This is a genomic window from Methanosarcina spelaei, from assembly GCF_002287235.1.
GTDB classification, from domain to species: domain Archaea; phylum Halobacteriota; class Methanosarcinia; order Methanosarcinales; family Methanosarcinaceae; genus Methanosarcina; species Methanosarcina spelaei.
In genome coordinates this window covers 1-57,671 of sequence record NZ_LMVP01000445.1, presented here as the reverse complement: position 1 = coordinate 57,671, position 57,671 = coordinate 1, and the positions used below count along the sequence as shown (strand labels likewise).

Annotated in this window: 40 protein-coding genes, 2 tRNA genes and 2 pseudogenes; 17 read left to right on the top strand and 27 right to left on the bottom strand. The window is 39.5% G+C overall.

Features of this window, described 5'->3' with window-relative positions:
* The first annotated feature begins 1,160 nt into the window (after positions 1-1,160).
* Entirely contained in the window at positions 1,161-1,493 is a 333-nt protein-coding gene (locus tag ASJ81_RS16235) for a hypothetical protein (protein WP_095645270.1), read from the top strand.
* A gap of 243 nt (positions 1,494-1,736) precedes the next feature.
* On the opposite strand, the gene ASJ81_RS16230 is transcribed toward ASJ81_RS16235, so the two are convergent.
* Complete coding sequence (locus ASJ81_RS16230) at positions 1,737-2,099, bottom strand: nuclear transport factor 2 family protein (RefSeq protein ID WP_095645269.1); 363 nt, start codon at positions 2,097-2,099, stop codon at positions 1,737-1,739.
* 347 nt (positions 2,100-2,446) lie between these two features.
* On the opposite strand from ASJ81_RS16230, the gene ASJ81_RS16225 reads away from it, so the two are divergent.
* The 3 genes from ASJ81_RS16225 to ASJ81_RS16210 all read left to right on the top strand — a co-directional run bounded on the left by ASJ81_RS16225 (position 2,447) and on the right by ASJ81_RS16210 (position 8,781).
* Positions 2,447-2,809, top strand: a complete 363-nt coding sequence (locus ASJ81_RS16225) for a hypothetical protein (RefSeq protein WP_095645268.1) — start codon at positions 2,447-2,449, stop codon at positions 2,807-2,809.
* A gap of 429 nt (positions 2,810-3,238) precedes the next feature.
* Positions 3,239-5,560: a metallophosphoesterase gene (locus ASJ81_RS24850; protein WP_245860224.1), complete on the top strand. Its 2,322-nt coding sequence runs from the start codon at positions 3,239-3,241 to the stop codon at positions 5,558-5,560.
* Positions 5,557-8,781 carry a DNA double-strand break repair ATPase Rad50 gene (locus ASJ81_RS16210; protein ID WP_095645266.1) on the top strand — a complete coding sequence of 1,075 codons (3,225 nt, stop codon included), beginning with the start codon at positions 5,557-5,559 and terminating at the stop codon, positions 8,779-8,781. Before ASJ81_RS24850 ends, ASJ81_RS16210 begins: the two co-directional genes overlap by 4 nt.
* A 130-nt stretch (positions 8,782-8,911) precedes the next feature.
* Here ASJ81_RS16210 and ASJ81_RS16205 read toward each other — a convergent pair whose 3' ends face one another.
* From ASJ81_RS16205 to ASJ81_RS16180, 6 genes are all read right to left on the bottom strand, one after another.
* On the bottom strand, positions 8,912-9,700 hold the full coding sequence (locus ASJ81_RS16205) for a C15orf41 family protein (protein ID WP_095645265.1): 789 nt from the start codon (positions 9,698-9,700) through the stop codon (positions 8,912-8,914).
* Between the two features lie 762 nt (positions 9,701-10,462).
* Complete coding sequence (locus ASJ81_RS16200; RefSeq protein WP_095645264.1) at positions 10,463-11,173, bottom strand: hypothetical protein; 711 nt, start codon at positions 11,171-11,173, stop codon at positions 10,463-10,465.
* Positions 11,174-11,233: 60 nt separating this feature from the next.
* Positions 11,234-12,085, bottom strand: a complete 852-nt coding sequence (locus ASJ81_RS16195) for a ribose-phosphate diphosphokinase (RefSeq protein ID WP_095645263.1) — start codon at positions 12,083-12,085, stop codon at positions 11,234-11,236.
* A 76-nt stretch (positions 12,086-12,161) separates the two neighbouring features.
* Positions 12,162-12,629 carry a cyclic pyranopterin monophosphate synthase MoaC gene (moaC, locus tag ASJ81_RS16190; protein ID WP_095645276.1) on the bottom strand — a complete coding sequence of 156 codons (468 nt, stop codon included), beginning with the start codon at positions 12,627-12,629 and terminating at the stop codon, positions 12,162-12,164.
* Positions 12,630-12,952: 323 nt separating this feature from the next.
* Positions 12,953-13,138: a hypothetical protein gene (locus tag ASJ81_RS16185; RefSeq protein WP_095645262.1), complete on the bottom strand. Its 186-nt coding sequence runs from the start codon at positions 13,136-13,138 to the stop codon at positions 12,953-12,955.
* A 77-nt stretch (positions 13,139-13,215) separates the two neighbouring features.
* Positions 13,216-14,724: an NAD(P)H-hydrate dehydratase gene (locus tag ASJ81_RS16180; RefSeq protein ID WP_095645275.1), complete on the bottom strand. Its 1,509-nt coding sequence runs from the start codon at positions 14,722-14,724 to the stop codon at positions 13,216-13,218.
* Positions 14,725-15,212: 488 nt separating this feature from the next.
* Here ASJ81_RS16180 and ASJ81_RS16175 point away from each other — a divergent pair, with 488 nt between their 5' ends.
* The gene (locus tag ASJ81_RS16175) at positions 15,213-16,679 is read left to right on the top strand and encodes a DHH family phosphoesterase (RefSeq protein ID WP_048109093.1); all 1,467 of its coding nucleotides are present in this window, start codon (positions 15,213-15,215) and stop codon (positions 16,677-16,679) included.
* A 344-nt stretch (positions 16,680-17,023) separates the two neighbouring features.
* On the opposite strand, the gene ASJ81_RS16165 is transcribed toward ASJ81_RS16175, so the two are convergent.
* On the bottom strand, positions 17,024-19,519 hold the full coding sequence (locus tag ASJ81_RS16165) for an oligosaccharyl transferase, archaeosortase A system-associated (protein ID WP_245860223.1): 2,496 nt from the start codon (positions 19,517-19,519) through the stop codon (positions 17,024-17,026).
* 1,168 nt (positions 19,520-20,687) lie between these two features.
* Here ASJ81_RS16165 and ASJ81_RS16160 point away from each other — a divergent pair.
* The 7 genes from ASJ81_RS16160 to ASJ81_RS16130 all read left to right on the top strand — a co-directional run bounded on the left by ASJ81_RS16160 (position 20,688) and on the right by ASJ81_RS16130 (position 31,184).
* Entirely contained in the window at positions 20,688-21,785 is a 1,098-nt protein-coding gene (locus tag ASJ81_RS16160; protein WP_095645260.1) for a glycosyltransferase, read from the top strand.
* A 77-nt stretch (positions 21,786-21,862) separates the two neighbouring features.
* A complete protein-coding gene (locus ASJ81_RS16155; RefSeq protein WP_095645259.1) occupies positions 21,863-22,630 on the top strand; it encodes an ABC transporter permease in 768 nt (255 codons plus the stop codon).
* Between the two features lie 27 nt (positions 22,631-22,657).
* Complete coding sequence (locus tag ASJ81_RS16150) at positions 22,658-23,911, top strand: ABC transporter ATP-binding protein (protein WP_095645258.1); 1,254 nt, start codon at positions 22,658-22,660, stop codon at positions 23,909-23,911.
* Between the two features lie 395 nt (positions 23,912-24,306).
* Positions 24,307-27,648, top strand: coding sequence for a class I SAM-dependent methyltransferase (locus ASJ81_RS16145; RefSeq protein WP_095645257.1), 3,342 nt, complete (start codon positions 24,307-24,309; stop codon positions 27,646-27,648).
* 91 nt (positions 27,649-27,739) lie between these two features.
* Positions 27,740-28,909 carry a glycosyltransferase family 4 protein gene (locus ASJ81_RS16140; protein ID WP_095645256.1) on the top strand — a complete coding sequence of 390 codons (1,170 nt, stop codon included), beginning with the start codon at positions 27,740-27,742 and terminating at the stop codon, positions 28,907-28,909.
* A gap of 2 nt (positions 28,910-28,911) precedes the next feature.
* The gene (locus ASJ81_RS16135; RefSeq protein WP_095645255.1) at positions 28,912-29,967 is read left to right on the top strand and encodes a glycosyltransferase; all 1,056 of its coding nucleotides are present in this window, start codon (positions 28,912-28,914) and stop codon (positions 29,965-29,967) included.
* Positions 29,964-31,184, top strand: a complete 1,221-nt coding sequence (locus ASJ81_RS16130; RefSeq protein WP_095645254.1) for a glycosyltransferase family 4 protein — start codon at positions 29,964-29,966, stop codon at positions 31,182-31,184. Before ASJ81_RS16135 ends, ASJ81_RS16130 begins: the two co-directional genes overlap by 4 nt.
* A gap of 604 nt (positions 31,185-31,788) precedes the next feature.
* On the opposite strand, the gene ASJ81_RS16125 is transcribed toward ASJ81_RS16130, so the two are convergent.
* The gene (locus ASJ81_RS16125; RefSeq protein ID WP_048109101.1) at positions 31,789-32,196 is read right to left on the bottom strand and encodes a DUF1699 family protein; all 408 of its coding nucleotides are present in this window, start codon (positions 32,194-32,196) and stop codon (positions 31,789-31,791) included.
* Between the two features lie 1,172 nt (positions 32,197-33,368).
* Between ASJ81_RS16125 and ASJ81_RS16120 the strand changes: the two genes are divergently transcribed.
* Positions 33,369-34,547 carry a chromosome segregation ATPase gene (locus ASJ81_RS16120; RefSeq protein ID WP_095645253.1) on the top strand — a complete coding sequence of 393 codons (1,179 nt, stop codon included), beginning with the start codon at positions 33,369-33,371 and terminating at the stop codon, positions 34,545-34,547.
* A gap of 31 nt (positions 34,548-34,578) precedes the next feature.
* Here ASJ81_RS16120 and ASJ81_RS16115 read toward each other — a convergent pair whose 3' ends face one another.
* The 14 genes from ASJ81_RS16115 to ASJ81_RS16055 form a co-directional block, all read right to left on the bottom strand.
* Positions 34,579-35,034 carry a DUF1699 family protein gene (locus ASJ81_RS16115; RefSeq protein WP_095645252.1) on the bottom strand — a complete coding sequence of 152 codons (456 nt, stop codon included), beginning with the start codon at positions 35,032-35,034 and terminating at the stop codon, positions 34,579-34,581.
* A gap of 238 nt (positions 35,035-35,272) precedes the next feature.
* Positions 35,273-37,576 carry a carbamoyltransferase HypF gene (gene hypF, locus ASJ81_RS16110; RefSeq protein WP_095645251.1) on the bottom strand — a complete coding sequence of 768 codons (2,304 nt, stop codon included), beginning with the start codon at positions 37,574-37,576 and terminating at the stop codon, positions 35,273-35,275.
* 255 nt (positions 37,577-37,831) lie between these two features.
* Positions 37,832-37,996 (bottom strand): hypothetical protein, encoded by a 165-nt coding sequence (locus ASJ81_RS22910; RefSeq protein WP_170943350.1) that lies wholly within the window; start codon positions 37,994-37,996, stop codon positions 37,832-37,834.
* Between the two features lie 6 nt (positions 37,997-38,002).
* Entirely contained in the window at positions 38,003-38,635 is a 633-nt protein-coding gene (locus tag ASJ81_RS16105; protein WP_170943349.1) for a V-type ATP synthase subunit D, read from the bottom strand.
* 5 nt (positions 38,636-38,640) lie between these two features.
* The gene (locus ASJ81_RS16100) at positions 38,641-40,023 is read right to left on the bottom strand and encodes an ATP synthase subunit B (RefSeq protein WP_095645249.1); all 1,383 of its coding nucleotides are present in this window, start codon (positions 40,021-40,023) and stop codon (positions 38,641-38,643) included.
* A gap of 2 nt (positions 40,024-40,025) precedes the next feature.
* Positions 40,026-41,762, bottom strand: coding sequence for an ATP synthase subunit A (locus ASJ81_RS16095; RefSeq protein WP_095645248.1), 1,737 nt, complete (start codon positions 41,760-41,762; stop codon positions 40,026-40,028).
* Entirely contained in the window at positions 41,753-42,055 is a 303-nt protein-coding gene (locus ASJ81_RS16090) for a V-type ATP synthase subunit F (protein ID WP_095645247.1), read from the bottom strand. Before ASJ81_RS16090 ends, ASJ81_RS16095 begins: the two co-directional genes overlap by 10 nt.
* Positions 42,055-43,137, bottom strand: a complete 1,083-nt coding sequence (locus ASJ81_RS16085; RefSeq protein ID WP_095645246.1) for a V-type ATP synthase subunit C — start codon at positions 43,135-43,137, stop codon at positions 42,055-42,057. The genes ASJ81_RS16090 and ASJ81_RS16085 overlap by 1 nt, the downstream gene beginning before the upstream one ends.
* A 6-nt stretch (positions 43,138-43,143) precedes the next feature.
* Entirely contained in the window at positions 43,144-43,695 is a 552-nt protein-coding gene (locus tag ASJ81_RS16080; protein WP_095645245.1) for a V-type ATP synthase subunit E, read from the bottom strand.
* A gap of 209 nt (positions 43,696-43,904) precedes the next feature.
* On the bottom strand, positions 43,905-44,147 hold the full coding sequence (locus tag ASJ81_RS16075) for a V-type ATP synthase subunit K (protein WP_095645244.1): 243 nt from the start codon (positions 44,145-44,147) through the stop codon (positions 43,905-43,907).
* A gap of 4 nt (positions 44,148-44,151) precedes the next feature.
* Entirely contained in the window at positions 44,152-46,098 is a 1,947-nt protein-coding gene (locus tag ASJ81_RS16070) for a V-type ATP synthase subunit I (protein ID WP_170943348.1), read from the bottom strand.
* Positions 46,091-46,420 carry an ATP synthase archaeal subunit H gene (gene ahaH, locus ASJ81_RS16065; RefSeq protein WP_048109113.1) on the bottom strand — a complete coding sequence of 110 codons (330 nt, stop codon included), beginning with the start codon at positions 46,418-46,420 and terminating at the stop codon, positions 46,091-46,093. Before ahaH ends, ASJ81_RS16070 begins: the two co-directional genes overlap by 8 nt.
* Before the next feature lie 770 nt (positions 46,421-47,190).
* A complete protein-coding gene (locus tag ASJ81_RS16060) occupies positions 47,191-48,372 on the bottom strand; it encodes a radical SAM protein (protein ID WP_095645242.1) in 1,182 nt (393 codons plus the stop codon).
* Between the two features lie 154 nt (positions 48,373-48,526).
* Positions 48,527-49,414: a geranylfarnesyl diphosphate synthase gene (locus ASJ81_RS16055; RefSeq protein ID WP_095645241.1), complete on the bottom strand. Its 888-nt coding sequence runs from the start codon at positions 49,412-49,414 to the stop codon at positions 48,527-48,529.
* A 799-nt stretch (positions 49,415-50,213) separates the two neighbouring features.
* Between ASJ81_RS16055 and ASJ81_RS16050 the strand changes: the two are divergent.
* Positions 50,214-50,606 (top strand): annotated as a pseudogene (locus ASJ81_RS16050) (transposase); the annotation flags it as partial.
* Positions 50,607-50,681: 75 nt separating this feature from the next.
* On the opposite strand, the gene ASJ81_RS16045 reads toward ASJ81_RS16050, so the two are convergent.
* Positions 50,682-51,209, bottom strand: a complete 528-nt coding sequence (locus ASJ81_RS16045; RefSeq protein ID WP_095645240.1) for a hypothetical protein — start codon at positions 51,207-51,209, stop codon at positions 50,682-50,684.
* Between the two features lie 1,013 nt (positions 51,210-52,222).
* Here ASJ81_RS16045 and ASJ81_RS16040 point away from each other — a divergent pair.
* The 3 genes from ASJ81_RS16040 (at position 52,223) to ASJ81_RS16030 (ending at position 53,062) form a co-directional block, all read left to right on the top strand.
* A tRNA-Gly gene (locus ASJ81_RS16040) sits at positions 52,223-52,294 on the top strand.
* 92 nt (positions 52,295-52,386) lie between these two features.
* Positions 52,387-52,471 (top strand) — tRNA-Leu (locus tag ASJ81_RS16035).
* A 255-nt stretch (positions 52,472-52,726) separates the two neighbouring features.
* A complete protein-coding gene (locus tag ASJ81_RS16030) occupies positions 52,727-53,062 on the top strand; it encodes a DUF2795 domain-containing protein (RefSeq protein ID WP_095645239.1) in 336 nt (111 codons plus the stop codon).
* A gap of 620 nt (positions 53,063-53,682) precedes the next feature.
* Here the strand turns inward: ASJ81_RS16030 and ASJ81_RS16025 are convergent.
* The 3 genes and pseudogenes from ASJ81_RS16025 to ASJ81_RS16015 form a co-directional block, all read right to left on the bottom strand.
* A complete protein-coding gene (locus tag ASJ81_RS16025; protein ID WP_095645238.1) occupies positions 53,683-55,218 on the bottom strand; it encodes an MBL fold metallo-hydrolase in 1,536 nt (511 codons plus the stop codon).
* A gap of 135 nt (positions 55,219-55,353) precedes the next feature.
* Positions 55,354-55,899, bottom strand: coding sequence for a GIY-YIG nuclease family protein (locus ASJ81_RS16020; protein ID WP_095645237.1), 546 nt, complete (start codon positions 55,897-55,899; stop codon positions 55,354-55,356).
* 97 nt (positions 55,900-55,996) lie between these two features.
* Positions 55,997-56,962, bottom strand: a pseudogene (locus ASJ81_RS16015) (ADP-ribosylglycohydrolase family protein).
* Between the last annotated feature and the right edge of the window lie 709 nt (positions 56,963-57,671).

Sequence of the window (57,671 nt, the reverse complement as noted above, 5' to 3'; positions counted from 1 at the left end):
ATTGATTTTCATAAAATTTGTTAAATTATTCATCAAATGCAAAACTGGAATCTGATATCGATTTCAATTTAAACACTAAACATTTGGGTTTGAGTTTTTCCGTCGAAATCGAGATCAGCAGCTCAAAATCCTTAACCGAATACAAATGGATATCATTTAAACAGCTCTTATACTTCTAATAAATCGGAACTCCAAAGTTATTAAAATTTTTATTATTTATTAGAGAATTCCAGTTTGCTGTGGTTCCAGGAAAAAGGAATTTTAGTGCCCACAACAAAATAACCTATGCAACACACAATTATGTTTGAACTAGATAGTTGAGCTTGTTTGCGAAAATATTTGAGTACAGTATAAAAACGTGCCTAAGTTATTTCGCTACGGGTACTTAGTTGGATTTTCCTTGAATGACTGTAATTATTAATCTACTATTATTCCGAATTTATTTTTACTAGACTCTTAATTAATCCCATTTCAACTTACGGAGTAATTTCACAATAATTATCACAAATATAACAGGTATTATTACATTGAGCACAATCATTATTATTTCATTGATCCCCATCATTTTACAGCCCCCTACTTAATTTTCATTTCCATTTTAATTTAAAAAGCAGTTTCAAAATTAATATAAAGAATATAACAGATATTATTATGCTGAGCGCAAATATTATTTCAGAGGTACCTATCATCATCTTATTGCCCCCCTTATTTTTATCAATTATGAATTAAAATTATACTGTTTTTTGTAATATATTTTCTTATTACTATATACTGTTTCCTGTAGTTCCTTTTCACTGATATCGGCGGATTAAAGAGTTTCAGAACCATCGGATCAACAGCGTGGCTCAACAACGTTTTTGTGATATTGAGCGATCAATTCTCCTTTTTTTGATTCATTTCGATCTTTATTGTCCTTTTTTTCTATAATTAATAAGCATAAGGAGAATTTCTTCTATTCTCCTTATATATCTCCCAGTTGTATGCATATAAGTTGAGCAGCAATAGAAATTAAGGTTTATTAATCTCAAAGTAGGGCTAATCTAACCGATGCAGCTTAAAAAATTGCTGTGGACGCAATAAATATTCAAGGTTTAAAACACGAATTATAGTAAAATGACCACAAAATCCAGATTGATTAAACAAAGAGTTGGGGGTAAAGAATGGGAAAACAAATATCTGAAAGAATAAGAAAGACACTGAGCATTTTCCTATTAGTCCTTTTTGTAGCTTCGCTGACGGCTTCGTCCGTAAGTGCAGCTACATCTGTAAAATATGGAGACAAAAGCAATGACAGCTATACTCGCGGCTACTGGGAAGGATACTCAAAAGGATACAGTGCCGGGTTTACAGACGGCATAGCCGGTAAAAGTCCACTAATGTTCCTAATGATCTATTACGGGCCAGATTCCGGATACAATGGCGGATACTTTAACGGATTTAGAGACGGGTACGGTGCTGGATATAGCACTGGAAAGAAACTATACGATCTCTGATCCGGTGAGCATCTCTACGGTTTCCCGGTGAGATGACTCCATCGGTGATATACCAAGTGATGATAATTCATACCGGAACAAAAAGAGTAAACTCAAGATCTGTTTACTTGAATACAGAATCTAATGGACTTATAGGAAAGAGATATTTTCTGTGACAAAATGGATTAGATGGATTTAAACCTGAAGAGAGAACTGGTCAAGTAAATGGATCTGTAAAACGAACTCAGGTTGAAACCTTAAAAATCAAATTTCGTTATAATGAGCAATGCTTCTATTAACCTTACCATCTTCTCCAAAAAACAAAATTTCTGCAGCACGCTTTCCGAAAACTGCTTTATAATAAATTACCAGGCTATTGACACTTACAAACACCTCAAGCAGCTCAAACCGAAGATCGGGGACTTTTTCAAGTGCTTTTTCCCAGTATGGTTTCACATTCTCCTTACCTTTAAGGGTGCCTGTTTGATCGTTCATTACAAGAACTATCATAGGAGTGGTCATCTCGAAATCTTCACTATAATGCTCGAGAATTCTATCAATGTTATGAGAATTCCAGGCCTCAATCCATTCTCTGGCAAATTCCTGTGCTTCAAGTACTGATATCATTTAAACAGCTCCCATATTTCTAGAAGATCGGAATTTCTAAAAGTATTTAAATTTCTCTATCTGTTTCAGTAGTTCCGGTTTGCTGTGTTTCCAAGAAAAAGAAATATTCCGGATTCATTTTTATTCTGGATACGGTTTTAGAGATATTTTCACATATTATCGAAATATAAAAATAGAGACTACAGGTGTTGATTTTCATAAAAGAAAATAACTTATCGCTTACGGTCATATCCTTTCTATAAGCTCAAAATCCGTAAAATCAAATGAAACCAAATGAAACCAAATGAAATCAAATGAAACTGAACGAAATTGAACGAAACCAAATGTTTATAGTTGGGGGATAAACAGTGGCAGAAACAACCGACCGGAATAAACCTATGATCTGGAAAGAACTCGTACTTGGATTTGCTGTAGTTGAATCGTGTATATATCACTCGATTCGTACAATACCTATTGTGGCTGCGAGCAGTGCGGAAGAAGTGCTTTTTACTGAGAACGTCACCAGGCTTACGAAACTGGAGGTTGATGAGACTGTAAAAGGAGTCCTTCCTGTCCCGTTTCCAACATATGAGGTAACAGGGTCCATGTCGGCTGAAGGCGAAGAATTCAGCGAAGTGCTTCTTTTAGGGTATGAGTATCCAGGGGTACAGGCTCCGGATTGGATGGAAATTCTTAAAAGAGAGGTTGCAAACCCAAGAAGATGTGTATGAGTCGGCTTCGCAAAAAGCTTGTGTTTATTATGCAGGGAAAAAATAATTTGCAATGTGTGGTTTTTTTCTTTTTCTTTTTTGTGTCTTCATCTTTTAAAAAGAACTCCCTGACTGAATAGGACTGGTTGAGATACCTTGTTTCATTTAACTGAAATCCACATGGTCCGGCCGTGCCGTTTCATGAACCGAAAACAGCCTAAAATCGTCACCGTGATCTCCTTGAACTGATATAAATATCTAGGCTGCCTACCATTCGAAGTACCTTTAGAAGTCTATTTTTGAATCTTATGTCGGATTTACGTCAATTAGTCAGCATTACGGCACTAAAGATATTAACTCGAAATTTAAAGTCGGTATGATTTCTGTGGAAATTAGTTAATTACTAATATAGAAACCCTTATAGGGTAAAAATTAGAGACTGATAGAACCATGGCCAGGGAAATAAGGATACTCCACACTGCAGACACGCATCTGGGATACAGGCAGTACCACAGCGAGGCACGGAGAAACGATTTTTTTGCAGCTTTCGAACTTGTTGTAAAAGATGCGATTGAGATGCAGGTCGATGCCGTAGTGCATGCGGGAGACCTTTTTGATTCGAGGAACCCGACCCTTGAAGACCTCCTTGAGACAATAAATCTCCTGTCCAGGCTCAAGGCGGCTAACATACCTTTTTTAGGAATTGTCGGGAACCATGAGAGCAAACAGAATACTCAGTGGCTTGACCTTTTTGAAGAAATGAGACTTGCGGCAAGGCTCGGGAAAAAACCACATATAATAGGTAATGCGGCCATCTACGGAATCGACAGTGTCCCGAAATCAAAAATTCCTATCTTCGACTATTCAGAGTTTGACGCGCCGGACTCCAATGCTGTTTCCAGCTCTTCCACTGATTCCACTGACTCCACTTCCTCAACCCCTTCCACTTCCTCAACTCCTTCCACTTCCTCAACTCCTTCAGCCCAATCAACTCCGTCCACTTCTTCTAATCTATCCAGCCCTTCTCCTTCGTCCACCTCTTCTATCCCATCCTCTCCTGCGGAAAAATGCTGGAAACTGCTTGTCATGCACCAGATAATGAGTCCTTTTCCGTATGCGGAATGGGACTGTGACGAGGTGCTTGAAAATCTTCCTTTCAAGGTTGATGCAATTCTTCTTGGCGACTACCATGAACATTCAATAATTAAAAATAAGACCGGAGAGACCTGGATTACTTACCCTGGCAGTACGGAACGAAATAGTCTGTCCGAAAAAGAAGCCCGTTCCTATAATATCATCACACTTTCCGAAAAAGGGCTTGAAATTAGCAAGCGAACAATTCCAACCCGGAGATTTCTTTCCATTCGAGTAGAGTTGAAAGGGGAAGATAAACCCTATGAACAGATATTTTCTAAAGTGGACGAATATCTGGAAGAAATCCGTGAATCCGTAGTATTTCTGGAAATTTTTGGGGACTCGGGGGTAGTCCTGTCACAGAGCGAGCTTGAGGAGTACCTGCTTAATAAAGGAGCTCTTGTACCAAAAGTTATAGATCGGAGGGCAAAAGAATCCTTCCCTGAAGAAGTCTTAAAGGTAACCTTTTCTGATCCTGACCATGCCGTTGCAAGTGAGATCCGGAAAATGAGCTTAAACGACGGCGGGCTGATTATTGATGAAATTGTTCGGAGTCCTGATATTTCAAGGTCAAGGGTTGACGAGGAGACCGAAAGCAGGCTTTCGAAACTTATTGAAGCAAAAACTACGGATTTCAAAAGCCCTGATTTCAGGATAGAGATTCCTGCCAGTTCGGCCAGTTCCGACAATTCTGCTTACACTGCCAGCATCGCAAGTTCTGCCACCACTACAGGATTTCTGGAATTTGAAGAGATAAAAACCGATGCTGTAGAGGAAAACAAATTTGCAGGAAAAAAAAGACCGGCCGGAACAATTACCGGCAAACTTGAAATTACTGAACTCTCAGGAGTTCTGAGGACTTCAGACCAAGTTAATGATACTGAAAAAAAGGATACTAAAAAGAGTACTGAGGTGTCAAAGAGCATTGAAACCTCAAAGAGCATTGAGATTTCAGCCATGAATCAGGACCGCTCCGAACTGGCTCTAAGCTCAAGCTCTGAAGAACCATCGAATTCGGAGTTTCTGAAAATGTCGGATTCGAGATCAATAGAGTTATCGAGTAAACCTATAGTGCCGCTCGAATCGAATATCCTGCAGAGAACTTCAGAGAATCCTGGAAAAACTCAAGAAATAGAAACCGAGTTCAGGAAAGACAAAGATAACGAACCTGAAGTTAAACCTGAAAGTCAGGCCGAAAGGAAATCTGAAACTAAATCTAGAGGTCGAACCGAAAAGAAGCCTGAAATTAAATCTGAAAGTAAAACTGAAAGAAAGCTTGAAAGTAGATCTGAAAGTAATCCTGAAATTGAACCTGAAAGTAATCCTGAAAGTAATCCTGAAAGTAATCCTGAAATTGAACCTGAAAGTAATCCTGAGATTGAATCTGAAAGTAGTCCTGAGAGCGAACTCGAAAGTAATCCTGAAAATGAGCCTGAGAAGAAGAGTAAAAAGCTGTCTGAATCCAGGGTTAAAAGCAAACCTGAGAGGGAAAAAACAGGCAAAGCCGAAAAGTTACCTGAAGAGGAACCTTCCAGGGCTACAGAGCTAAACGAAAAAACGGGGAAGACAGGGTCGAAAAAAGGAAGGAGAAAAACTGCTGTAGTACCTCGACAGTATAACCTTGGTGATTACCTGTGAAGCTCAAAAACCTGTATGTTGAAAACATCCGGAGTTATAAAAAACTGGATTTTACATTTGAAGACGGAGTTACAGTCATTTCCGGAGTAAACGGGAGTGGGAAGTCCAGCCTGCTTGAGGCCTGTTTTATGGGGCTTTTTGGGAGCAAAATTCTCTCAAAGGATTTTGTGCTTGCGGATGTGGTCTTCAAGGGGGCTGAAAATGCAAAAATAAACCTGGGTTTTGAGCATTTAGGGCAGGATTATCTTATCGAACAGGCTTTCAGGTATTCCCCTAAAAGTGAGAACGTTTCAAATTCAAAATGCGTGCTCTATGCCAATGGGGAAAGTATTATCGATCAGGCTACCCGGACTTACGAAGAGGTCTGTTCCCTTCTGAATATGGACGAAGAGGCATACAGAAACTGCGCTTACATCAGGCAGGGTGAAATTGATGTACTCATTAATGCAAGACCAAAAGACAGGCAGCGAATGATTGACGGCCTTCTGCAGCTTGGAAAGCTCGAAGAATATAGGGAAAGAGCTGGAAGTGCAAAAACAGCGGTAAGAAGGCTTCAAAGAGACACCAGTAACAGCCTTTCGGGAGTAACAGCTGAAATTGAAGGAATTGAAAGCATAGAACCGCATGCTGTTTTGAATGGGCTCAGGCAGAAGGTAAAGGACAGCGATGCTGTCTTAAAAAAATTCAATGAGAATAGAGAGGCTGCAGCTGTTCAGAAAGAAAAACTCGACCTGATGATTACAGAGCACAGGGAACGCCTCCAGGAAATCCAGGGTCTTAAGCAGGCCCTGGCTAAGTCTCAGGAAGACAAGACTGACTGTATCCGGGAAAAAGAAGTTTTCGCCGGAGAAACCCATGAACAAAGGCAGGCTCTGCTCGGACTGGGAGAAGAAAATAATCTTATTCGGGAAGAATGCGGCTTTGGAGACCTTGAGATTGAGGCACTAAGCTTGCAGCAGGAAAAAGAGGAGTTTCTTGCCAGGGAAAAGGTAAATGCGATCTCAAAAGAACTTGCTCTTCTCCTCAGAGAAGAAGAGGTTCATACTCAGGCTCTAAACGATCTTGAAAACGAAAAGACTGAAACTGAACGGATTTTTACGCAGTGTAGGACGGATATTGGGACTACAAACGGAAAAATTGAAGAAAACAGGAAAAATATACTGAGAATAGAGGATGAGAATAAAAAGTTAAAAGAAGATGCAAAAGAGACTACAGGCTTCACGGATACTTATGAAATTCCTTTATTCATAAAAGAGCTGGAAGAAAAAGAGAGCCTTCTGCGTGAACGAAAAAACGAAGCCTCAACAAAACTTGCACTCGCTTTTAAAGAAAAAGAAACAGGAGATATAAATCTTCTCACACTTGATAAGGAACTTCAAAATTACAGGGTCACAGTCCGAAAAAGTAAAACCGATATAGAAATCCTTGAAGAAGAGCTCAGGGAAAATGAAAAGGCAATTCTGGGAGTCCATGAGCAAAAATCCGAAGCTTCCGCAGGGTTAAAGGGACTTGGCTTTACCGGAGAACAACTCGAGGACCTGGAATATCTAAGTGAACTTCTGCTGGAAAATAAAAACAGGTTACATGGGCGGGAAAAGGAGCTTGAAGCTACTATCAGGGAGCTTGATAAAGTAATCCGTAAAAACCGGCAGTTGCTTACTGAAGGAAAATGCCCTACATGCGGACAGGATCTTAAAGGCTCTGAAATTGCATGCACAACCGGAGAATCCGAACAGAAGAAAGAAAAGCTTGCAGCAGAACTTCTCGATATAAAACTCCAGCAGGCCGAAGTAGAGAAAAAACTTAATCGGCTCAAGGATGCAAAAAAACTGGAGAAGCGAATTTTGGATTACGACCTGGAAACTGAAAGACTCAAAAATAAGGCAAAGGACTTCCAGGAAAGGATAACTATCCATAGAACCCGAACCGAGGAAGATTCTCTAAAACTCGAAGGTCTTAATAAACAAAAGGAGGAACTTGAGGCTAAAATAGGAAAGCTCCTCCCTGATATTAAAGCTCTGCAGGGCTGGGAGGCTGCTGCTCAAAAAGCCCATGGCGAGAGTGAAAGAGTGCTTCGAGAGGCAAAAGCTTTTGAGAAAAAACTTGCTGAAAACGCCTCGGAAATTGAGAGCCTTAACGGAAAAATAAGGACTTCCCTTGCGCTGATCGAAAATTACGGGCAGAGGCTTGAGGAGCTCAGTAAAAAATTAAAAGGACTTGCCGAACGAGAGACTCTGGAAAAGGAAAAACTCAAAATTCTGGAAGTTGAACTTGAAACCCTGAGGAAAAAAGAAGCCCTGGCAAAAGAAACCCATAAAGAGAGTGCAAAGCATCTCTTGAAGACAAAAAAACTCGGGGCAAACCTGATCCAGATGGATAACATAAAGCACAAAATCTCAGAACTTGAGGCTTCAATCAGAAACCTTGCCGAAAAAGTCAGCTTTTTTGACCGGGAGATCCTTGAAAGAAACGAGCGGGTAAAACAGCTTGAAGGAAAGCTGGAGGGAAGCAGGTTCGAAGATCTTCAGTCAAAGCGTACTCAACTTGAAGAGTATCAGGCAACCCTCACTGAAAAAACCCGGCAAATAACGGCTACTAAAGATGCGCTCTTAAAAGAAGTCGGAATGGTTGAGAACAGCTTAAAACGCCGCAATGAGCTGAAAGACGAACTCAAAGCTCTTGAAAACAGGCAACAGTATCTCGAAGCCATATATAGTAATGCCGAGGAACTTGAGAGCATGTATATGCGCGTTCGGGCTGATATGCGGACAAAAAATATAGGGGCCCTTTCTACCCTTTTGAATGAAATGTTCAGCTTCATGTACACAAACAATGCCTATTCCCATATCGAACTCGACCCGGAATATAATCTCACGGTTTACAGAAAGGACGGCACTCCCCTTGAACCCAAACTCCTTAGCGGAGGAGAACGTGCAATCTTTAACCTTGTCCTGCGCTGTGCAATCTATAGGCTTCTTGCTATGGGTTTCGGCGGAGACAGGGCAGACGGGCTTCCCCCCATGATCCTGGACGAACCTACGGTTTTTCTGGACCGCGGTCATATAAACCAGCTTTTGAAACTAATAGACATGATGCGCGGCATAGGCGTAGGCCAGATTATTGTGGTCTCACATGACGAATCCCTTATAGATTCGGCAGACCATGTCTTCCAGGTAGAAAAAGATCCTATTACCAATATGTCATCTATTGTAAAACTTTAATACAACCGTTGCGCCGGTTGATCAAAACCGTTGCGCCGGTTTATCACGCCTATAGGGTTTGGGGATAAGGTTCTCAAATCCAAATGTTACTGGGGTTTTCGCTCAAGCCTTTTTTGAAAAGGCTTGCGGTTCACCAGTATACAAGGTAATTAAATAGCTCGTCAATTTCCTTTTCATACTCTTCAAAAAAGCTATAGTTTTTTACAAGATACCCTTCAGCAGGGATATCTTCGAGATACCCATACCAGTAGACAACCATGCCCTCTCCGAAAATCTCTGCATATTCCCTAAACTGTTTCTTTGAATAATGTTCGTGTTCGAAGTCGTCTCCGAAAAGCGCTTTGCTTTCAATCCAGTTGACCATGAGATTGTCTATGCATACAGGAGTTTCCAGGACAAAATCAGGAGTCTTACCATCTCCCTTAGCTCGAATCTCTACTTCGGTACAATACTGAATTTTCCTATCATCAAGCCATTTCTGGATAAGTGCTTCTCCCATCTCACCTTTCTTACACTGCATCTCATGGGCGTGAGGAGAAAAAAAATGATCGGTCTCTAGAGCTTTTTTGACTTCCTTTCTAAGGCGACGGTTTTCAATTAAGTCCACATTTTTGAAAAACCAGTTTATACTTTTCTTGGAAATTTGACAATTCTTCATAATAAGCGATGCCATAAGGGTAGGAGGAAAGCCTGTGTACTCTGCAAGATCAAGAATCGTACGTCCCTGTTTCCATTTTAAAAAAAGTTCATTCTCTCGGGAATAAATTTTCCTGTGCTTGAACCGAGTCTTTTTTACGACCTTCTGGTTGAGGATTGTTGCAAGCACGCCTACGGGTTTGGAATATTCCTCCGAAAGGCGGAAAACGTCTTTAAAATCATGCAGTGAGCTATAAATTATCTGGTATGTTTGGCGGTCCATCCTGAATCATCGTATCCTTTTTTGTTTCCTTCCCGGGAATGCGAAATGAAAGTTAAGTAGAGTGAAAACGAGAATCTTACGATATTAAAATTCTCTCTCAGACGCACAGTTAATTATCCATAATCCTTCTATGTGACTCTGTTCCAAAATCCAGTGATTTTTGCATTTTTGATAGAAAGTCTTAATTAGCAAGAAGAATCCAGTTTTTATCAAAATCGATATTCGCTATCTAAAGACTTGAATCACTAAGTTGTATTACATGGATGGTGACCATTTATAAAATCTAGTGATTTTGAGTTTTACATTCATCACTAGATTTTGGTACTGAGTCTTCTATGTTCATGGTTTATAATTTATCAACACCTTAAAATCCAGAGCAATTGACTCCTGTAAGGAGTCAAGCAGGTCACCTTAAGGAATGCCGAACAATGAAAATAATATTTCCTTCAAGAGTCAGAGACCCTTTCCGGAACGTCTGCCTATGCCTGAGTTACTTTTTCTAGCGTGAGAACTGTTAACCAAGCCTTTAAAAAAAGGCTTAAGCGCAAACTTTTTCAAAAAAAGTTTGATCAAAAATCACTGTTAAATCTAAAACGTCGTAATGGCATGATTAAACAGTACAACGGTTGCAGCACAAGCCTTTTAAAAAAGGCTGACCGAAAACCACTGTTAAATCTAAAATGTCATGATGGTTATGATTAGTCAGTGAAATGGTTGTAGCTCAATGGTTTCGAAAAACAGCCATTTTCGAGCTGAGGGCGGTTAACTCCAGAAGTCCTCATCATAAGTTTCAGGAAGATCTATTTCCATTGCTTTATCTCTACGTTTTTCCCTGCTCTCATGGGACTTTTCTGCTTTTTCTTCTCTTCCTGGCAAGCAAGAGTTATCTTTTTTACTGGTATCAGAACGTACAAAGATTGTTGTATGCTTATCTCTTGAAATAACTTTTTCTGAAGCCTTTGAATTTTCCTGTACCCTTGGCTGGGTGTTTGCATAGATTATCGAGTTTTGTTCAGTCGACTCAATTTTCAGTCTGGATTCCAGCCTCATGGAAGCTTTTTCAGGGTCACTGAGAGCATATCTTTCTCTCGGTTTTTCGTCGTGGTTTACCTCGGGATTTAGGTCAGGCTTCCTTACAGTTGTTTCCTGGAAGTGCCGGCTCTTAGTAACACTTTCTTCTTTCCTTTCAACATGTCTTTCAGGAGACTTTTTTATGAGCCTTGAAGGGATCCAGTCTCCTTTTTCAGAGACGTTTTTTCTTTTAGATAGGGGATCTCTGCCTAATTTTCGGAAAGTATCCTCAGCATAGGTATCCTTATTATGGTCAGCTTTACCTGACTTAATTTTACTCGTTACGCCGTAGCCTATAAGGCAGGTGGGTTCTTTCGTTCTCCACTCAAGGCAGAAGAGGTGGCACTCCCGCCCTTTACATGTCTGGCTTTCATCAAGTGGACAGACTTCTGGAAGAGTCATAGTACTAAAAACAACAGAATATAAAAAATAGTTAACGGTAATAAAATTAAACTATTTTAATCAGAGTCCTTTAAGAGCGTCTGCAATAAGGGGAGCAACACTCAGCCTGCTCTCTCCTTTTTCAAGGGTGTCGGTTCCGATGATATCCTTCACGCCCGCATTGAAGAGTCTTAAAGCTGCATTCCTTGCAAGTACCGGATGTACACAGGCAATGTGAACGTCTGCTGCTCCCTGAGCTCTGAGCATTTTGATAGATTCAGCCATTGTCCCGCCTGTTGCAATCATATCATCTACAAGGACAACGTTCCTGCCTGTTGCATCGAGATTTTTTGTCTTGATTACAACCGTATCTCCACTGAGTCTTGTTTTCTCCAGGTGATCGTAATCAAAGCCCAGACCTGACGAGACACGCTTTACAAGCCCTTCAGCTCCAGAATCGGGGGCAATGAGGAGTGGATTTTCCAGGTTAAGCCCTACGATATGTTCCCCAACAAGTTTAGCTGCGTCAAGGTTTTCCGCGTGGCCAGGGAAGTGCTCAAGCACACTTTTTTCGTGAATGTTTATCGTAAAGACACGGTCAGCTCTGATACAGCGGGCAATTGCACGGGCACTAATCGGCTCTCCTGGCTTGAACTTCTTGTCCTGTCTTGCATATCCCATGTAAGGAATCACGACATTGAGTTCTTTTGCTCCTTCACAGGCATCGATAAGCTGGAGCAGGGAAACAAAATCAGAATCAGTGGGCGTACTTTGAATAAGGGTCACACGTTCGTTTTCGGTATCTTCTGCTATTCGGAGATAAAGTTCTCCATCAGGAAATCGATTAAACTCGGAAAGTACAGGCTCTATCCCTAAAGCCCGGGCAGTGCGGCTGGCAAGTAACTGTGATGCTGGTCCACCTATAATTTTCAAGATATATACCTCAGTCTGCCGTCTTGATATATTCCATCCTTTAAAAAGCTTATTTTTTATGGGCTCACCCTGAGCTTTATCCTTTGATTTTTTCGAGCACCCTGATATTTTGTATTGAAGTGTTTGGATAATTCCCGCTTTCGTCTTTTTCCACTGATTTCACCATATCCCAGATTGTCAGCAGAGCTGCTGAAACCCCTGTTAGAGCCTCCATCTCAACTCCTGTTTTTCCTACAGTCCTGACTTTTACCTCCACTGAAATCATCCCTTTGCCGATCTCAAAATCCACATCTATTGCAGTGATAGGGATCTGATGACACATTGGGATTATCTCAGGGGTCTTTTTAATCGCAAGTATGGCCGCAACTCGCGCAGTCGCGAACACATTCCCCTTTTCCACATCCCCCGTTCTTATCTTCTCTACAGTCTCCTCGGAAAGTATAATGTCCCCTGCAGCTCGTGCCAGTCTCGGAACCTCACGTTTTTCGCTGACATCTACCATATGCGCTCTGCCGGACTCAATATGAGTAAATTGCTTTTCCACAAAATCACCGCGTTTTTCACACATGTATAAACTTGATTAGTCTGGTTCAAGCCAATCTGACTTTCAATTCCATTTTTCTGGGCCTTTCAATACTTTTTTAACATTTTAATAGATTTTTCTGGCGTTTCTAGTGCTTTTTGGCGTTTTATGCATATTTAGTATTTCAACGCAACTTTTATAGGATCAATCGGCTCTGATCAATTGGTTCTGATCAATTGATTATGATCGGTCGATTTTGATCAGTTAATTCTAATCAGTCAATTATAATCAGTCAATTCTAATCAGTCAATTATAATCAGTCGGTTCTAATCAGTCGATTTTGATCAGTCAATTCTGATTTGCTTTCTTTGTGAATAGTCTTCAAGTAATTTACCCAGCTCTTCTCTAAGTTCGCTGGCTTCTTCAAGATTTAGTTTTATGACCTGTTCATCTTCCCCGTGAAAAATCGCAATTCTTATCCGGTTTCTTTCGATTTCCAGCTCGATTTTCCTTTCAATTTCAAGTACCATACAAATTCCCTCCCCATTAAGCAAATATATAGTATTTAGACGTAGACTTTACTTTATCTCTTTTACACAATCTTTTTTTACCCTATTTCGGCTATTTTAATTATTTCAGGAATTTTCTCCAGAACATCCGTTGCAAGCAGCCCGTTTCCGGCCTTTTCAAAAGCCAGATCCCCGGCTGTCCCGTTGATATGCGCAGCACAGGCTGCCGCGAGAAATGCTGGATTTCTGGAAAAAAGCGATCCTGTAAGCCCTGCAAGGACGTCACCCGTACCTCCTACGGTCATGCCCGGATTTCCTGTTCTGTTCAACAAGGTTTGTTTTCCGTCCGAGATAATATCAATTTTTCCTTTGAGAAGTGTTACAACCCCTTTTTCTTCCGAAAACTCCCTGACGGCTTTAATACGAGCTTCCAGGCTCTCAGGGGTTTCCATATTTCTCAGGCGGGCAAACTCCCCGGCATGCGGGGTTACTATCAGTTCGCAGTTGCCTGCAATGCTTTCAAAAATGGTGCCTGAAAGAGCTGAGAGGGCATCAGCATCAAGAACCGCTTTCCTGCAAAAAGGAATGATTTTTCGGACGGCTTCCAGGGTTTCTGTCGCTCTCCCTAGCCCCATTCCCATCACAACTACATCATGGGAACTTATAAGATCCAGAAGGATTGAAAGATCATCAGGGCAGAGAACATTTGAAGAGAGTTTTCGGACGATCAGGTTAGGAGAATATGATGCTACTATTTCGGCTACAGGTGCGGGAACTGCTACTGTCACAAGGTCTGCTCCAGCCTTAAGGGCTGCAAGAGCTGCAAAAGTCGGAGCGCCTGAGTACGGACCTCCTCCTATAACAAGTATTTTTCCGGAATCCCCTTTGTGCTCCTCTGACTTCCGTCTGCGCAGCATCATAAGGTCTCCGGGACCAACATACTGCTCGGCGTCAGTACAGATTCCGATATCTGCAACCTTTATCACTCCGGTGTATTCTTTTGCCTTCTCGCTCAAAAGCCCGATCTTCATACGGTGAAAAGTAACTGTAAGCCCTGCATGCACGGCTTTTTCAAAATCTCCACCATCAGGATCTAGTCCTGAGGGAATATCAATCGAGATTACAGTTTTTCCGGCTTTCCCTTCAAGGTTTATAAGGTCGATAGCCGTTGATTCGGGCTCTCTGAGCTTTCCATTTATTCCGGTTCCGAATACCGCGTCTACGAGCAGATCAGCTTCCTGAAATAGTTCAGAAGCCGAAGCTTCAAGCTGGCTTGAGTCCGTTATTTCGAACATATTTACACGGCTGAACTTCAGGAGGGAAAAGTTACGGAAAGCTTCTTTCGTTCCTATATCCCTGGATTTTCCCAGCAGTACTACATTTACAATGTATCCCAAAGAGCCTGCAAGATGCCTGGCTGCAACAAAAGCGTCTCCCCCATTATTTCCCCTGCCTGCAATAAAAAGTACCCTGCCGCTCTCAAGCTTTCCCCTTATGTGCTGTGCAATTACGGCCCCTGCATTTTCCATTAACTGGACAGGTAGAAGCCCAAGGCATTCGCAATTTCGGTCTATCGCCTTCATCCTCAAAGAACTGATGCACTTCATAACCATTACCTACTGACTATCTCATGTGGTCCCCTTTGCCCACCACTTAAGCTTTCAAATTGCCTATGAAAAACTGTCTATGAAAAACTGTCTATGAAAAACTGAACTTTCTAGTTCACATAAATATTCTCTGACTTATAGATAGAAATTGTTATATACCTCCAGAGCAATTGAGGGAATTTATTTCTTATATTTCTACACCGAGGAAAACCTATTTGATGTTATTAAGTATATATGTTACATTCCGATATAACATAATATACCGGAATTTTTGAATTTTCCATAAAAAGCATATTATTTCTTTAAGAGTACAGTATATAAAACTCAATTTCATAAGAGTGTCTAATCAGCAAGAGAAACAGTCCAAAAAACTACAGTTAACTTTACGGTTAATTCGCTGCAGTAAAATGTGAATAAGCAGGATTCTGATCAAATGTTTGCTTTCCTTTACACTTGTCTGGACTTATATAAAACAGGGAGGACTATTTTTGCTTAACTTATCAAAAGATGCGGATAGCAATCTTAAAAGTACAGTCAAACCCAGATACCTTGTTCTGGGAAGTGGAAGTGTTGGTTTTGCACTTGCAAAAGAGCTCAGGGAAAGCAATAAGCTCGTAATTATTGTAGATAAAGACGAAGCTAAGGTTGAGACTCTCAGGGAAGAAGGCTTTGAGGCAATTGTAGGCGATATCTCCGACCCTGAGCTTGTCGATAAGATTGACCTTAAGAATGTTGTTGTTATACTTTTCCTGACTTCCAATAATGAGGCTAACAGAAAGGGCATTGAGAATTTCAAAAAAGCAATTAATCCTGATGTTCAACTCTTTTCTCGCGCCTCAGATATTATAAACAAGGAGAAAATGGAAGATCTTGGGGCAGATTATGTCTTTATGCCTTCCAAGCTTGTTGCAAGTTCCCTTTCCCGTTCCCTTGAGAGGGCCGAATCGGTTCACAGGGGTAACAGGCTTGCTCGGTGGCTTAAAGGGATAAGGGACAAAAGACTTGCTATTGTAATTCACGATAACCCTGACCCGGATGCTATTTCGAGTGGATTGGCCCTGAAAGAGATTGCAAAGAGCATTGGAGTTGAAGCAAACATCCTCTACCATGGCAGAATAGGGCATCAGGAAAACAAAGCCTTTGTAAATCTTCTAGGGATTGATCTAGGCAAGATGGAAGAAAACGGCCTCAAAGGCTACGATGAAATTGCCTTGATAGACTGTTCTATTCCCGGCGTTAATAACATGGTTCCTCCCAATTCGTTTGTGGGTATTGTAATTGACCATCACCCACCAGGAGAAACTGAGATAAAGGCCGAGTATATAGATATCCGGCCTAATTTCGGGGCAACGGCTACTATAATGACAAAGTACCTGCAGCAGCTCAATATTAACATCTCCAAGACCCTGGCAACAGCCCTGCTCTATGGAATTAGGACTGATACTCAGGATTTCAAGCGAAAGACTGACCCAGCAGATCTTTCAGCTGCTTCGTACCTTTACCCACTTTCGAACCACGGAATTCTTGATCAGCTTGAGCAGCCTTCTATGGCCATCGAAACTCTTGAAGTACTCGGAGAAGCCATAAGAAACCGACAGGTGCTTGGAAGTTATCTTCTCTCGAATGTCGGGAACATAAGAGATAGAGATACACTTCCGCAAGCTGCAGATTACCTTTTGAGCCTTGAGGGAATCTCTACAACCGTAGTTTTTGGGGTTACCGAAGACCGCATTTATATCTCCGGGAGAAGCAACGATATAAGAATTAACCTCGGCGAAGTTATGCGCCAGGCTTTCGGAGAAGATGCCGGTGGACATGCAAATGCAGCAGGAGCCCAGATTCCTCTTGGAGTTTTCAGTGCTACAAAAGACCGGCAGACATTACTCAGGCTGGTTAATGAAGCCGTAGTGAAAAGGTTCCTGAGTGCCGTAGGAGTTGAAAGTGTGGGAGAATGAGGTCTTATTTCAGCTCTATCCCTACCGTTGAAAGTGTCTTTTCAAGATATTAAGTAAAGCCGATTTGAGAAACAATAAAAGGAAGAAAAAGGGAATGAAAAAAGTCCTTTTTATCTTTTAAAGGGAAGAAAAAAGAATGAAAAAAGTCCTTTTTATCTTTTAAAGGGAAGAAAAAAGAATGAAAAAAGTCCTTTTTATCTTTTAAAGGGAAGAAAAAAGAATGAAAAAAGTCCTTTTTATCTTTTAAAGGGAAGAAAAAAGAATGAAAAAAGTCCTTTTCTCTTTTCATTTATTAAAAAATTTTAATTTCTGTTTTCGTTTCAAAAATCCGGTTCAGGAAGTCCTTATTTTGAGTCTGGGATTTTCACCTCTAGCTTGTTCCCTTTCAGGATATCATCTTCCGTTACCTTGATTTCTGAGATTGTGGCATTTCCTCCTGCATTCAAGGAATAAGTCGATAGAGCATTGACTCCGCCTGCCTTATTTTCGGTCGAGTAAGGTACGATTATTTCAAATGAACCGTTTTTGTCTGATGTTACTTCGTTTTGATACGTGAATTTTCGGCCTGTGTTTGAGCTAAGCTCAAGGGTCGCAGTAATGTTTTGTCCTGGGTCTGCAGTACCTGAAAGCCTGGCTCCGGGGACAAACTCGAATATCTTTACGTCACTGGTCGTATCATTATCTTCCACAGAAGCAATACTTTCATGGACAAGCCTGAGGTTTCCGAGATTTGATCCGTCAAGTTGCTGAAGTTTGTATACTTCGGTTTCCGTGTATTCCTTTTTAGCAGTTGCAACGGTTTGAAACCCACCTTTTCCACTGACGGTTTGAACATTTAGATACTTGTTTATGTCCCCGCCTGCAAGCTCGACAATGGACCCAAACTTACCGCCTGCCATCAGATTGTCGGTTATTACATACTTTACTTTGAGCTTTTCCATAATTGCCTTTGCTTCTTCTTCGGAGGCCGTCGTGAAGAAATGTGCAGAATCGTCTACGCCAGTCTGGAAATTGTTTGAAACTGCAGGTCTTTTAGCCTGATAAACAATCCAGTTTCCGTAATCCCACCAGCTCAAAACTCCATATTCGGGAGTTCCGGACGGATCAAGGTAGTAAGAAGTTTCAGGGCTCGAAGTTCCAAGCCATGTCAGAGAATCTTTCCATACAGGATCAATCACGCCCTGATCTTTTGCGAAAGCAAGTCCTGCCCATGTGCAGGGGATAAACACAAGCCCTAGCAGTATTAGGGATGAAACAATTTTAAAATAGTCGGGTTGAGAATTATTTTTTGAGACCGAAGAGTTACTTGTTTTCGATTTTGATTTTGTTTTTGCCTTCATTTCTTTTCCTGCCTTAAGTGCAGGCACGGCATTTTTCTCGGAAACGGGACCGGATTTTACTAGCTTTCTTACTTCAGTCTCAAAGTTAAAAGATTGAAGTAAAATCCAGAGGAAGTATGAAGTAAGGATTGAGACGTTTACTGCGAACAGATATGAAAAACGCCTCTGAGATAGCGTTAAATATGCGAAAAAGACTGACCATAAGAGGAAAAACACCCCTTCTGGCTTTGCGTTTTCTCCTTTCCACTCAAGGCCAAGCAGGAAAAAGCCTCCCAGAGTAGAAAGGAAACAAAGCCCGAGACTTCCCAGTACTGGCGAAAAAGTAAGTTTTCCCTGTGTAGTTAAAAACATTGGCAGGGCTTCAGAAATCGTGCCTATATATTCACCTTTTCCGAGGAAGAAGTTCATTCCTTCAATTATGAAAGAATAGGATTCGGCGGAAAAAATTCTAAGAGATAAAAGCCCTGCTACAGAGACCAGTATTAAAGCAGCTGGATAGTACTTCCAGTCAAGATCTCTTTTCGAGATATAGAAGGAAAATCCCCAGAGGATTAAGGTTCCGGCTATCATGATGAACAGATAGAACACCTGGAACCAGGAAACATACATCGCACTCATTTCCAGACCCGGACGCAAGGACTCTGCTGACAGGGGAATGGTAAAGAGAAGCGTTGCAAGAAGGGTCACAGTAGAACATATAAGAAGATAGGCTGAGCTTTTCCCGACCTTAAGGTCGAGTGTAGTCTGTATGAATGCGTAGAATACAATAAAGCTTACAAACACCGGAGCTCCTATCCATGTGTAAATCAGAAGTGCAAAGAATAGTCCGGATGCTCCTGCAAGAGCTAACGATTTTATTAGTTTCTTTTCTGAAGAGATGGTTTTGAGAGAGGCCAGGGAAAGAGAACCTTCTCTTGCCCACTTTAAAGCAAGTAAGAAACATGCATAAGCCGAAGTTGAGAGGAGGGTCTCTGCTACGTGATGGTCAACTGCTCCAAACCGAGAGATGTAAACATGAGCTGGAATCACTGCAAAAATCAAGGCCCCAAGAAGTGCGGTTTTTCGGTCAAATACCGAAGCAGCTGCTATATATAGCGGAATTATTGCCAGAACTCCCAGAAGCACTGGCAGCAGAGCTCCTGCAAACTCGGTGGTATACAGACTCGGGTGACCTCCTCCCAGGATATTTGCAAGCAACGCACCCAGGAAGTCAAAAAGAGGCGGCCACCCTACTTCAAAACCATTAGGGTAATTGATATAAGAATCGAAGTTAAGGGGCTGGGGAAAATTGACAGCTGTATATAAAATGCGCCGCATATGGTAGAAACTATCATATCCCAGAACATTTATGCTTCCGTTTGCAGTAACGGCAGAATATGAAATCATGCGCATGAGAAAAGCAATCAATATAACTGCAGTCAAAGAAATAATACCGAATTTTAAATTATGAGTGGGCCGTTTTGCCACCGGACATCCCATGCCTTTGTTCGTAGTAACCATCTCTTTTAGTTTTTAATTTTTGCATTCATTGAACTTTTGAATATCTTAATCTTTGATAGTAGTTGAATTAATATAATAACTTTAAGGTTGTTTTAAGATCTAAATAATAATGTGATTGTTGAACTTGTTGATAACATGGATATTCTTAACATGTTGATAACATGGATATTCTTAACATGTTAATAACATGAATATTCCTAACATGTTGATAACATGAATATTCCTAACATGTTGATAGCATGAACATTCCTAACATGTTGATAACATGGATATTCTTAACATGTTGATAATATGAATATTTATAATATGTGATAACATGGATATTCTTAATATATATGACCGTAGACTGTAATTGTAGCCTCAGTATTGAATTTGCACCGTTAGACATCATATACAAAGAAAGTAAACAAATGAATAGCGCTAAAGTGATGCTTAAGGATTCCAATCTTCAGAGTAAAGTCTTTCATCACCGGGTAAATAATACTAAACTAAAGCTTAAAGTGAAGGTTAGCTGTTTTTAAATAAAGTGGGGTTAACTATATTTAAATGAAGTGAAGGTTAACTATATTTAAATGAAGTGAAGGTTAACTATATTTAAATGAAGTGAAGGTTAACTATGATTAAATGAAGTGAAGGTTAACTATGATTAAATGAAGTTAAAGTTAACTGTTATAGTACCTGGCTAACTCTCTTGCTATCTAATGAATTATCTCGTCATCTAATGAGGCATTTCATCCGGGAAGTATTATATATAACTAATGAACCATCTCATCTGAAAGTATTATATATCTCTACTGTTGAGATACAATTTTCAATATATTTATAATCGTTGAGCTTAATGGATTGTTGAAATCTTGCAGGAAACCCTGTGCTACTAATCAGAAATCAGATATTACAGATAAATTTAGTACTGGTAATTTAAGGATGGATAGGAAGCTTCAGATTATAAAAACCCAATACAGTAATGTCCCCACTCATGGAAAAACTAGGTATTGACATTGAATTGAATGTGCATTGAACTGAATGTGCATTGAATTGAATGTGCATTGAACTGAATGTGCATTGAATGTACACAACTGAATGGCCACAAATAATTTTATTAGCTTTTTATAATTTTATTAGCTTTTTATCTGCATTTGTTAAAACCCCCTGAAAAAGTGAGAAATCGATGAAAATAGCCATATTTCATGATTATTTCGGAGCCATTGGCGGCGGAGAGAAACTTGTTCTCATGCTTGCAAAATACTTCAATGCCGATGTTATCACTACTGACTTGAATATGGAGTCCGTAAAAAAGATGGGGTACTCCGATATACGTATAATCAGCCTGGGAAAAACCCCAAAAGTACCTCCTCTAAAGCAGATTTCCGCATCTTTTCAATTTGCATCCTGTGATTTTTCAAAGGAATATGATTTTTTTATTTTTTCAGGTAACTGGGCGTATTTCGCAGCAAAGAAACACAAACCCAACCTGTATTACTGCCATACTCCTACACGAGCTTTTTATGACCTTTATGAAACTTTTATCAGCAGGCAACCTATCTGGATTTCAATTTTCTTCAGGATTTGGGTCAGGCTCCACAGGCCAATTTCCGAATACTACCTTTCCCACGTCTGTAAAATCGTAACTAACTCTAAAAATACATCAACAAGAATCAAAAAGTATTTCCACAGGGACGCTGAAGTTATCTACCCCCCTGTAGAAACTTCAAAATTTACCTGTAAAGAGTACGGGGACTTCTGGCTTTCAGTAAACCGGCTCTATCCTGAAAAACGAGTGGAAATTCAAATTGAGGCATTCAAAAAAATGCCCGAAGAAAAGCTTGTCATTGTTGGAGGGTATTCCAAAGGAGATCACGCAAAAAGTTACGCAAAAAATATCCTTGACAATTTACCTGAAAACGTAAAGGTCCTTGGTGAGGTTTCAGAGACGGAATTACTTGACCTTTACTCCCGCTGTAGAGGTTTTATCTGCACTGCTATGGACGAAGATTTCGGGATGACACCTGTGGAAGCTATGGCAAGTGGAAAACCTGTAGTAGCTGTAAACGAAGGTGGGTTTAAGGAAACGGTAATCGACGGAAAAACCGGTGTGTTTGTGGAAGCAGATGCTCAAAATATAATCAGAGCAGTAAAGAATATCTCGAAAGACCCGTCAAGCTATGGAAACGAATGCTTTAAGAGAGCAGCTCTGTTCGATCTCTCGAATTTTGTAAATGCTATGAAAAATAATGTTACCCCCGAAAACTGTTTTTGTGAGAGATAATTTCCGGTAATCAGATTATTCCTCGAAAAATACAATATTCTGTCATTCCGGCGAAGTAATAATCAGGAGATATTAATTTGAATATAGGCTTAATTCTTGAATTAGCAAAAAGAGATATTACTGAAAAGTATTCCGGGTCTACCTTAGGAGCTTTGTGGAACTTCATTTATCCACTTGTAGATATTTTTATATTTACCGTTATATTTGCTAACCTTATGGGATCGCGTTTGCCTGGCTCGTCTTCGGTCTACGCATATGGATTTTATCTTACTTCTGGCGTAATCGCTTGGAATGCTTTTTCAAATACGGTATCAAGAACGGCCACCGTTTATTTAGATAAAAAACATATAATCACAAAAGTAAAGGTTGATCTTTCTTCATTCCCTCTTTATATTGCTATTTCGGAAAGTATCACTTTTGTCGTGACAATGGGAGTATTCTTGTTTTTACTTCTAATTAGTGGATATGGAGTAAAACCTGTAATCTTATTTGTTCCGTTAATATATTTGGTACAGCAACTCTTTGCCTATTCACTTGGATTTTTTATAGGAATATTTGTTGTTTTTATAAGAGATTTAAGAGAGATTGTAAGAATTGTACTTCAGTTCTGGTTCTGGTTTACACCGATTGTATATGTTTATGACATACTTCCGGAATACGTCAAAAAGATTATGGTCTATAATCCGGCGTTTACATTCATTCATGCCTACCATAGTGTCTTTATATATGAGCAGATTCCGGACTTAGAGGCTATTCTGTATCTATTCCTGTTGAGTTTTGCGATTCTGCTGTGTGCAGGTTTTACTTTCAAAAAGCTTGAAAAGGATGTTCGGGACTTTATATAATTAAAAATTACAAGTTGTGAATATAAAATGATCAAAGTATCAGGTGTTTCAAAAACATTCAAGTCATATCACTCACCCGCTGACCGATTAAAAGAGAAAATCTTTCGGAAGAAATACCACCGAGAAATAACTGCATTGCAAAACGTCTCTTTTGAAGTAAAAGAAGGAAAAACTCTCGGAGTAGTGGGACAAAATGGGGCTGGCAAATCTACTTTATTGAAAATACTTTCCGGTGTTTTGCTTCCTGATGAGGGTTCTATAAAAGTAGATGGAAAAATTACCGGTTTACTTGAGCTTGGAACGGGTTTTGATCATGAACTTACAGGTCTTGAAAATATTTTCATGAACGGGACATTTCTAGGAATGGATAAAGACGAAATAGAAAGAAAAAAAGATGACATCATTAATTTTACAGAGCTTGGAGAGTTTATTTATGACCCGATCAAAACGTACTCGTCGGGTATGCTTATGAGACTTGCATTTTCAATAGCAATGCATGCAGAACCAAAATGCTTTTTAGTCGATGAAGCGCTGTCAGTAGGAGATGCATATTTTCAGCAAAAATGTATGAGAAAAATATTAGAGTTCAAAAATGACGGTGGCTCTATTATTTTTGTATCTCACGATATGAACGCTGTGAAAACAATATGTGATTCGGCAATACTGCTGGACCATGGTCATATAATCAGTTCCGGCGACCCAAAAGATATAATTGACTATTACCATGGAATAATTTTGAGTAAATCACATATGGGAAATACCGAGGTAATAGTAAATGAAGTAATAGATGACCATACAGGTCACAAAAACCCAAGCGCTTCAACAGGTGAAGTTAAACTTCTCTCCTTTAAAGTCCTGAACTCAAAAAATGAGGAAATATTGCACATTGAGAGTGAACAGGTAGTTAAAGTTATATATCAAGTTAAGGCCTTAAAAGAATTATCCGATCCTCACTTTGGTCTTCACGTTAGAAATAATCTGGGTTTATCAGTATTTGAAACAAATACATATTGTAGTGGCATTAAAACTTTTACTCTAAAAAAAGGACAGGTTGCAGAATTAACCTGGGAATTCTTATTTTCACTTTCTGCAGGAGATTATTCATTCTCTGTTGGTGTGGCAAATAAGGGATACGGAAGAGACGCTTTTGAAGAATATTTGCTCATGGCTCATGATATAGAGGTATTGAAAGTAATTCCTAATAGTAATGCAATTGTCTATTCTGGAGTTTTCAATATGAAACCAAAAATAAAAATTCAAGAAAGACTTGGTAAAGAATGAAAGCTTGGTAAAGAATGAAAGCTTAGTAAAGAATGAAAGCTTAGTAAAGAATGAAAGACTTAGTAAAGAATGAAAGCTTAGTAAAGAATGAAAGACTTAGTAAAGGATTATAAATATATCAGGTATAGACATAGAGTATTTTTGCATACATAACTAATTTTTTCTCCACGTAAGAGGTCAGCGGAAAATAGACATGCTATCCTAAGAATAAAAAAAATTGAAAGTGAGATAATTTTAGGATAGATCAATCTAAATCAAATTGTTATTTTACTAGTATTCACTTATGAAATATCAAAAATGAACCAAATTGTCATTGTACTAGTGTTCACTTATGAAAAGTAATATATAAACTGTTAATTGCTCATGTTAATAAATTGCTTTCTGGAGAACAGAGTATGCTGGATGAGTTAATCTCTATTTATAACCGTACTAACTACGATTTCAGGAATTATGCATTTCCTGGGGATAAATTTTCACATCTATTCAACGAATGGGTTGATTATTACCGCATGAAATTTGCAATTGCAAAAATGATCCGTCCAACATCTATACTGGATATCGAAGTCGGGTATGGTTATAGTGCAATAACTTTTCTTAAGGCTTCAGAAAATGCAACTTATCTAGGAATAGACAACGGTTTGAATGCTCTTGAAGGAAGTAAAGGAGCGGATAACTGGGCCAAAGAAATAACAAAAAATTACAAGGCTGAATTTTTGCTGGCCGATAGTCGGTCAATGACTACATTACCTGGAGATTTCTATGACCTTATTCATATTAACGGCCAGAAAGATGGAGATAATACGTTCCATGATTTGGAGCTGGCACTGGAAAAAGGAAAATGGATCCTGGTTGACGGCTACTTCTGGTCTGACGAAAACTTATTAAGTGCGACTTATTTTTTAAACAAATATAAGGATTTCATCGAGTTTTCTATAACGATACCTTCTTATGCAGGCGAACTACTGATTAAAACTAAAAGCTCAGCTAAGCATATATTTGTAGAAGGTCTGAACAAGGAGAATTCGAATCTGGAAGATATTATTGATTCTTATAAAAGGTATAAAGGCAGAGAATTTGAAGATTCTCGTTTAATTTCCATTTCTTGTCTCGCTAATCCGAATAAAGACATGAATATACTGGATGTGGGATGCGGAAGAGGAGAGCTCTCCTATATCTTATCAAGGTCCGGAGCTCACGTAACAGGAATTGACGACTCCTCTTCTGCGATTCAGAAGGCAAAAGCCACACGTCTGGCCGATAAATCGACCAAACGCCCGGAATTTATTCAGGACAATTTTTTAAATCACAAATTTAATAAGAAATACGATATAATTATTGCAACTGATCTAATTGAGCGTACTCCAGAAGATAAACTTGAATTAATTATTTTAAAAATCGCCGAACTCCTTAAAGAAAACGGTTTATTCATCACGTATATTCATCCTAATAAGTTGTATTATCAGTATACTTATGAAGAAAAACGAAAGATAGCAAAATCCATTGGGCTTTACATTCCAGAAAATCCCAGAACTTTTTACGAGGATCTGAGACATGTCAATGAACAAACCCCTCAAAGCCTGTTCCTCAACTTAAATAAATATTTTTCACATATACTGACATGGGTAAACGATTCTCAAGATTTAGCAGGCTCACTCACAAACTCATTTAGCTCGGAAGAGTACAATAATGCCAGAACTATCCTTGCTGTAAGCTCTTTTGAAGATCTCGACAGAGACCGGATTGTTCAGTTATTATCTCCCAAAAAACTTGATCGTGAAGGAGTGAACGTAGAAGCTTTATCGGAAAAGGATTCAATTAATACTTTCTCAAATAAAAAGTTCAAGTTGAATATAACTCTTAAGAATAACGGGAAAGAGCGGCTTGTATCTCTACCTCCTTATCCTGTGCATATCTCTTATCACTGGTTGAAAACTGATAGTACCTGTGAAATTTTTGATGGGCTCAGGACTGAAATACTACCTGCTTTAAATTCTAAAGAACAGCGGGATCTTCAAGTAGATGTCGTCGCTCCTCAAGAGTACGGGGAATACCAATTACAAATTGACCTCGTGCAGGAAGGCTGTTTCTGGCTTCAGGAAATTACTAATAAGCCTTTACTTAACATTAGTGCAAAAGTCGAGCAAAACCCGGACGAATGCAGGTCAGAGGAATCAAAAGTGGATAATACATTCGAGATTAAAGACGATGAAATAAATGTTGAAGAGATTATGGAAAAAATTCGTGAGAACATAAGGGAAAGAAAAGAAAATAAGGATCCAAAGAGTGCTGAAGAGATAGAACAGGTATTTTCAGAAGTCTCCCCAAGGGCAAGAAGTCCTCAAGAACCCGGAATAACTAATTTGGATTATGATATTCGTAACGATAACTATTCGATCAGTTCTCATCGTCCACTTTTGGGCACATTTTTGATAAAAGGTCGAAAATTAGTGCACGGAGAAGTCAGACGTTATGTCGATCCCGTACTCCAGAAGCAAAGTCAACTTAATTATAACCTTGCCGGTGTTCTCAGTGATGCAAAGGAAACAGCAAACTCCTGCTCTCATAAAGTAGAGAAGTTAACATCGGAAATTGAAGAACTCGAAGATGAAAACAGACTCTTAAAATCAAAAATTGAGCAATTAAGTAGTGAAACTGAAAAGTTAAAAGTTGAGTCTGAACAGCTAAAATCTGAAGTTGTCAACAGTGTAAAGAAAGAAGTAGAATCTATAATTTCTGCTGTTAATCTGGATCTTGAGAGTAAAGCCTGGCTTAACAAAGTACTTGAATCCAGAATACAGAAAGGACTCGAAAACCAGGGAACAGATTCCTCTGGAAAGGCTAACACCCAGATTAATTCATCCGGAAAGGCTAATGCCCAGATTAATACTTCAGGAAAGACCAGTGCCCTGAATAACTCCTTCGGAAAGGCTAATGCTCAGAACAACTTAACAGGGAAAGCTAACGCCCATATTAATACTTCAGGAAATGCTAATACTCAGACTAATACCTCTGGAAGTGCTAATACCCAGATTAATGCCTCTTGCAATGCTGACCCTCAGATTAATTATTATGTATTTGAAGAAAGGTTCCGTGGTTCACGAGAAAATATTCTGCAGCATCAGATGAACTTTATAGGTTATTTTGAGAATTGCACCAATGTACTTGATATTGGATGTGGACGAGGCGAATTTCTGGAATTAGCAAAACAAAAAGGCATCAATGCTAGAGGAATTGATGTCGATGAGGATATGATAAATTTCTGTAAATCTAAGGGTCTGAACGCCGAATTAAAAGATGCTATAAAAACCCTTGAAGAAATCAAGGACAAAAGCCTCGATGGGATTTTTATAAGTCAGGTAGTTGAACACCTCAGTCCCAGTTATCTTATTAATATGCTGAGCCTTTGCAATAAAAAACTGAAATACGGTTTTTACATAATTATTGAGACAGTTAACCCTCTCTCATTATTCTCCTTAGCTAACTTTTACATAGACCTTTCTCACGTAAAACCTGTACATCCGGAAACTCTAAAGTTTTTAGTCAACACCGCAGGTTTTCGGGATATCGAAACGAAATTTTTGTCCCCCGTACCTCCGGAAATGAGATTGAAAAAGCTTCCTGATATCGAGGATGCAGAAGAGAATAAATCAGTGATTGATATCTCCAATCAAAACATAGACATGATAAACGATGCCTTATATGGGGCTCAGGACTATGCGGTAATTGGGAAAAAGTAAAGAAGCCAGTATCAAGAAATCATGAATAAGTAAATATTCTGGCTACTTTCCACTTTCTTTAAGTTTGTGAGATAACTTTGGAGCAATGTTAATGAAGATTGCATTTGTTGTTCCCTGGTATGGAGAGATCCCAGGCGGTGCGGAGAGTGAATGTAAAAACACGGCTGAGAATCTTTCCAGAAACGGGATTGAAGTTGAAATCCTTACTACCTGTGTGAAAGAGTTCAATTCTGACTGGAGCTCCAATTATTACGAAGAAGGAGTTTCACAACTAAATAACGTCACAATTAGAAGATTCAAGGTCCGACAAAGGAATACCAGGTTATTTGATCGCATTAACTTGAAATTGATGCGTAACCAGAAAATCTCGGCAAAAGAAGAGCAGATATATATCGAAGAAATGATTAACAGCGACGATCTTTACCGCTATCTTGAGACTCACGGTTCTGACTACGATTACTTCCTGTTCATACCTTACATGTTCGGAACTACATATTATGGGTCTCAAATCCATCCAAAAAAATCATTTTTGATACCCTGCCTTCACGATGAGAGCTACGCATATATGGATATTTACAAAAACATGTTTCAGAGCGCTGCAGGGCTGATATTCCATGCTGAACCCGAAGCAACACTGGCAAACAAGATATTTGACATTGAAGGCAAGCAAATAATTCTAGGAGAAGGTATAGATACTAATATTTCTTTTGAAGCAAAGAGATTTCGGGAGAAATACGGAATATATGATGACTTCATTCTTTACGCTGGACGGCGGGAGCCAGGTAAAAACACTCCTCTTCTAATTGACTTTTTTTGTAAGTATAAACAGAGGAACCGGAATGAGCTTAAGCTCGTCTTGATAGGAAGCGGAGAGGTCAGTATTCCGGAAAAGTTTAAAAAAGATATTCTTGACCTGGGTTTTGTTCGGAAACAGGATAAGTATGATTCCTTTGCTGCTGCAAGCCTTCTTTGTCAACCCTCAATTAACGAAAGTTTTTCAATAGTGATTATGGAATCGTGGTTATGTCTTACCCCAGTTCTGGTTCATTCCGAATGCGCTGTAACAAAGGATCATTGTATTAAAGGTAGGTCCGGATTGTATTTTGAAAATGTTGAAGAGTTTGAAGGATGCGTTAACTTTTACTTAAAGAATCCTCAGTTAAGAAGAAAAATGGCTATAAATGGGAAGGAATATGTAGATAAGAACTTTAACTGGGACCGAATTGTGGAAAAATATGTACGATTTCTTGAAGAGGCTTGAGTATGGAAATTCATCAAATATTGCCAACCTTTAGTCCTGGTGACGCAATAGGCAATGAGGTTATTGAGATTAATAAGACCCTTAGAAAATGGGGTTATGACTCACAGATATATGCTGAAAATATACACCCTGGAATGGATGCAAAAAAATATCTTGAATATGATAAAGTCTCTTCAAAAGACAACGTGTTAATATTTCACTTCTCAATAGGCTCCGATGTCTCTAATTATGTAAGAAAATTGCCAGATAAGAAAATAATAAGGTTTCACGGAATTACTCCTGAAAAATACCTTTATGGAATCAACGATTACATTCAGTACTTACTGGTACGGGGAAGAGAGGAGCTCAATTCATATCCAGAGATAACAAACCTGGCACTGGCAAATTCTCGATATACCCAGCTAGAGCTAAATAACCTGGGGTTTAAAAACACTGAAATTTTTCCACTTTTACTGGACCTTAATGTTTACAATAAAAATCCGAATGAAAGTATCTTGTCGAATTTTGACGATGATTATGTGAATCTTCTTTTTGTTGGAAGGGTTATCCCTCAAAAGAACCAGCATCTCATTCTTAAAATTTTCTCATATTATAAGCTTATAAATCCAAAATCGCGTTTGTTTTTGATAGGTAATTTCGAAGGTTGCGAAAGTTATCTTGATCAACTGCAGGAGATAATTAGAAAGCTAAAGCTAAAAGATGTTTATGTTCCTGGGAAAGTCTCGATGGATGACCTGATTTCTTACTATAAACTGGCTGATGTGTTCCTGTGCATGAGTGAGTGGGAAACCTTTTGCGTCCCGCTTGTTGAAAGTATGTATTTTGATACTCCCATTCTCGCTTATAATTGTACTGCAATCCCGGATACTCTTGGAGATTCGGGAATACTGATTAATAAATTTAACAGTGATGAGATTGCAGAGATGATTAATCTTGTAGTAAAGGATGAAGTTTTCAGAAAAAGAATTATCCGGAAACAGAGAGAAAGACTAAAACACTTTGAAAGACCTACCATGGAAAATTTACTAAAAGAATACATTCAAAAGGTGATAGAGTGAAAATCGCCTTAGTTGTCCAGCGTTACGGCCTTGAAGTTAATGGAGGTGCCGAATTCCACTGCAGGCTCTTAGCAGAACATTTATCAAAATACTGTAAGGTAGAAGTGTTAACTACCTGTGCAGTAGATTACATAACCTGGAGGAATGAATACCCTGCAGGGGTTGAAACCTTGAATGGAGTGCGGGTCAGGAGATTTCGGGTTGATTATGAAAGAGACTTACCGGCATTTAATAAATTCTCTGAGAAAATTTTTGGAAATAATCCAGACTACGAAGACGAAGTTAAATGGATGAAAATGCAGGGCCCTTACTCAACACATCTTTTAAATTATATAAAAAATGCTAAAGATGATTATACTTGTTTTATCTTTTTTACCTATCTTTACTGTACTACCTTCTTCGGCCTTCCACAGGTAAAAGAAAAAGCTCTGCTTGTTCCTACGGCACATGATGAACCTCCCATCTATTTGTCGATATTCGATTCACTCTTCAAATACCCCAGGCGGTTTATTTTTAATACGGAAGAAGAGAAAAGTTTTGTCACCTCAAAATTCAAGGTTTCGAATATACCTTCTGATGTTGTGGGTGTAGGTATAGATATTCCTTATAGAACTAATGCAGCTTTGTTTGCCCGGAAATATAATCTGGATAATTTCATTATCTTTGTCGGAAGAGTTGACGAATCCAAAGGTTGTCATGAGCTATTCGAGTATTTCCTTCGGTATAAAGAGGAAAAGCCGTCTTCTGTAAAACTCGTTTTACTTGGAAAACAGACTATGAAGATCCCTCAAAGTCCTGAGATTCTTTCTTTAGGTTTTGTTCCTGAGCAGGACAAGTTTGACGGGCTTAAAGCGGCAAAACTATTAGTAATGCCCTCAAAGTATGAAAGTTTGTCCATGGTTCTGCTGGAGTCCTGGCTCTGTAAAACTCCTGTACTTGTAAATGGAAAGTGTGATGTGTTAAAGGGTCAGTGTATCAGAGGTAATGCCGGCCTGTACTATGAAAACTATGAGGAGTTTAAGGCATGCCTGGATCTTCTCCTGGAAAGGGATGAAATGAGGAATGCTATGGGTAAAAACGGGACGGAGTTTGTTTTGCAAAATTACTCGTGGGAAAACATAGAAAATAAGTATATTTCAATATTGCAAAAAGTTGAGAACTTATTCCAATCTGATGAAACTTTAGAAGATCCAGTGTCAGACTATACCCCTATCTAATGAAATATTAGAAGATTCAATGTCAGACTCTACCCCAACCTGATTAGTTTTAAAAGATTTACTGTCAGGCTCTACCTCTACCTGATCAAGTTTTAGCAGAAAGCGTTTTTTTTCAATTTAATTTAAGTTATACTCATTTGTATTCGGTTAAGGATTTTGAGCTGCTGATCTCGATTTCGACGGAAAAACTCAAACCCAAATGTTTAGTGTTTAAATTGAAATCGATATCAGATTCCAGTTTTGCATTTGATGAATAATTTAACAAATTTTATGAAAATCAATGCAATTGATAACGATTTTTCCTTAACCGATGACCAATGAAGTTATACTATTAAGTTCTACAAAAGATTCGAAAGCGTTGTCAGAGAAAATAGAAGAGTGTAATAAATAAGAAGAAAATAAAATTTTATAAGTATTAAAAGTTATGGAATAATAATATTTAAAAGGTTAATAACGTAAAAAAGTTGGAAAGATCACAATAATAAAAGACTCAAATTTTAAAGAGAGCAGATTTCGAAGAAATAATGAGCCATAAAAGGATAAAACATAGAACAATAGAAAAAAGAAAGGAGTAAGGAGAAGTTAAAGCTACTGCTTCAACCTCTCAGGCCGTAACATCCTTTCTAAGGATGTAAGCAACCATCTCAGGGTTAAGTTTGCTTTCCCTTGAAACCTTTTCCTCAATGGCTTCAGTGGATTTACCTTCAATTTTCAGCTCTCTTATTTCTTCAATTATTGATGAAGGAATACGGTAATACTCGTTTATGTCCTTCCTGTGGCCCCAGACATCGCCCTCGATGAGCTGGATACGCTGCATTTCAAGAAACATTTCTATGGATTTTGAGACAGTACGCCTGTAAGATTTCGGAAGCTGTATAACCTCAATCTTAGGACAGTTCTCAACCAGTGAAAAAATATCCTTGTTTGAAGGCCTAAAAGCCAGATGCACTATTCTCTCATTTGGATTCAGTGTGAAGATTTCTTCTCTTGAACTCACAACCCTTATTTTCAAAGTTGAACCTCCAGATGTATCTATTTTTTTCATGTGATAGTAAAAAATTCTTCATTAAATATTTTTCTATAATTACCTGAATCATTTAAAAAGAATTTAAATTTACATTTTTTCAGTTATTTTTGTAAGAATCTCATCTAAATAACAAAAATCAATATGTAGAACAGTTTTTTTAGGAAAATTTAAAGAAGTACTTGAGAAATTTTGCAGCCGTGTCAAGAACAAAATCCATAGAAAAACGCAGAATTTTGTTTGAGATAATTTCATTTTTGTCAGGTTAGGGCAATTTTAAGAGTGAAGACACTGGAACAGAAGACAATAAATTTCCAGACATTGTGAAAAAATTAACAAAATTCAATATAGTAGAGGATATTTTATTTTTTATGATCAGAAGAGCATATAAAAGATTAAAATTTCAGCATAATTACAGGCTTCTTTAATTACAGGCTTCTTTAATTACAGGCTTCTTTAATTACTAACCTGTACTTTGATTTCATAATTAACTCTTCATTTCTGAAAAATCCTTAATTTTAATCTATTAAATATTCAAACTTAATGGATCTATGTCGAAATTACATACTGGAAAAACGAAGATCCAGACGTACTACTTACAGTTGAATGGAGGAAATATCATGACACCAGATATAAAAGAAGCCGCAACTTAGAGAAATTAAAAAACAAAAAGACATTCTTCCAATGCAGTAAAAAGAAGAATACAAAATCACCTTAGGAGTCGTCACAGAACAAACTATACATAAGTTTCGATTGGATGCCTTGATTTTCAAGATCATTATCACCAATTAAAAATTAACTTTATGAAAAGTTTGCCTAATCTGTTTTGTGACAGTTACTTAGTATGATAACAGAGACAAATTGTATCCCAACTGACATAAATCGTCTCAACAGTTTCAAAGATTTAAAAGCCCGAAATTATAAGGAAGCTATACATTTTAAAGGATAGAACTTACTTATTTTAAAGGATAGAACTTACTTATTTTAAAGGATAGAACTTACTTTGATCTTACCTATTTAAGGCAATTTTATTCTGAAGAAAGCCAGACTTATTCTTTTCAAAAAGGCATTATTAGCTTTAAGAAATATCGAAAATCACACAACTTTTATAAAATGTCATGCTTAATATACCTTCAATATTACTTTTAAGAGGCTCATGCATGGAAGATCCCGTTATCTCAAAAATAAAGAGTCAGTTTGATAAAAAAGGAAATCCGTCAAAGATTCCGCTGATGAGCGGGAAACAGTTTTTTGAAGCTCGAGCCGAAACGGATGGAGTCTATGTTGACAACCTGAAAAAAGAACCATTTCTTCCCTGGGAAATCTTTACCGAAGCTGTCAATTGTATAAAGGAAAACAATGGAAAAGTAAAGAAAGGAAATGCGACAAACTCGAAGTTGGGAGACCCTAATCTTGGCCTCGATACCCTGGAAGGTTATATTGCCAGCAAGGTTTATGGCTGCAGGAAAGGCGATCCCGTATTTAAGAGAGTTACTCCTATAGCTTCCATCCTTGCCTGGGCTGAGATTTGTGAAAACACCAGGGGGCAGATCGAGCTCCGCTCCGAAGAAAAAGAGCTGTGTACTTATGAAAATAATCCAGATAGCAAGTCGATAGAAATGAGAAGCCTGGAAGCTGAACTTGAGGAAATCCAGAAGATAAAAGAATTTGACCAACAGACCGCAGACTGGGAAAAAGAAGTCGGCAAGCTGAGAACAGAACTTGAAGTACGAGAAAAACTTCTTCTTGAGAAGGATTCGGAACTCCAAGCACTTCAGGAAAAATTTACGAAAAAAAGTGAAGAAGCCCAACGCCTTGAGTCCAGACTCATAGAAAAAGAAGATGAGATTGAGAGTCTTACTGAGAAACTCCTGGAGGAAACGGAAAACGGAAAAACTCTTGCCGAAAAAATTTCAACAAAAGAAAAAGAGATCGAAAAGCTTGAGAAAAGTGTTTCCGTAAAAGATAAAGACCTTAAGACCCTGGCTGAAGAGGTTATTACAAGGACTGGGGAGATGAGGAAAATTGAAGAGAAGCTTTCCTTGAAAGAAAGAAAAATAAACACTATGGAAACTATGCTTGCTACAGCCGAAGAAATAGTAAAAAAACTTGAGAAGCAGCTCTCTGCTTTTGAAGGGGAAGAAAAACTGGCAGTTCAGCTTAGAGAAAAAGAAGAGTTTATAAAACAGTTAAAAGGAACCCTTGCAAGTAAAGAGGAAGCATTTTCCAGGGTTAGTGAGGAAAACCGGAAATATAAAATGCAGCACAAACTGGCATCCGAGGGGTTAAGGCAGATAGAAGAACAGAAAGCCTCAAAAAAATGGTGGAAGCGTCTGTAAATTCTCCTGAAGAAAAGCCGGAATTTTTTAGTTAAATTTTGTTCATTCGCGGCCGCTCAGGGCTTGACGTCAGAAAAGAACTGTGAAGTAAGTGAAGAATCATATCAGGGCTAATTTTTCTTATATGTGTAATCTCACCTATTATTTCTTCATCTGTTCTTCCCTGGACTTTCAGTTCGTTTATTTTTTCAAGCACATAAGCGGGTATCACAAAGTAATTGTTAAGATCATGCCAGTGCCCGCTGACATCCCCTTTTACCAGATGAATACCTGAAGAAGCGAGATACATCCTGATAAATTTGGAGAGCCCTTCATAGGAAGATGCGGGAAGCTGGAGTAGTTCAATCCCAGGACATGTCTTGACCAGACTAAAAAGATCTCGGTCCGAAGGTCTAAAAGCAAGGTGTACTGCCTTTTCCTCTGCCCCCATGCCGGAAATCTCATCCCTACTTGTTACGACTCTGATACGTACACTACCTAGCCCCATTTATGCCCCCTTTTCTATCTAAGTATACCCTTTTCTATCTAAGTATGTATCATTTATTTAATTTTGTATTTCAGTCTTTCTAATCAAATTTCAGTACAATAGTAATATAAATATTCAAAAAATGAAAAAAAAACAAAAACAAGTGTGGGAATAGTGAAGTATTTCTAAATCTAAACTTGTAAGGTAAGATATAAACGTACATACTAAAAAATTGAGCATCAACCTGACAGGAAAGTTTTTAAAACTTATTCTCAGATTTTGTGCCTAACCCTGCCGCAAGTGCTTGCCCGAATGAAATACATCCGTCTCCACAGGGAACCTGACGGTGAGCCAGGAATTCAAAACCTGCTTCTGTAACAGCTCTTGCAATGCACGAAGTTATGTGATCGTTATAAGCAACTCCTCCACTCAACCCTATCTTTTCAAGCCCCCTTTTTGTGGCAAGAGAGATGGCAAGTTCTGAAATTCCTTTCGCAAAACTCTCCTCAACCGCAAAAGCAAGGTCAGCAGGAGGATACTTTCCTAAAAGTTCATAAACACCCAGAAAAAGCTCAGTAGTGTCAAGCAGAGGAAGTCCAGAGTTTATATCTTTCTTGAAGATTATCGGAAGATCTATGGTATGAGTACTCTTCGTTGCGGCAGATTCAAGTTTCATTGATGGTTCCCCGTCATATGTTCTCATCTCGCAAATTCCAAGCAACGCAGCTGCTGCATCCAGTACTCGTCCTGTACTGCTGCTTCGGATAACATTTACCCCAGTTTCAAGCTGTGTCATCACCGTTGAAAATTCCATCGCCCCTTTAGGAAAAACAAGAGGAAGTTTTTCCAATTCTGCTCTTCCAAGTTTTTCAAAAAGGATACCTAAAACCATTCTTGAAGGTATCTTCGAGGCAAGATCTCCACCTGGCATCGGCTGAGGCAGTAAATGACCGATACGTTCGTGTCCGAAGTAAGAGGATTCAAAGAGTTCCCCTCCCCAGACTGTACCGTCACTGCCATATCCTACACCGTCAAGAGCGATTCCGAGAATTCGGGAATCCAGGGGGAGGGAATTGTCAGCCATAAGAGCTAACATATGTGCGTGATGATGCTGAACCTGAAGAGTATTTTCCCCTCCCATCTCTAGCGCAAACCGGGTTGTATTAAATGCAGGATGCAGATCACAACCCCAGTAAAGAGGCTCGATTCCAGTAAGTCGGATAAGGTGCCTGACAACTTCGGAATGATACCTGAATGTTTCCACATGACTGGTATTTCCTATATACTGAGAGATATAGGCAAGCTTTCCTTTTGCCACAGTAACAGTAGAATTCATTTCAGCCCCCACTCCTATAGAAGCTTTGAGTTCGAAAGGCAGTTCTACGGGTTCAGGCACAAAGCCTCTGGAACGCCGGATAAAAGCTGCCCTTCCATTAACAATCCGAATAACAGTATCGTCGTTTCTGTTTGCAATAACCCGGTTGTGCAACAGGTAACAATCAACAATCTCCTTAAGTTTCTCAAGAGCCTCTTTGTTCTCGACAACCATGGGCCTTCCTGGAAGGTTTGCCGAGGTCATAACGTATACTGCATCAGGTACGCAGTCAAAAAGCAGATTCTGCGTGCCTGTATAGGGAAGCATAACCCCGATATTATGCAGGCCAGGGGTAACCGCTTCTGCCAGGTTGAACGCCTTAGACCTTGGAAGCACAGTAATAGGCCGGCGGTGAGAAGTTAAGTATTCCCTACCTCCGCCGTCAAGTCTTGCAAAAGTTTCAGCAACGACGGCGCTTTTTGCCATAACCGCAAAAGGCTGTTCCGGGCGCCTTAACCGTCTTCTGAGCTCCGTTACAGGCTCCTCCTCTCGCGCATTGCAAGCTATATGAAACCCTCCAAATCCTTTTACAGCAAGAATTGAGCCCTGTTGAAGGAGATCCGAGGCGTGTGAAATTGCTTCATAACCTTTTACCAGGACATTTCCTTCGGAGTCCGAAAGCCAGATCTCCGGCCCGCACTTTGGGCAGCAGACAGGCTGGGCATGATATCTTCGATTGAGAGGATCGGTATATTCGATTTCACATTCCGGGCAAAGAGGAAAATCTGCCATAGTGGTATTTTCCCGGTCATAAGGAAGGGTCCGGACAGTTGTATATCTGGGTCCGCAGTTTGTGCAGACTGTAAAAGGATAGTGGAAATACCTGGAAGAAGGATCAAAAATCTCAGACCTGCACTGTTCGCAAATAGCCGTATCAGGAGGAATTATGGAATTTTCAAAAACTCCGGATTCGCTAGGCACGATAATAAATTTAGAATACCCGGAAAAATGAACATTCTTTGTTTTGATTTCCTTAACTTTAGCTAGTGGAGGCTTTTTTTCAGGAAGTTCCTTAACAAATTTATCAAGACTTTCCTTATTTCCTTCTATAAGAACTTCCACATAATTTCCCAGGTTTTTCACGTAGCCGAAAAGTCCATGGACTTTTGCAAGCTGATATATAAAGGGGCGGAAACCTACTCCCTGGACAATACCGGTAATATGGAGAAGCCTTGCTTCGTTTTGCATATAAAATAGAGATTAATTTTTGTCATTAAAATAGCTTTCTAAATAATAAAAGTATCCGGCAGTATCGTAAACTGATTCAAACTTCAACTACACAGATTGTAAGCATAGAAAAGTACAGATTTCAGTCAAGTAAGACAAAAGTAAACAATAACACGTTTTTAAAAACAAGCATAAAATTACATGCTGAATCGAAAAATTCAGATAGAAGCAAAAATTGTGGCTGAATTCAGGATCAGAATCATCCTGAAATTCAGATCACATATACGGAGAAATTGTTCTTATCATAATGATGAATCCCAAAACCATCATAAGAAGGGAAATTTTCCAGGCCACCTGCAACAGGCGGGCCTGGTTTTTGGGTTCACTTAACTTAAACACTGCTCTTTCAACCAGATTCGGTTGATCGTCACATGCTACCATTTTAAATCAAGCTTGATTTTTCATTCTCTCCTTGACTCTCTTCAGCCGGGAAGTACCCTCCCTTTCCATCTCCTCAAGGGTAAAGCGAATGTACTTCATGGTTGCAATGAGATCGGGAATAACTTTGAATTCGAGAGCGTTTACACGCCTCTTAGTCTTCTCGATTTCATTAAGAAGCCTTTTCATTGTTGTTTCAAGCTCAGCGGCGGTTATGATCTTTTCTACCAGATCTTCATAGGCATCTGCAGACTCATCAATATATGAATTTGTCCCAACAATACCGTAACCTCTATCGATAAGAGATTTGCGGACGCCTGTAGAACTGATTTTTGGCACCACAACACCCATGATATTATGCCCTGAAAGCTGGATTTCGGGAGATTCCTTTGCTGTAAAGGCGGTTGACTTGACTGCAACCATTCCGTTTACAGCAGAAGCGAGATTGATTTTTTCGGCAGCATTTAGATAGGCAGCGTCCAGTTCGGTTCTGACGTTCCTTGCCTCGTTAAGGATCTTAAAGAACTCAAGAATAAGACCATCTCTCTTCATCTTAAGGAGCTTGTGCCCACTTTCAGAGAGCTTGATTTTCTTCTTGAGCTCAATTAGCTCCGACCGAGTTGGTTTTACGTCTTGAGCCATGACAATCACTGACCCTTTTTGTGTGCAGGATGGTATTTCTGAATGTACTTATTGTCAATCCTACCCAGCTGGTTTTCAGGCAGATGCGCAAGAATACCCCATCCGATGTCCAGAGTATCTGCAATTGTCCTGTTCTCGTTTCTGCCCTGTGTAACGAACTTCTGTTCGAAGAGGTCAGCAAACTCAAGGAACTTAACATCTCTATCAGACAGAGCTTCTTTACCGACGATAGCCACGAGACCTCTGAGGTCACGCCCTTCTGCATAACCTGCATACATCTGGTCAGAAACGGCCTTGTGGTCTTCCCTTGTCTTGCCTGCTCCGATACCGGAGTTCATCAGCCTTGAGAGAGACGGTAGCACATTGATTGGTGGGTAGATACCTTTCCTGTGCAGTTCTCTTGAAACCACAATCTGACCTTCGGTAATATATCCGGACAGGTCAGGAATCGGATGGGTAATATCGTCACCAGGCATAGAAAGAATCGGAATCTGGGTAACTGATCCCTTTGCGCCTTTGACAATACCTGCACGCTCGTAGAGAGTTGCAAGGTCAGTGTACATGTAACCCGGATACCCACGGCGACCAGGTATTTCATTACGGGCGGCACCCATCTGACGGAGAGCTTCTGCATAGTTGGTAATATCAGTCAGAATGACAAGAACGTGCATGCCGTGTTCGTATGCCAGATATTCAGCTGCAGTCAGCGCCATACGCGGAGTGACGATACGTTCGACAGCAGGGTCATCTGCCAGGTTCAGGAACACCACAGCCCTTTCAAGAGCCCCGGTCTTTTCGAAGTCGCTCATGAAATACTGGGCTTCTTCATTGGTAATACCCATTGCTGCGAAAACTACTGCGAAAGGCGCTTCTGATCCAGGCACAGCCGCCTGCCTTGCGATCTGCAGGGCGATTTCGTTGTGTGGAAGACCTGAGGCTGAGAAAATAGGCAGCTTCTGTCCACGAACCAGGGTGTTTGTTCCGTCGATTGTGGAGATGCCAGTCTGGATGAAATCCTTCGGAGGCAACCTGGCATATGGGTTCATTGCAGCTCCGTTGATGTCCAGAAGCTGGTCAGGCACAATCCTGGGCCCGCCGTCAAGAGGTTCTCCTGAACCTGAAAGGATCCTTCCGAGAAGGTCGATTGATGCAGGGAGCTTCAGGGTTTCCCCTGTGAAGACTACACCACAATTCTTGTCCAGACCGGTAGTACCTTCAAAAATCTGGATAACTACTATGTCCGCTGAAGAGTCCAGCACCTCGCCTCTGCGGGTGGTTCCGTCAGGCAGGTTGACAGTAACGATTTCTTTATAACCTACAGGCTCTGTTTTTTCAACAAAGACAAGCGGTCCTGCAATCTGAGTGATTGTCTTATACTCTTTTACCATACTTACCTACCTCTCAGGGATGCAAACTCTTTATCCATCTTTGCCAGGACAGCATTCATAGAAGCGTCGAAGTTCTCCTCAAACTTGACCTTGGGAAGCTCATTCTTAGAGTCCATCTTGATAATTTCCGAGATAGGAACACCTGATTTCAAAGCTTCCTGTGCAGCATCTCCGTACTTCATGATTGCCTGCATGATCCTGTACTGCTCAGAGAATGGACTGTAGGTATCTATTGGGTGGAACGCATTTTGCTGCAAGAAGATTTCCCTGATCATACGGGTAATTTCAAGCAGAAGCTGCTGATCGTCTGGCAGAGCGTCGGAACCTACGAGCTGCACGATTTCCTGCAGTTCGGATTCTGTCTGAAGCATTCCCATTGCTCTTTCCCTCATAGCCACATAATCAGGAGCCACGTTATTTGTAAACCAGTCGTTAAGGCTTTCCTTGTACAGACTGTAACTGTTCAGCCAGTTGATAGCCGGGAAGTGACGCCTCTGAGATAGCTTGGCATCGAGAGCCCAGAACACTTTCACGATACGCAGGGTGTTCTGCGTAACAGGCTCTGAGAAGTCACCGCCAGGTGGAGATACTGCTCCAATGACAGTAATGGAACCTTTCTCACCGTTGAGAGATTCAGCAACACCGGAACGCTCGTAGAACTCGGCCAGCCTTGCAGACAGGTATGCTGGGTAACCTTCTTCACCAGGCATTTCTTCCAGACGGGAGGAAATTTCTCTCATAGCTTCTGCCCACCTGGAGGTGGAGTCTGCCATAAGTGAGACGTCTAATCCCATGTCACGGAAGTATTCTGCAATGGTAATTCCGGTGTACACAGATGCTTCTCTTGCAGCCACAGGCATGTTTGAAGTGTTAGCGATAAGAACAGTACGCTCCATCAGTGGGCGGCCGGTCTGAGGGTCTTCGAGTTCCGGGAATTCGCTCAGAACGTCTGCCATCTCATTTCCGCGCTCGCCACAACCGATGTAGACCACAATTTCAGTGTCACTCCACTTTGCAAGCTGCTGCTGAGTAACGGTCTTTCCCGATCCGAAAGGTCCGGGGATTGCAGCAGTTCCGCCTTTTGCCACAGGGAAAAGCCCGTCAAGAATTCTCTGTCCTGTAACCAGAGGTTTATCTGGAGTAAGTTTTATCCTCACAGGTCTGGGTCTCCGGACAGGCCACCTTTGCATCAGCTGCAATTCGGTCCCGTCAGTGAGAGTACAGACTGTGTCTATTACCGTAAAGTTTCCGCTCTTGATGTCGGCAATTGTACCTGAGATGTCAGGAGGCACCATGATCTTATGTTCAATGTTCACGGTTTCCTGTACAACACCGATCACTTCTCCACCTTTTACGGAGTCGCCTTTCTTGACAATGGGTTTAAAATCCCAGAGTTTCTTGTGATCAAGCCCATCTGCAGTAACACCTCTGCCAATGAAACCGCCCGTAGTTGCAAGCAGGACGTGCAGAGGCCTCTGAACCCCATCATAAATACTGGAAAGAAGACCCGGACCAAGTTCCACGGATAGAGACGAACCTGTAGAATAACAGGGCTCCCCTGGCTTGATGCCTGCGGTCTCTTCGTATACCTGGATGATGGTCTTGGGCCCTAATATCTGGATGACTTCACCCATTAAACCTTCATTACCGACTTTGACCAGGTCATACATTTTTGCCTGCAAGCCGATTGCGGTGACGACAGGCCCAGACACACGATAAATTTCACCTTTTACTTCCACAGATCAACACCTACCGCTTGTTTTATCTTATCTCTTAAACTCGAGCCTGCTCCGCTGCCTCCAAGGGCTACTACTGTAGGCTGGACAGACTCATTCAAGTTTTTCCTTAGAATTTCCGGCAGATTACCAATGTCATCATTATGCATTACAAGAATCCCGACACTTTTATCATCAAGCACGGATTTTACAATGGACTCAGTGGCCGCGATATCCGCGGCTTCATAAACCTTCCTGACACCAGCCAGTCTGAATCCTGTAACAAACTCGCTCTTTCCGATCACTGCTAATTCCATCAGATAACCACCAACTGGTCTTTGATTAATTCATCACTGAGACCACCCTCTTTACCCCTGAAAATAATCCGGAGATTAGTAGCCTCATTATTTTTATGAATAATATAGTCCAGAATAGGTAAAACTGAGATCGGAGATACATGCGAAAGAATGGTTGAAGATTCAAGATAATATCTTGTGAGCCTGCTTTCAAGAGTAGTCAAAGAAGTCATATCCGGACCCGTAACGCCTGAAATTACGTCCCAGTATTGAGTCCTTTGAAGCTCATTGACAAACTCGTCATATGGGAGAGGCGCCAATTTTTCGGGCTTTAACTCAAGACCGCCTTCAATCATGAGAGGCATGATTTCATCGAGCTGCATAACTCCTGCTTTTTTCAGTCTGAAAAGGTTAATTAAGTTCTTAACATCTACTTCCAATCTGACAACTTTAACAAAGAGCTTGCGGTCCTTAGATCTTGGTTTTCCGATTGCTTCAAACAAGCCTGTATAATAGATCTTGTCAAGTTCGTTTTCTATGTATGCCAGGTTCGTTCCGTCAAACTTCTGCAGCAAGGGATAGTACTCGGTATATTTCAGAGCCTCAATGATTTCTTGATATGTGGCCTTGGCTGCAAGTTCTGACATTGAAGTGTAAGTAAACTCCCCGGCAGCAATCAGAGACTCAACGATATCTTCAACAGACGCGTTGTATAATTTACCACGAAGAAGTGTTTTTACGTTCCAGATGTCGTATCTCTTGAGATATGCGACAATCAGGTAATTCAATTCTCCGGCGGTGATTCTTACCAACTTATCATAGGTGAGCGCAAGATTTCTGTTCAATGCGTGTTCTGCCAGATCGCCACCACTATATTTCATTGCCAGTTCGTCAACGTCGTTTTTGTATTCAGACTCTTGGATAAAGCGGGTAATTTCATCAATCCCCATGTTGAGAAGCCGGGGATACGATTCTTTTGGGAGCAGCTTGCTCTTCATAGCGCGGACACGGGTCACGGCATAAGGATAGTTAGAAGTGCCATTTATCTTTTTATCGGATTTTCGTGAGGGTTTTTGCCCCCAGAGTCTCTCCAAAAGCCGCATCTAACATCACCCGTATAATAGATCAGATATCTGCTTCAATGAACGCTCATACACGTTTTTCAGGATTGAATCATATGTGAAATCTAACCTGACTGTCCCGTCCTCGTTTTCCAGAACAACTCCGCCAATAGAATCAAGATTGCCAGCATAAGATAAAGAAGTTAACTTCTTGACAATCTCTTCTGAATCTTTAGAAGAGTAAACTCTAGCACCGCTAGCTTCGTACTTGTTGATAACAGTTTTCAACAGCTCTTCTTTTTTGGACGCCGGCATTGACTTGATTTTTTCAACTGTCTGGACATAAACTCTATCTAGAAGATCCTTACGCTTGTTAAGCGTAATTCTTTTCACTTCCAGATTTGCACTTGATATAACCTGCTGGTGCAGATTTTGGAGGTCCTCTTCCGTCTTGGCAAGGCTGTCTCCGAGCGTCTTTTTCTGTATATCTTTAGCTTCATTGATGATCTCGGAGGCCTTTGCATCGCCTTCGGCTTTTATACGGGAAACCTCAGCTCTTGCACCCTCTTGGATGTCTTTTACAACGATCTCTAGTCCCATGCTTACACCTCCAAATAAATTTAGAGCAAAAAAGTGCTCTAAAGCCTAGAGCAAAAACTCTAAGCTGCTTAGAGTGCAACGATACCTAAGGAAAACTTAGAGCATTACAACAACTCCAGGCCTGCCTGGCAAGGAAAAAACGCCCACGTAAACCTAAAGCAATGCTCTAAGAAATTTAAGAGCGGAGTACGCTCTTAAATTAAGCAGAATTACTGGTTGATAAGCAGTGCGACGACGAGACCGAAGATAACAATGGTTTCTGGAATGACAGTAAGGATCAGGCCCTTACCGAATAATCCTTCGTTTTCTGCCATTGCGCCGATTGCTGCTGTACCGATATCTTTTTCAGCGATTGCAGATGCATACCCAGTAATTGCGATTGCGATTGCTGCACCGAGTGCTTTCATTCCTGCTGCGTCCAGAAAAAGACCTGCTGTTGCTCCATCTACCATGTTTTTATTCCTCCGTGTATTTTCTTATATATCCGAATGGGTTGAATTTTCTGCCCCCGCCTTGATAGAATTTTCCAAAGAATTCTACGTACTGCAACCTGAGTGCGTGCAGTCCGGGAGCGATAATACTCAGAATGGTGTTAAGGCCATGTCCGAGTATAAATACGATAATTGCAGCTATTGCCGTGAAACCGATCTTAGAGTGATCAGTCCATATCATTCCGAAGACGATGTCATTGACTGTACCTGCGATATAAATCGAAGATAGACCGACTGCGATAATACGGGCATACGAGAGAGCGTTACCCATAAGAGACGGCAATTCGACCACACCAGCGATACCCTCACCCATAGCGAGCATCGCAACTCCAAGAACAAGAACAATAGCACCGACATACATCAATGCTGATCCGCCAAAATAACCAACAGCTGCAAGAAGTACACCAAGCTCAATAATCATCCAACTGCCTTTTTCGAGAATAGCGTGTTTCATCCCGTGGTGCCTTGCAATGTTTGAAAAACCGAAAAGGAACCCGAGATTTAAATGGATCAGTCCGACGAAAACGCTTAGTCCAATCATAGTCATTACCATGTGAGACCTGTGAATCGGGAAAGTAAATTCTTCTCCTCCAATACTCTCGAAGAGGGTAATAGTTTCCCAACCTGGAATCAAGCCTGCCGTTATTCCATGCGCTGTATGCGCGCTCGCAAGCGAGAATCCAAGGAACTCACCATAAATAATTCCAAAAATAATTGACCAAATCTGACAATAGATAAGAATATTCATTAGATCACTAACTGCATCTGACTTCATTGCCTTTTTGATAGCCAGTGCAATTGTGCCCAGTATCAGTGCATATCCGATGTCTCCGAGAATCATTCCATAGATCAGCGGGAAGGTAATGAAAATCGCTGAAGATGGATCAATTTCGAAATATTTAGGCCTGGAATACAGATCCATAACCTGCTGCAACGGTGCCACTACTTTTGAGTTATTGTACTCGACAGGGACATTCTCTTCTTCCTCATGGTGAACTTCGAGGCTGGTTATGTATGCCTTGCCGTTAGTGGCATTGTTAACCACACTGACAAGCTTGTCATAATCTTCGGTGGGGGTCCATCCATCAATTATGAATGCATTTTCAGATGTAGCTATTCTAAGAGGCAGCTCTGCTTTCTGACTCTCGATACTCAGGACTTCGTCGCTTGCAAGAATAAAATCTGCGTACCTTGTTTTCAAGGACTCGATCTCACCCTTTAAGGATTCGATCCTTCTGGTGACGTCGGCTTCTCTCTGTTCAATGGATCTTAAAAGTTCGCTTGGGACACCACCTCTTTCAGGAACTCTAAGCTCTTTGAATCCAAGACCCTGAAGTAATTCGTAAACTTTGTCAGCATCATTTTTAGCTACAAACAGTACAACTGCTTTTGATTGAGGGTCAAAGTACAGTTCGTAAGCTTGGGTGATACTCGAAATCTGACTTGCTTCCAGGTTACTTTTTAAAGTGCCTGCGAAAACCTTGAGGCTTTCATAGCCACGATAATAGTCGAAATCAAGATCAATGGACAGATAAGGCAGGATTTCCCTTTTCTGGGACTCCATATCTTTTAATTCATTTTCAAGCTGGGAAATGGATTCCGTTTTAGTTGAAATTGTTCTGTCCAGTTCATTTAATTTCGAGTCAAGTTCACGCAGAACAGCATCAGATTTCTGAACTACCGGTTTTTTGCTTTCAATCCCCAAATAATTGGCGATAGAGCGGATCTTCACAAGCTTTTTAGAGACTTCCTCTGCGTTTTTGAATGGCTTGCTGATCTTAAAACCAGACTCGTCTTCGACAAAGTCTTCGACGTGAAAAAGATTTGTATCATGCAGTGCATCGATGGTTTCTTTTAGAATGCTTTTGTGCCCGACAATAACGGCCCTTGTCATCTCTTTAGGTCTACTCATTAAGGACCGCCCTCTCAAACTCCTGTACAAGGTAATTGACGGATTTGTCGATGTTAGCTTGAGCTTTTTGGGACATGGCTAATGCGTTTTTTTCACCATCGTTTATGATCTTATCTCTTTCCTCCAGGATCTTTTTTTCACCCTCTTTAAAAGAGTCTTGTGCAGCTTTATGTGCATCGATTTCGGCCTGTTTCAGGATTTCCCTGGCTTCAGCCCGAGCTTCGGAGATACGCTTGTTTTTAGCTTCAATGGCTTCGTCAACCATTGATTTAGCGCTTTCCTCTGCTTTTTTTATTTCAGATAAGATTTCATTTTTAGCCATGTGAATCTCCGTCTCTCAAAATTTAATATATAAATTAATAATTAAAAATCCCTACTCCAATGGAGGTAGTTAACAAATCCTTTGCGAAAGAACTATATAACAGCTTCGGTTTTATCAAAGAAGAGCAGGATAATTGTAATGAAAAATCATTATAGATTCAAAATGTAAGAAATTTTTAAGAATATTTGAAGTATAAATAGCAAGATATATGGTCAAAATGAAAAAGATTAAATATACAGTAAAAAATAATTGGGCAACAACAGTATAATATAATTAAACCCAGGAAAAAAATACCAAATAGAGTAATGGAAATAAAATGAGAGGCGTAACCTGAATAATTTAAGCAAAATCTTGAGAATATATTCAAAACTCTATTAAAATCGGTTAAAAAAATTAAACATGAAATAATAAATGCAAGGGATTTTAACCTCTTTTTTTTAAATAAAAGCTTTTTAAGAGCTTTTTAAACAATAAATAAAGATTGATTTATTTGGCAAAAACTATGGAAATTTTTCTCTAGTTAAGTCCAATTTAAAGAAAAATCAAAACATTCAAAACATTCAAAACATTCAAAACTAATTTTCTAAAGCAGACTTCTGTCCAATTTTGAAGAGATATAGAATCGGTATATAGACAACAGTATTTAAAATTTAAATATAAGAGTAGATCATTCTCAAAAGAAAACAGGAGCATTTAAATAAAAAACCATGAAATCTTTCGTTTTCTTCACTGACAATTAAAAATACAAAATAAAAAATAACATAAAAATGTTATTTAACCCTGTAAGGTATCTTTGCACCCTGGGGTATCGTATGAATATATTCCTTCCGGAAATCGGGGTTGCGCATCATGCAATATGCGGCATTATCTTTTTTATAAGCGTTATGTTTACCCATACGCTTCCAGATAGCTTCCAGGGATTCTTCACAGATATTTCCGAAGGATAGAGGAGTGTAGGCACACGGCATTACTTCCCCGTCCGAAGCAACATGCATCCATCGTCTTCCCGCAAAACATCCAAAAAGACTTGGGCCCAGAAAATACGGAAATGCGGTGACTCTGGGACCTTCAGGTTTAGAGTTCATCTTTTTCTGGAATTTCTCAAGCCTTGAGACATCCTGTTCTCCTATTACCTCATCCTCGTGCTCAAGCCAGCGTCCGACTGCAATAATTTCATAGATGGAAAGCTCATGCATTCCAAGGTTAAATGCAAGGTTGTAAAATTCTTCGAGGTCATCGATATTGTGAGGGGAAACAACCACAAACATATCAGTAAGGATTCCGGCAGCTATTGAATTTTTGATTCCAGAGATTGAATCTCTGTATGCACCTTCTCGGCCCCGAATACGGTCGTGTTCGGCTTCAAATGGGCTGTCCAGACTAATTCTTGAGGCATATAACCCTGCGGCTTTAAGCTCCTTTGCCTTTTCTTCGGAAAGCTTGAAACCTGAGGTGAGACAGGTAGCAATTGCCCTGGATTTATCTACTCTGGCTATCATCTCTACAAGATCGTCTCGAAGCATAGTCTCCCCGCCGTCGAAAGAAATAAGGTAAGACCCAAGATCCAGGCTCTGGTCTACAGCCCCGGAAATTTCATCCAGGGTAAGTTCCTTTTCCGGCTTGATACCAGCTGCTCCACAGTGAATACAGCGGTTAGGACAACGAGCCGTAATTCCTATTGAGAACTGATCAGGAACCCTTTTTTTCCGGATAGCTGCAATCTCAGCACCTATCACCCGGCTGAAAACAGGCCCCGGAATAGGTGGGATCCATGTAGAGAAGATAATCTCGTTTTCATCCACTGAAATGGGTTTCTCTTCCGCAAAAATGTTATTTATGCGCTTGAGGAAAGGTTTTGCAAGCTGGGAAAGAGGACCTTCGACATCAAGCACAATTTTTTCGTTTTCTGTACTGGCATTTACCTTAAGTACTGGACTATCATATACTCGCATGGATACACCTGGTAAAATTGTTGGCAGAAGTTAAAAGACTTGTCAGAAAGTAGAAGACTTATTAGGTTAGATAAATTAACAAATATTATTTTTCCATTTTATATATCGGAAATTTGGCAGTGTCACAGTTCATTTTTCAGGAAAAGTTGAGCAATTAAATAATCTCAAGCATATCGACAGTTATATAATCAGTGATCTGAAAGAGTTTGTCCCTTGCCGGACATTCATTAAATGTCAACAGAGTCTCTTTTGCGGCATTAACACGCAGCTTTACAGCATCTGTAGATTTTTCTATTGCTTTTTCCTTTGACATATTCTTCATGTACACATGCGGCAGAGTTTCGGATGTGAATTTTGATTCCTTGCCTTCAACTACTTCAAGAAACTCAAGAATATCGTCAACAATCTGATATGCAGTTCCCAGGCAATTTCCAAAGAAATTAAAACGCTCTGCCAGGGCTTCATCAGCCCCTCCAGTGTATGCCCCTATGGAAGCGCTTATGGCAAATAAAGAAGCCGTTTTCTTATAAATGCATTCGAAGTAATTGCGTTCTCCGAAATTGTTCTTGTCAAGTCTCAAATCAAGGACTTCTCCTTCAGCCATATCCATCCCGGCTTTTCCAAAATCTCTGACCACTTTTTCTCCATAAGGAGAAATAAACTCAAAGCATTTTGCAATCAGGTAATCGCCACAAAGAAGAGCCCTGGAAGGGCCAAATTTTTCAGGGGCTGAAGGCAAGTTTCTTCTAACAAGCCCCTGATCCAGCAGGTCATCATGGATGAGGGAAGCCGAGTGCATTATTTCAATAGCAAGAGCTGCATTGAGACTCTGATGATACGAACCTGAACAGATCTCACTGGAGAGAAGGAGGATAATTGGCCTGACTCGTTTTCCTCCGGTATTACAGACATGTTCTACCATTTTTTTTAGGCTGGACTCGTTCATTTGAGCAATGAAGTTACTTATTCCTGATTCAACATATCTGTACTCTTCCCACTCTTCAATATTCATCAATATTACTCCGTGTACTTGGGCGGGCATTCGGTAACGATCTTATTTACCTCAAACTTAAGTTCCGAAACATAGTTTCGTAAATACTTAATGTTTCCTTCGGCAAAGTTAGAAGGAAAGCTTATATTCTAGATGAATCTCCAAGTTCTCATTGTTTTCGTCTTTTAGTTCAAACACTGTTATTTTGGGGCCATCTTAAGATTTCCATGTCGAATAATTATTTAGAATTTACCAAAGTTTTCTGGAATTTTATAATTATATTGGAATTTTACCTTTTACCCGATATGAGCTTGAGATCAGATAGAATTTAAGCTACGAAATGACTATCCGAGGACTCAATATCGTATAGATGTATAAAGAACACGCCAGAACGCACATGCCAGGACAGACCAGCAGTAAGAAAAAGTGCGAACAGTATTCTCTTTTGTATTCGTTAAGACTCCGTATAACACGATCATTACATTAACTTTTTGTTAAGCTCGAATATTTATCAGTTACACAAAAGGATATGCGAATTGAGAAACAGCCTAACTAAAAACTGGAATGAAGAACTTAAAAGTAAAAAACAAAACAAGAACGTAATAGATCAAGAAATAAGAAGATAAGATTAAGAAGATAAGATTAAGAAGATAAGAGAACAAAGAACTTATATTCACTATTACAGTATGTAAAAATAATACTTGTTATTCAATCATCAGAATAAAAATTACTGTTACAATTTAAAAGTTATATCGATCTGAATTTCAAATATTAATATTTGAAAAGATCGATACAGGAAAAAGGTGTGTCTATTAAAAGATTAATGAAAAAGTTAAGAAATTTAATCAAAGTTGCGCTGGTTCCTAATGTGTATCAATCTGCAGATAAATACCACAACGGTAGAATTACAAAGAGAGGATCAAAGGGAGCAAGATGGATTCTGACGCAGATTTCTCAAGCAGCAGCAAGAAAGAATAATAGTAAGTTAAAAGAGTTTTTTAACAGGAAAAAGAAATCAATTGGACATGCCAAGGCAATAATTGCCCTGGCAAGGAAAATTGCAACGATAATATGGCATCTTATTGTAAACGATGAGATGTACGAAGATGAAACTGGATATAAAAAAGGAGAAATTCAAAAGAGGAAGATTGTTGAGACCGAGATATTCTCGGTTGATGAACGAATAAAAATAATTAGTGAAATATTTGCGATAATGGAAAAAGAAGGTGAAGAGAGCACGTGAGGAAGATATCCTCATGTACTTTCATGCTAAATAAAGAATCTATTTTGGAATCGAAACACTAAATATGATTATGAATTAAACAGAAACGTATTTCCATTTACTGTAGGTAACGTCTTCAGCTTCAGAGGGTTTATATCCAGGCGGGGAAACTATCCGGTGGTGGCCAATTACCTGGTAATACCCGGATTGCTTGACTATGAAAAAACCCTTAGCTTCTACTTTCTTAACGTTTTTTCCTTGCTTAAATGCCGAAATCTTAAAAGCTTCTTTACTACTTTGAGTCTTCTTATAATAGAGTTCTGAGGTTGCCTGAACTAGGGGACATGAGACAGAAGGAATCGTAAATGTTGATGTGCTAAAATTAATTCTTTTACCAGTAACGCTTAGTTTAGATTGTCCAGTCATTATTATAGGGGACGCTATGCTTACCTCTCCAGTATTTTTTAGGGCAGAGTTACTGGTTTCCTGTTGGAGAGTAACGCTGATTGTACTTTGACCATCGTCCCCATTAACTTTCTCGGCGGCGCTTGCTGCAACTAAACCCGTTAAGGTGATTAGTATCATCAACAAGGAAATTATTACTCCAGTGGTTTTCAATTTCATCTTTAATTACCTCTTAATTTGGATTTAAGAAGCAAGAAACGGATAACTCTAATATAATATTGAAGTTATGTGTTTCTTACCATCGGGTACGTAGGATCAGTACTGCTTTCAAATTATACTGAATCCTCAAAATATTTGGCGAGAATACATATCTAATGAGGAGTTAGGCTCAATTTAAACTAACTGGTTAAGACTTATGTTTCTGCAACTAAGAATTCATCCACTAACTATCATGTGAACTAACATTTCCTAATAAATAGATATGCTGCCAAATATTCCCATTTTCATCTAATATTCTTCATTAGTTATAAATTTTATGAAATGTTTTCAAGAATTAAAGTGAAATAGGCTAATAAATAATGAAATACAGCTTTTTATTATATTTAAAGGAAAATGTTCATACTTAATTTCATATTTAGAAACTAATTAGTCCGTTTATAAGATTGAATAATATAAAAGAAAAATTTAATTGAACTATAATTACAAATAAATATAGTTTGTCAAAAAATCAAAGTTGCACTAGCGCACCCCGCTGCAAGCAACGGGATATGTTCGAGCTACCGCTCGAAACTCCGTAAAAGGAAATAATAACCTAAACGGTTTAGTTTGATCAGAAGGTAACAACCGAAAAACGGAATTGATAAATTATATAGTCATCAACGGTTACTGGGGAAGCTTTCATCCTTGCGGCAAACTAGCGAGGTATTCGACTGAAATAAAGCTATTATTGCATTCAGTTCTCAATTTTTAAGATTAATTTTAGTTATTAGTTTAAAATTGGGATTTTTAGAGTGTATTTTTGTTTGAATAACCCTATTAGATATATATAATCTGAAATAAGCATTTATAATCTTAGTTCACACACTGATTTTGAAGGTCCCGATAGTCTTATCTTTACAAAAGCAGAAATAACCTAATTTAAAGCAAATTCAAGGCTGGAATCTGGAGATGTAATAACTAAAACTTAGCGAAAAGAATATATATCACAAATACCTCTAGATGTGTTGCAGTTTGCGTTGATGGTCTAGCGGCTATGACTTGGGCCTTCCAAGCCCAAAACCCGGGTTCAAATCCCGGTCGGCGCATTTAATCAGTCCCTAATAAGAAGATCTGAACTGTTCTTTTTCCTGTTTTATATTAATTAAACATAAATGAAATAGTGAAATCAAACATTAGTGCGAGGGTTGCCCAGCCAGGTCAAAGGCGATGGGCTTAGGACCCATTTTCGTAGGAATTCGTGCGTTCGAATCGCACCCCTCGCATCTATTTACTTAACGTTTTCCGAAACTTTTCATACCTGATTTTTGCAGTATTTATAAGACAGAGTAATATCACTCTTTATAAGACAGAGTAATATCACTCTTTGTAAGACAGAGTAATATCACTCTTTATAAGACAGAATAATATCATTCTTGAGAAGAATTTTCAACTGCAGGAGAGCTACTTTCAAAATATGTAACTAAGTATTTATTTATACGATTAATATAATTGTTTAATTTGGGGGTAAATCCATAAAGATGGGGAAGGTGAAAGGTATGAGAGCAAGTACCAGCAGTATGCAGAATATATTATCGAATTTACAGTTTCCGATTAGAAAAGAACAAGTTTTAGAGCATGCCAGGAAACAAAATGTTTCTAAAAATATAATTGAGCAGATAGAAATGATTCCTGACGAAGAATACAAGTCCGCTGATTCTCTCATGCAAGCGATAGACGCAGCCAGCCAAAAGGTTGGTGGAGGAGGTGGGGGAAAAAGCCAATCATTCGGTGGAACCGGAGTTGGTAAAACTGGAGAAGGCGGACCCTCATCTGGAGGAAGCAGCCAAGGATTCGGAGGGAGAGGAGGAGAGTAAACCAATTCTTTCAGAAATGTCATTTCCAATATTCTTTAAGTTTTTTACGTTGGTTTTGGATTACATTAATTTTGATATTTACGTTAGTTTTGGACATTTACATTGATTTGGATATTTACGTTAGTTTTGGATATAAAATAGATCGGATTTACTCCCGATCGATTATAATGACTGAGTGTATAAAGTTAGAGAAATCCGAAAGGACCCTGACAGAAAACAAACATGATATTCCTTCATTTGTATTCGGTTAAGGATTTTGAGCTGCTGATCTCGATTTCGACGGAAAAACTCAAACCCAAATGTTTAGTGTTTAAATTGAAATCGATATCAGATTCCAGTTTTGCATTTGATGAATAATTTAACAAATTTTATGAAAATCAATGCAATTGATAACGATTTTTCTTAACCGATGACCAATGGATATTCCTTGAATAACATGCACAACTATATGAAAATGCATGCTGATGGCAGCATTTTCATGCTAAAATAACGGAAAATAGATATTTGGACTGTAGACCTTTGGTCTGAAGATCCCTGGCCTTTTTAATTTTAACTATTTAAGTGATACTTGATTTAGATTTATTTCGGATTCTTTTTGTTGAAATTTTCACAAGTTTTAGTTAGATATGCATTTTTTGTCCTGCAACATATCTCTCCGAACCCACGTATTCGACAAGTTTTCCGTTGTCCAGTACGGATATCGAACCGTGCCCACAGCAGATAAGGCATTTTTTGTTTTTCCTGGCGAGCTGTTCATTAATCTTGGAAATGAGGGAAAGAAGGGCCTGTCGTTCTTCTTGCGCAAGTTTGCTGTCAACATTCACTGACGTCATAAGATAATCAGCCAGAACATTATATGCTGTTCTATCAGGGCCCAGGCTTTTGAAATTGATCACTGCGTCCTCAGGAAAGAGCAATCCCTCCTCAGGACAAAGATAGAAGACCTCTCCATGCATGTGCCCTCCCATCCCTTCAAGGGCTTCAAATTCCATATCACCGATTCGGAATCGTGAAATAACAGGGAATTCACCCCGTTTTTCTATTTTTTCGTCTGAGAGAGGAATCTCAGGAAAGAGAACTGTGTTTGAAGGCGGAGTAAACCTGGAAAAAAGGTTAATTATCTTCGTATAGACCTCTTCCAGAATGCAATCCTGATGGCTTGACCCATAGGCTCTGCTGGTTTCTCGCGTGATCAAAAAAGTTTCACGGTTGAGATAGGAAGGTGAGGAAAAAAAACCGGCAGCTCCACAATGGTCGGCATCGGCATGAGTAATGTAAATCCTTTTAAGCCGGCTTAAATCTCCAAGCCCGTAATACTGGAGCATATTCACGATGTCCTGGTAATAAATTCCATACCCTGTATCAATCATGACCCTTTCGTAGGAGGTATCAAAAAGATAGATATTTCCCCCGCATGGAGGTTGAAAACAGAAAAGTTCGATATCATCCTTTATTCTGACCCTCTGTACATCGGCATAAAAATTGTTTCCTGAAGTCCGGTTAAGGCAATCCCCGACTTTCAAGATGTTCTCAAAAACCTCAATCGGATCTTTCTGAAGGTTTGAGAGTTCCTGAGTAATATGATTAATGTCATGCAGGAACCTCATCAAAAAATCGTCTTCAGTAGTCCCTATAAACGACCTGAGCTTCTGGGCAAGCCTGAGATAAAATACCGTATCATCAAGTTTCTCCCCGGTAGTATCATACTCTAAAATGTCTAGCCTGTATCTGGACTTAAGCTGATTCAGGAGGGCATCTGTCGTATTAGGGTTCTCAATGTGAAGACCTACGACAAGCCTTTCAGGATGCTTCCCCCGATCATCAAAATCAAGAAAAGTAATGTTTGATTTCGATGAGGTAATATAGTTAAGGAGGTCAAATAAAGCACCAGGGCAGTTCGGGAGATAGACATGAAACTTTACGAAAGCTACAGGCTGAAAGGAAGTCTGGAGATAGCCTATTTTCTCCAGTTCTTCACGAATCTTTTCATAAGCCTGCGGAACAGCAGTCACTTCAAAAAAAACTGTATGTGTATCTATCCTGCGGTCATACTGAATCCTGTTAATGTTTCCCTTGTACCGTGTAATAATTTCGGCTGCCCTGTGCAATGCCCCGGGTATGTCAGGCATGCAGGCAATAAAATAGAATTGTTCCATTGGGCATCCCCTGATTAAACAACCATATTTTTTTGAGAATATAATAAATCCTGCTTTACCTTAAGCTTTCCTGCCATTACCGAGAAAAAGAGATGGAAGAGATAGAAGTGAGAATTCCAGCGCATGAGAAAGAGATTAAAGTTCCAGTACAAGGGCAGAAAGTCCAAGGGCTTCAAAAGCTTCAGTAATCTCTGAAAGAGGATTTTTAATTCTATAAAATAGATGAGAACTGCATGTACAATCCGTGCACCCGAAGCCATACACCGAATCTCCTCCTATTCTACTGGCAAGTGCACACTCAAACCGCTCAGAAGTAAAAGCATAAACTGCTGAAACCAGCCTGAAAGCAGGACTAAGGTGAAGATGGTCCACATGCCATTTGGGATTTCGGTCCCGTTTCCGGGAAAGATTGATATGCCTCTGTACTCTTTTAAGCCCTCCTGACCCCAGAGCCGATCCCACATAGATATGAAACCCTGGACTGAAAGAGAACTCCCCTTTTTTACCGATCTCAAGCTTGCAGGCACTATTTTCAAATATCAAACAGTAGACACCTTTTCCGGGAAAAAGATCTTTTTCGGAATAATCATTATTTTTAGAATAATCATTGTTTTTAGAATAATTATTTTTTTCAGAGTAAACACTTTTCTCGAGATACCCATTTTTTTCGGAAAAATCCATTTAAAGACCTCAATATTAAATTCAAAACCTCAATATAAATTCAAAACCTCAATATAAATTCAAAACCTCAATATAAATTCAAAACCTCAGTATAAATTCAAGACCTCAATTTGCTTCCTGAAAGCTGAAAATACTTTTCAAGCAGAGGCCAAACCATTCTCTCCAGTTTTTCTTTCTCCTTAAGTGCTTCAATCCAGGAAACAGGTATAGCATCAATTCCCAGCCTGGCCCCAAGAATGCCTCCTGCTACGCTTGCAACCGAATCAGAGTCTCCGGTTATATTCACTGCGGTCTGTATTGCTTTCTTATAATCATTCGGATAACGTAATATGCAGAAGTATGCCAAAGCAAAAGTCTCATCCGCATACCAGCCCTGTCCGAGTTTCTTCAAACCTTCTTCATCTCCGACGTCACTATAAGCCACTTTATAGGAACTTTCCATTACCTGAGTGAACTCCTGAGAGATTCCCTTAGTGACCTCAAGAAGCGGTTCAAACATTTCTCCGGGTTCCACCCCGTCAAGGGCCAGTTTCACTGAGTATGCCCCAGCAATCGATGCAGCTTCTGCAACAGGATGAGAGTGAGTAATTCGGCCTGAAACCTGAGCAACTTTAACCAATTTTATAGGGTCGTTTTGGTAAACAAAACCGAGAATCCCAACTCGCATAAGGCTTCCGCAGGTTTTGGAGCTTATTCCGGATTTGTTCCAGGGAATTCCATCCTTTAGACTAAGGGCTGCGCCTCTTGTAGTCGCTCCTGCACCCAGGTCAGGTTCGTCCAGCCAGAGTACAAGTTCCTCTGCTATCTTGCTCATAAGCTAGGGAAGTTCGAGTTCAGCCCCTCGAAGCAGAGCCCTGGCAAGTACAAGCATTAGCTGAGTATCATCGGTCCAGGGAGAATCGGGAGGAAGTTCAAGAATCCCTTTTTCCCCATATTTCTGTTTTATTTGCTCAAGTGTCAGATGTTCTACCGGGCGGCCGAGGGCATCTGCGCAGGCAGTACCGTAAAGGTAGCCGCGAAGCTTTTCGAGGTCTTTAATGTCTTGTATATTTCCTGTACTCATGAGTCATCCTCATTACTTTAAAATATAATCAACAAGACAAGTAGTTGTCTAATGGCTGTCTCAAACTCGGATCATTTCTACAATTGTATAAAGGTAAAATTTACTTTAAAATCAGATATTCAATTTTTTGGAAATTCAGATTACATCTTGATATTAAAGGATAGAATGTTATTCCAATTGGAGAATCAAAATATAATTTTGAGAAATACTATAAATAAAATTGTTAGTTTTCTCCAATTAGATATAGATGACGTAAATTTATTTTAGGTTTATGGAAATAATGCTCCTTAATTTTAGAATATTATCATGCAGACCATCTCAAAAATGATTTTAATGATACGACTGCACAAAGTATTATTCTATAAGGTCAATCATATCTGAATTTCAGAAAGATTTGACATCTAAATCCTATAGTTCTTGCCACATGTAAGAGGCATGAAAAACTTCCGTTTAATAATGAAGTTTTTCATAGAGCCAGCCTAAAAACGACACAATTCCATAATCTAGTGATTTCTCTTATTGTTCTTTCCTCAAACCTACAATTTTCTCTGCTAACTACCTCAAAAAGCTGCAATAATCTTGAAAAACAAATTCTTTGGCATTTTTGCCAAAGAATTTGTTTATTCATTAGATATTTTTTTTGAATATTTTATCTAAAATCAATACGCTCCGCTACTTTCTAAAGTGTAACTTTTATCAAAATAGCTTA

Excerpts from the sequence above, each read along its gene's own strand:
- ASJ81_RS16235 (WP_095645270.1), top strand. The coding sequence starts at position 1,161 with ATGGGAAAACAAATATCTGAAAGAATAAGAAAGACACTGAGCATTTTC.
- ASJ81_RS16230 (WP_095645269.1), bottom strand. The coding sequence starts at position 2,099 with ATGATATCAGTACTTGAAGCACAGGAATTTGCCAGAGAATGGATTGAG.
- ASJ81_RS24850 (WP_245860224.1), top strand. The coding sequence starts at position 3,239 with ATGGCCAGGGAAATAAGGATACTCCACACTGCAGACACGCATCTGGGA.
- ASJ81_RS16205 (WP_095645265.1), bottom strand. The coding sequence starts at position 9,700 with ATGGACCGCCAAACATACCAGATAATTTATAGCTCACTGCATGATTTT.
- ASJ81_RS16200 (WP_095645264.1), bottom strand. The coding sequence starts at position 11,173 with ATGACTCTTCCAGAAGTCTGTCCACTTGATGAAAGCCAGACATGTAAA.
- ASJ81_RS16185 (WP_095645262.1), bottom strand. The coding sequence starts at position 13,138 with ATGGTACTTGAAATTGAAAGGAAAATCGAGCTGGAAATCGAAAGAAAC.
- ASJ81_RS16180 (WP_095645275.1), bottom strand. The coding sequence starts at position 14,724 with ATGAAGTGCATCAGTTCTTTGAGGATGAAGGCGATAGACCGAAATTGC.
- ASJ81_RS16165 (WP_245860223.1), bottom strand. The coding sequence starts at position 19,519 with ATGGTTACTACGAACAAAGGCATGGGATGTCCGGTGGCAAAACGGCCC.
- ASJ81_RS16160 (WP_095645260.1), top strand. The coding sequence starts at position 20,688 with ATGAAAATAGCCATATTTCATGATTATTTCGGAGCCATTGGCGGCGGA.
- ASJ81_RS16150 (WP_095645258.1), top strand. The coding sequence starts at position 22,658 with ATGATCAAAGTATCAGGTGTTTCAAAAACATTCAAGTCATATCACTCA.
- ASJ81_RS16145 (WP_095645257.1), top strand. The coding sequence starts at position 24,307 with ATGCTGGATGAGTTAATCTCTATTTATAACCGTACTAACTACGATTTC.
- ASJ81_RS16140 (WP_095645256.1), top strand. The coding sequence starts at position 27,740 with ATGAAGATTGCATTTGTTGTTCCCTGGTATGGAGAGATCCCAGGCGGT.
- ASJ81_RS16135 (WP_095645255.1), top strand. The coding sequence starts at position 28,912 with ATGGAAATTCATCAAATATTGCCAACCTTTAGTCCTGGTGACGCAATA.
- ASJ81_RS16120 (WP_095645253.1), top strand. The coding sequence starts at position 33,369 with ATGGAAGATCCCGTTATCTCAAAAATAAAGAGTCAGTTTGATAAAAAA.
- ASJ81_RS16115 (WP_095645252.1), bottom strand. The coding sequence starts at position 35,034 with ATGGGGCTAGGTAGTGTACGTATCAGAGTCGTAACAAGTAGGGATGAG.
- hypF (WP_095645251.1), bottom strand. The coding sequence starts at position 37,576 with ATGCAAAACGAAGCAAGGCTTCTCCATATTACCGGTATTGTCCAGGGA.
- ASJ81_RS22910 (WP_170943350.1), bottom strand. The coding sequence starts at position 37,996 with ATGGTAGCATGTGACGATCAACCGAATCTGGTTGAAAGAGCAGTGTTT.
- ASJ81_RS16105 (WP_170943349.1), bottom strand. The coding sequence starts at position 38,635 with ATGGCTCAAGACGTAAAACCAACTCGGTCGGAGCTAATTGAGCTCAAG.
- ASJ81_RS16100 (WP_095645249.1), bottom strand. The coding sequence starts at position 40,023 with ATGGTAAAAGAGTATAAGACAATCACTCAGATTGCAGGACCGCTTGTC.
- ASJ81_RS16090 (WP_095645247.1), bottom strand. The coding sequence starts at position 42,055 with ATGGAATTAGCAGTGATCGGAAAGAGCGAGTTTGTTACAGGATTCAGA.
- ASJ81_RS16085 (WP_095645246.1), bottom strand. The coding sequence starts at position 43,137 with ATGCGGCTTTTGGAGAGACTCTGGGGGCAAAAACCCTCACGAAAATCC.
- ASJ81_RS16080 (WP_095645245.1), bottom strand. The coding sequence starts at position 43,695 with ATGGGACTAGAGATCGTTGTAAAAGACATCCAAGAGGGTGCAAGAGCT.
- ASJ81_RS16075 (WP_095645244.1), bottom strand. The coding sequence starts at position 44,147 with ATGGTAGATGGAGCAACAGCAGGTCTTTTTCTGGACGCAGCAGGAATG.
- ASJ81_RS16070 (WP_170943348.1), bottom strand. The coding sequence starts at position 46,098 with ATGAGTAGACCTAAAGAGATGACAAGGGCCGTTATTGTCGGGCACAAA.
- ahaH (WP_048109113.1), bottom strand. The coding sequence starts at position 46,420 with ATGGCTAAAAATGAAATCTTATCTGAAATAAAAAAAGCAGAGGAAAGC.
- ASJ81_RS16060 (WP_095645242.1), bottom strand. The coding sequence starts at position 48,372 with ATGCGAGTATATGATAGTCCAGTACTTAAGGTAAATGCCAGTACAGAA.
- ASJ81_RS16055 (WP_095645241.1), bottom strand. The coding sequence starts at position 49,414 with ATGCCCGCCCAAGTACACGGAGTAATATTGATGAATATTGAAGAGTGG.
- ASJ81_RS16045 (WP_095645240.1), bottom strand. The coding sequence starts at position 51,209 with ATGAAATTGAAAACCACTGGAGTAATAATTTCCTTGTTGATGATACTA.
- ASJ81_RS16030 (WP_095645239.1), top strand. The coding sequence starts at position 52,727 with ATGGGGAAGGTGAAAGGTATGAGAGCAAGTACCAGCAGTATGCAGAAT.
- ASJ81_RS16025 (WP_095645238.1), bottom strand. The coding sequence starts at position 55,218 with ATGGAACAATTCTATTTTATTGCCTGCATGCCTGACATACCCGGGGCA.
- ASJ81_RS16020 (WP_095645237.1), bottom strand. The coding sequence starts at position 55,899 with ATGGATTTTTCCGAAAAAAATGGGTATCTCGAGAAAAGTGTTTACTCT.